This window comes from Paenibacillus roseus (assembly GCF_016424485.1).
In the GTDB taxonomy this organism is placed as follows: Bacteria; Bacillota; Bacilli; order Paenibacillales; family Paenibacillaceae; genus Paenibacillus_D; species Paenibacillus_D roseus.
The window spans coordinates 1-50,781 of sequence record NZ_JAELUP010000010.1 but is presented as its reverse complement, the minus strand read 5'-3'; the positions used below and the strand labels follow the sequence as shown (position 1 = coordinate 50,781).

The following is a 50,781-nucleotide window of genomic DNA, read 5'->3' as shown; positions in this document are numbered from 1 at the left end:
ACAGGATGGCTGGTTAGGCTTTATCCTGATGGGACTCCCACCCACTAGAATTAACGACCTTGCCCGGCCGCACTACACAAAACTATTGACAGACCCTAATTAAATTCCCAACTTATTTCAGCCTTGAACAAGGAAACGCTTATTGTAATTCTTGGCCGTGCCGATCGCATCAGCGCACGGGTAAACTAAATATTTTAAAGACGGTATATTCAAATCAAAAATTTGAATATACCGTCTTTCCTTTTGAATCTGACATTTTTATTTTTATTGGCAAATTTAAAGGCTTGTTAACATAAAAAAATACATGTTCTTTAAACGTAATTTTTTTAATTTCATCATTGTGAACGCCGTCTATTTCAATATTACCTGAATAATGAGGATTAATTTTCCCTACTAATAGATTAGCTTTGTCACTGATATTTTTAATATAATTCCATTCAAGAGGACTTTCTTCATCCATACCAAAAGTTATTATTTGTGCAAGTTTATGATCATTAACAATCAGAAAATAAAATTCGGAATGATCTGACTTACTTGTTAAAAGGATCTGAGAAGTTTTGTCAAGATCAATATCTTTCACGTTTTCATGATCAAACTTTAAATTACTTCCTTTTTCTACAGATAAAAGAATGTCACCATGTGAGAAGAATAGCCTGTAAACAATAAAGGAAATGAAAAGTATAAGAAATACTAATATCAAAATATATATATTTTTTTTGGTTTTTAGCATGAAATCACTCCAAGGAAATAGAGGGGAAAAAGGATATCACTGAATAGAGGGAATTCCCTTTAATCATTATTAAATCATATATTATCTCTTTTTGGAATTAAATAGTGCAATTTTGCTAATTAGAATCTGGTTATGATTGAGGCCTCGCTGAGGAAAGTCATGACAGTCAAGCTGCGGAGTTGCCACTCCATTGGATTGTCTATGAAATCGCTAAAAGTCAACTCCTGCACACAGGTCGGCATGAGTTGCAATTTTAGGCAGCTGGCGACAACATAAGACTGGACAGGCGAAACTTAAAAACACCTTCAAGGCAGTCCCATATCTTGCGACAATGGTTCCTGCTCTTGAAGGTGTTTTGATAAATCATTACGATAACGGATCGTGGCACGCTACCCAGTGGCCTGTCCGTACCTGGTTAAGCTGCGGCTCTTCGCTTTTGCAACGCGCAGTTGCTGCTTTGCAGCGCGTATGGAAACGGCAGCCGGACGGCGGGTTTGCCGGAGAAGGAATCTCTCCTTCGATAGCCGTTAGCGTCCGTTTGCTCGAAGGGTCCGGCCACGGAATTGAGGCGATCAGCCCCTGCGTATAATGATGAGCCGGTCGGCGGAAAATTTCTTCGCTGCTGCCAACCTCAACCAGCTTGCCCAGATACATGACGCCGATCCGGTCGGACAGGTGTCTGACCACATGCAGGCCGTGTCCGATAAACAGGTATGTCAACCCTAGCTGTTGCTGCAAGTCTTGCAGCAAGTTGACAATTTGCGCCTGCACCGAAACGTCGAGCGCCGAGACCGCTTCATCGGCAAGCACGAACGATGGACGCAGCGCGATTGCCCGCGCGATGCCGATCCGCTGGCGCTGCCCGCCGGAAAACTCATGCGGAAATCTGTCTGCCCAGGAAGAGTTCAGACCTACTGTCTCCAGCAGTTCCCCGATCCGGCTTTGCAGTTCCGCCTTGCCGAGCGATTCATGCACCCTGAGCGGTTCGCCGATAATGTCGCGCACCCGCCAACGGGGATTCATGGAACCGTACGGGTCCTGAAATACCATCTGCATGTCCTTGCGCACCTCGCGCAGCTGCCGCTCGCTTTTGCTTGTCAGCTCCTGACCGCGAAAGTGAACATGACCGCCCGTTGCATGTTCCAGTTGCAGAAGCACCCGTCCCAGCGTCGATTTGCCGCTGCCGGACTCGCCAACCAGCCCGAACGTTTCGCCTGGAAAAATGCTAAGGGATACATTATCCACTGCTTTAACCTGAGCGCCGCTGCCTTGAAGCAAGCTTCTGCGCTGAAGCGGATAATACTTTTGCAGTTGCTTCGCCTCGATCAGCGGAACAAGCGTCCCGTTCTTCGGCTCGCTCTCCGTTCGTCTGGCCTCTTCTGCTATTTCAACCCGGCTCGCGCCTCGAGCTTGCTCTGTTTCTGTCAGATTCGATACATGTCCGTCCTCAGAATCGGCTGTTCGCTCTGTTTCGACATCGGCTTCCGCTAGCTCGCCAGCGTACCAGCATGCCGCCTTTCTTCCATTAACATCCATAAGCGGAGGACTTTCGCTGCGGCAGTGATCCGTAGCATGCGGGCACCTCGGATTAAAGCGGCAACCAGTAGGCAGATCGTTCATCGCCGGGATCGAGCCCTCAATCGAATACAGCTTTGTTTTACGAGGGCTATCCAGTTTGGTGATGGAGCGAAGCAGTCCTTTCGTATACGGGTGATGCGGCTGACGGAACAATTGCTCCGTTGTCGCTTGCTCGACAATTTGGCCGGCATACATGACAATAACGCGATCGGCCATCTCGGCTGCGATCCCCATATCATGCGTAATCAGCAAAATCGACATCTGATATTCCTGTTGCAGCTCTTTCAGCAGGGCCAGAATTTGAGCCTGTATCGTCATGTCCAAGGCTGTCGTCGGTTCATCAGCAATCAACAGCTCAGGTTCACAGGCCAGCGCCATGGCAATCATTGCCCGCTGCAGCATGCCGCCCGACAGTTCGCCCGGATATTGATTCATACGGGCTTCCGGTTCCGGTATGCCCACTTTGCGCAGCAATCCGATCGCGCGTTCAGCAGCTTGCTCCTTGGTGTCCGTGCGGTGACGTACAATCGCTTCGATAATTTGACTGCCAATGGAAAATACCGGATCGAACGCGGACATCGGTTCCTGGAAAATCATCGCAATTCGCTTGCCGCGCACATCTTGCATTGTCCGCTCCGATGCTTTCGCCAGGTCCAGTTCATCGAAAAGCACTTTCCCTTGCACGATTCGCCCGTTCTCGTAGTCAATCAGCCTCATGATGGCTTTCGATGTGATCGTCTTGCCGCTTCCCGATTCGCCAACCAGACAAACCGTTTCACCAGGGCGAATTTGCAACGTCACCTCGGAGACAGCGTTCAAAGGCCCACGCTTTGTAGCAAATTCAATGGCCAATTGTTCAATATCAAGCAATGTGTTCAAACCACGAACACCTCCCTTTTTGTTACGCGCATCTACGCTCTTTTCTGCTTCGGATCAATCTTGTCGCGCAACCGATCGCCCATCAGATTGACAGACAGAACAAGCAGGGTAATCGCCAGTCCGGGAAAAGTCGAAATCCACCAGGCAACCGTCAAATACCCTCTGCCCTGGGAAAGCAGTGTTCCCCAATCCGGGATTTCTTTGATAATGCCCAAGCCAAGAAAGCTCAGACCCGAGCCGACAAGGATGGACGTCCCCAGCCCAATCGTAGCCATAACAAGGAGCGGCGACCAGGAGTTGGGCAGTACATGCCGTACAAAGATCAGCCATCCGGGCGTACCGATCGAACGGGCTGCGGTAATGAACGGACGGCCCTTGATGCTCAGTATCTGACTGCGCAGTACCCTGGCATACCCTGGCACAGCAGACAACGATACAGCCAGTACGATATTGAACAGACTCGGCCCCAGTGCAGCTGCAATTGCAAGTGCCAGCAGAATGCCGGGAATCGTCATAAGCACTTCGATGCAACGCATAATAAACGTATCTACCACGCCCCCGACGTATCCGGCCAGCGCCCCAAGCAGGCCGCCGACCAAGCCGCCGAACAGTACGGAAGCGACACCGATAAACAGGGAATCTCTGCTGCCATGCACAACAACGCTGAATACATCGCGTCCGTAGTAATCCGTGCCGAACGGATGGGCAAAACTTGGCGCAGCCATAATATCGTACGCCATATCAGTAGGAGAATACGGGGCGATGAAGCCTGGCACTATCCCGCAGATGATAATAAAGAGAATAATGCTTCCTGCTCCGTATATAAGCAAATTCGGAACGCTCATTCGCCCGAGCAAACGCTGACGCGAAATGGGCGGTTTTTCATCATACTTCCAGACTGTCTTGGCCAATACGGTTTCTTTACCGCTCATGATCCGCTACCTCCTTGCCTGCATCCGTCGAACTCTCGGATCAATCATGGAATACGAGAGATCAACCAACATATTTATCAAAACATACACAATCGCCGAGAAAAAGATAACCCCTTGAATCACCGGCAAATCCTTGCTCATCAACGCATCCGAAATAATTCTGCCGATGCCTTGCCGGGAAAAAACTGTTTCAATGACGACGGTTCCCGCCATCAACTCCCCGCTTAACACACCGATGATCGTAAGCGCCGGGATTAAAGCATTGCGCAACGCATGTCTGTACATGACCAGCCTTTGCGGCAAGCCTTTGGCCCGAAGCGTTACAATAAACTGTTCATTAATAACTTCCAGCATGCTGTTGCGCACTAATCTGACGACAAATCCGGAGCCTACGATGCCAAGCGACAGAGCGGGCAGAACCAGCGTCTGCCAACCGTCCGATCCCATAGCCGGGAGCCAGCCGAGCGTCACGGAGAAAAGCAAAATTAACAGGATGCCGGACCAAAACGTCGGCATGGAAATGCCAAACAATCCTACCAGTCTGGCTACAATATCGATCCAGCGATCCCGGTGAATGGCCGAGAGCACGCCCAGCCAAATACCGATGACCGCAGCAATCAGCGTGCTGGTGAAAGCCAATAGCAATGTCGCGGGAGCGTGCGTCCATATTTTGGACAACACCGGTTCATCATTCAGCAATGATTTCCCGAAATCACCGTTCAGCATGTCCTTTGCATAGTTTGCAAATTGCTGATAGAACGGCAAATCCGTACCCAATTGCTTACGCAGGAGGTCGATTTCCTCCTGCGTAGCTGTGGACGGGTCCAGAATCGATAACGCCGGATCACCTGGCAGCAAGTATACGATAACAAATACAAGTACCAATGCGCCGAACACGACCATAATGGAGGTTAGCAATCGTGTGACAATCGTTTGGAACACCGTCCGTCATCTCCTCTCAGCTTCATGGTTTCAGATAAAGATCGTTGAACAGCGGATAGCCGAGTGTATCGAACTTCAAGTCGACAACTTTGCTGGAAGCAGCCACTGTATAAGGGAATACATAGATCGGAATAATAATGGCTTGCTTGCTGATCTCTTGCTGTGCTTGCTTGTAGAACTCAGCGCGCTTCACCGGATCGGTCTCAACAAGCCCCTCGTCCAGAAACTTGTCGATATTTTCATTAACTATTGATCCTAAATTATGCTTGCCAGCAACGTTCTGCGTCTTGGAGTGGTAGAAGGTTCTGAGTCCTTCAGGATCAGGATTCATCTGGCCATTGCCGTACACATCGTAATCGTCATTTTCAAAAACAACGACCTTTATATCTTTCGTAATATTGATGTTGACTTCGATGCCGATCTGCTTCAGCTGCTGCTGCACAATGGACGCGATATCCTGACGCTTCTCCCGATTCGGTGAGCCCTCTACATAACGAATTGCCAAACGTTTGCCGTCTTTGACGCGAATGCCGTCGCTGCCTTTGACCCATCCCAGTTCGTCAAGCAATTGGTTCGCTTTGTCCACATCCGGCTTAATGCCGTTTTCCAGTGAAGCATCATAACCGAATGTTCCTGGCGTCAGCGATGACCATGCCTGATCATACGTGCCCAGATAGAGCGTTTTTACAATTTTCTCGACGTCAATCGCGAGTTGCAGCGCCTGCCGTGCCTTCAGTTCATTCCAAGGCGCATTGCTTTGATTAATAAACAGTGTAAAAGGCAGACCTTCTGTATTCACTTGATAAATGTGTGTCTTTTTATCATTCTTCAATGCTGCGATGTTTTGCGGCGGAACGGTATCGGCTGCCAGCAATTGGCCGCTTTGTACGCTGCCAATACGAGTGGCTTCCTCTGGCACGACCTTGAAAACCAGTCGGTCCAGGTACGGCTTACCATGGTTGGCGACCAACTCAGGGCCCCATGCATACTCATCGTTGCGCTCCAAGGTAACGCCGACATTCTCTTCCCATTTCACAAACTTGAACGGACCGGTGCCGACCGGATTATGACCATACTGATCTCCGTATTTCTCAGCTGCGGTCGGGGAAATAATTCCGACCTGCGGTTGGGTCAAATTCCGCAAAAATGCTTGCGACGGCGTAGTCAGGTTCAGTTTGACCGTGTATTCATCAATAACTTCAGCTGATTCGTAGTATTTCAGCAAACTTCTGGCAGTAATTGCCTTCGTCTCCGGATTAATGGCCCGGTCATAATTGTATTTGATCGCTTCAGCATTTAGCGGTGTGCCGTCATGGAACTTTACATCATTGCGCAATTTGAATGTATAGCTTTTGCCATCAGGCGAAACCGTCCATTCTGTCGCGAGCCAAGGCTTCACCGTGTTATCGGAGTCCAGGACAACCAGGTTGTCATAAATGACGCGAAATACGCGGGCTCCAGTCGCCCATCCGTTGCGATGCGGGTCAAGCGTATCGGGAGCGCCTGCCAAGGCAAAAGTCAATTCGCCGCCGGAAACCGGTTGCCCATTGTCCTCCGCACCCTTGTTCGTTGCTGTTCCGGTAGTGTTGGAAGCCTTCGCTTCCTTGTTTTCAGGGCTCTTGCTGTTGTTTCCGGCCCCGGAGCACCCCGTAATCGCCAAAATTAAAGTTAAACTAAGCAGCAGGAGCGAAGCGCTCCAGTTTTTCTTGACACGACTCATTTTCTTTCCTCTCTCCTTCTGTAATTAGCACTGTTGAATTGTATATCGTTCAGCCTGTGAAACTAGCTGATTGAAACCGTTGAATTCGGTTAAATCACACGCGCTGCAAAGTGTGGCGGTTTGCCGGAATCGGCAGTCCCAGATTTCCGCGCAGCGTATCCGCTTCGTACTCCGTTCTGAAAATCCCGCGCTCCTGCAAAATCGGCACCACTTTTTCTACAAACCTGCGCAGTTGCACCGGTGTAGCCGCGTGGACAATGAAGCCGTCCGATCCTTTCTCCTCGTGCCATTTCTGGATCAAATCGGCTACCTTTTCCGGCGTTCCGGTGAATGAACTGCGCGGCGTTGTGGTCTGCAGCGCCACTTGACGCAATGTAAGACCGTGTTCACGCGCTTTTTGCTTGATTTTATCCGTATCGCTGCGGAACGTGTTTTTGCCGAGATCGCCCAGATCCGGGAACGGCTCGTCTAGCGGATATTGGCTAAAATCATGGTGATCAAAGAAACGACCGAGGAATTCAAGGGCACGGTCTATGGATACCAGACTAGCCAACTCTTGATAGAGCTGCTCGGCTTCCTCTTCCGTATCGCCTATTATCGGGCCGATCCCCGGCATGATGACGATGTCATCTTCAGAGCGACCCTGCTCGACTGCACGTTCCTTGATTTCTTTATAGAATGCTTTCGCATCCTCCAGAATGGTATGGCTTGTAAATATGGCGTCAGCGCTCGCTACCGCCAACTCTTTGCCGCTCTCCGACGCTCCTGCTTGGAAAATAACCGGCTGGCCTTGGCGGGACCGGGCAACATTCAGCGGCCCTTCTACAGAAAAATAGTTGCCTTTGTGATTCAATGGGTGCATTTTGGAGGAATCGAAGAAACGGTCATTTTCCTTATCCCTGACGAAAGCGTCATCCTCCCAGGAATCCCACAGGCCTCGCACAACTTCCAAATGCTCGGTTGCAATCTTGTAACGATCACCATGCGTAGGATGACTGCCTTTATTAAAATTCCGCGCCGATGCTTCCAGTGGAGAAGTGACGACATTCCACCCCGCCCGTCCATCGCTGATCGCATCCAGCGAAGCGAATTGTCTGGCAACGGTAAACGGCTCGCTGTAGGAAGTCGACAGTGTTCCGACCAGCCCAATACGGGAAGTGACAGCCGCAAGCGCCGATAAAATCGTCAACGGTTCAAAACGATTGAGGAAATGGGGAATTGATTTCTCATTGATATGCAACCCGTCGGCGATAAACGCCAGATCGAATTTGCCGGCCTCTGCAAGCTGCGCATGGTTTTTATAAAATTCAAGGCTGATACTTGCGTCCGCCGGCACATCAGGATGCCGCCAGCCGGAAATCAAGCCGCCTACCCCGTGAATAATGACACCAAGTTTCAATTGTTTACGTTGAGACATTTCATTTCCTCCCTTAATGTAGTTGTACTTCTTCCTCTGCTTGCGCCAGAAATTCGGCAAGTGGAATCCGGTAGCACTTAATCAGTATTCCCTCTGAGTCGAACTCTTTGTCCAGCACACGCTCAAGTCCGAGACGTTCGTACAAATTCACAGCAGATTTCATAATGTCCGTTGTGTACAGATAGAGCGCATCTGCTCCCCAACTCGCCGCCACTCTGGCACTTTCACGGATAAGCCGGGTCGCGATTCCCTGGCCGCGCGCCTCCTTGCTTACTCCAAGCAGCCGGAGCACCGGTGTTGCATTACCGGGACTGGAGGAACCGTATGCCGCTTCACTCGTCTTGAATAAGAAGACGCTGCCTGCCAGCTTTCCATCCAATTCAGCGACAATCTTCGCGTCCGCAGCATCCTCTCTTACTGAGGCTTCGATGCTGTCGCGATAAGCTTCCCATCGCTTGGGGCTCAAGACGTCCCGGTACTGGTCATAAGCTTCGAGCAGCAACGGCGCCAGCGCATCCTGATCCGCCGTCCCTGCCAACCTCACTGTAACCTGTTGATTTGCCATATTGTCGTCCCCCAATTCATCTTCCGATGCTGCAGCCGCTTAACCCCGCTTCAGGCGCTATTACCCGCTCACAGAAGTTTCATACGCGCTTTTAATGCGATCGATTTGTTGCAGATGCGATTGAACATGATTCGCAACCGACGTAATAATTCCGCGCAGCGAAACTTCATTGCCAGCGGCGTTCAATGCTGTCTTATCCCAATCTTCCGGACGCAAACGTGCAAGCAACAAACTGTTGTATTGAATCAAGGCAGCAATCAGGGCTAAATAATCCTCTACCTTGCTTTCGTTCGCATACTGACCTGAAACCCATTTATCCTGTTCAAAACCCGGAAGACGCGCCGAAGTGTCTGCCAGTAAATCGCGTATCCGAAACGTGACCACAATATGATGGTCCGCCAGGTGGGAGATAACCTCCACAACGCTCCATTTCTCAGGCGCCTCTTTCCAATAGAGCTGCTGCTGCGTCAACTCTTCAACAGCCTGGTGCAATTGATCGTGAATATTTAAGTAGGGTTGAATATCGAAAGGTATTTTAGACATCGTACTCCTCCTCTTTTTTTGTATGTGAATACCCCTTTTTATTATTCAAATGATTCCTAGTTGTTAAATCGGAATTATGAATGAAATAAGCCTACTTTATGGCCGCCTCAAATTCAATTGTTTTTTGATAGATAACTTTTATACAGAGATTGATAAAATCTATACCCAACCATATAAATCCATATATGATATTTTAATGATGAAATTAGCTTAAAATCGAAATCAGTGCTTGACTTTTAGCAAGAGAAAGCACTTTTATCGCTTCCTCCGCTTTCCGTCAAACACTGATTAAGGTGGAGCCTAAAATTTAAAGTAATTCTTCGCATTATAATACGAAATGTGTTGCACGATGCCGCCAAGCAACTCCAGATCATTCGGAACTTCACCGTTTTCAGTCCACTCTCCAAGCAGATTGCAAAGGATGCGGCGGAAGTACTCATGACGCGTATACGACAGGAAACTCCGGGAATCGGTCAACATGCCGACGAAACGGCTGAGCAAGCCGAAATTACCAAGCGACTTGAGCTGCGCCAGCATTCCGTCCTTCGTGTCATTAAACCACCAAGCCGAGCCTAGCTGGATTTTTCCAGGGATTCCGTCGCCTTGAAAGCTTCCCATCAGTGCAGCCAGAATTTCGTTGTCATTTGCGTTGAGCGAATACAAAATCGTCCGCGGCAGCAAACTTTCCTCATCCAGCGAGCTTAACAGCTTCATCAGCGGGTACGCCACCGGACTATCGTTGATTGAATCAAAGCCCCGATCCGGCCCGAGCAGATTGAACTGCCGAAGACTATTATTTCGCGCCGCATTAATATGATATTGCATCGCCCAGTCATGACGGGCATACAGCTTGCCCAGGAAAATAAGCGTATATGTCTTGTACTGCTGCTCTTCATCCCGACTGACCCGCTCACCCTTCAATGCACGAGCAAAAATTGCCGCCGCTTCCTCCTTGGTCGCCTCTTTGTAGGGCACATAGTCCAGCGCATGGTCGGATACGCGACAGCCCGCCTGATGAAAAAAGTGTACTCGCGACTCCAGTGCAGACAGCAGAGCATCATAATTCGAAATAGACGTTCCCGCTGCCTGTTCCAGTTGGCCGATCCATTCCCTGAATCCGACACGGTTAATTTCCAGTCCCTTGTCCGGGCGGAACGATGGCAGCACCTGAACATCGAAGTCTTCAATATCCTTGATCTTGAAGTGATACTCCAGGGAATCAACGGGATCATCTGTTGTGCAGATGACTCTGACATTTGACTTCACGATCAAATCACGCGCCTTGAATCCGCTTCCACTCAGCTTTGCATTAGCCTTCTCCCAGATGATCTGGGCATTCTCCTCATTAAGCAGTTCCTCAATATCAAAAAAACGGCGAAGCTCCAGATGCGACCAATGGTAGAGCGGGTTGCCGATTGTGTTCGGCACTGTCTTGGCCCATGCCGCAAATCGCTCGTAATCGCTTGCACCCTCGCCTCCAGTTACATATTTCTCAGGCACGCCGTTGGCCCGCAATGCCCGCCATTTATAATGATCTCCATACAACCAAGCTTCTGTAATATTCGAAAACGCCTTATTTTCATAGATTTCCTGAGGGCTTAAATGGCAGTGATAGTCAATGATCGGCATATTCTTGGCATAATCATGATACAAACGGACAGCCGTTGCATTAGACAGTAAGAATTGATCATCCATAAACGCTTTCAATTACTGCACCTCCATTAATTTAAACCATACTTATCTTGTATACCTTACCATACTGCCGCACGCGTCTTCAATATTCTCTCACTTTTGTATGTTCCACAGACCTCTACTTGGGATGACCAATGTCCAAGCAACCAGATTATTCTATTGCATCTAGAATCTATGTGATATATTTATGTTATATTATATAACATTAAAATAATCTTAAAAACTATATAATCTAATGAAAAATTGAGATTTTGCACGATAATACTGGATGATAACGTTTTTTTAGCGTTTAATTAGTTTGCAAGAAAACCTAACACTAAATACAATGATTATTATGAAACTCACGTTATTTTCGATAAAAATATCATAGGCGGTGATAAAATCTGACATAGTGTATGTACAACATCAAGACTCGTATTCTATCACCAGACTACAATTATTCAGGAGGCCCCATGAACAACAAACTGCTTAAATCACTGTTATCCGTCCTGATCGCAGCAACCTTATTTACCGGGTCGGGAGTCGTCTCGTCCCCTTATGCAAGCGCACAACAAGATTCCCCTGTTGCTCAGACCCCTTCCGATACATCTCCTCAAAGCGGAGACACGCCGGAAGAGTCAATCGTTGAAATCCCGGCGCCGGATGCTTCGCCAGAGGACAACGAGTCTGCGCAAAGAATTGCAGACCAACTGGCAGATACTTCTCCATCCGTCGTAGTAGAGGGGCAGAAGAACCTTCGCTTTGGAGAAAAACTGCAGGTCAGCATTGCGTTGAAAAATATTCCGGATACAGTAGCGGCAGAAAAATTCGTGATTCAATACAACACCTCCAAGCTGGAATTCCAGGAGGTAAAAGCGGCAGGAAGCCATATTCAAATCGTCGGACAACAAGAAGCTCCCGGCAAGATTACCGTCATTACAGCTAATCCGAATTCCAAACTGGTGAGCAACCAACCGATTATTATCGTCAGCTTCAAAGCCAAAGCAGCAGCCGGAGTTGACAATGTAACAGTAAGCGCAGAACTCGGACTCTCCCCGGACGGCGAGTACGGAACAGCCGGCAGTTCTACACTGGATCTTGAAATTGAAAAAGGACTCATCGGCGACCTGAACCGAAACGGCAAAATTGAGATCGGCGACCTCGCCAAGCTGGTTCACTATTTCGATCTCACTTCCGTTGATCCGCAATGGGAGCGAATTGCCGAAGGTGATTTCAACGCCAATCTGAAAATTGATTTGGCCGACCTCGCGATTCTCGCCAGAAAACTGTTGGACAAGCCATTTGAGCTGATCGAAACTACGGTTGCCGACATTCACGCCGCCATGCAATCCGGTGAACTGACAGCCGAAAAGCTGGTCAGCATGTATTTGAAACGCATCGACAACTATGACAGCCAGCTCCATTCTATTCTAACCGTCAACTCACACGCTCTGGATATCGCCAGGGAGATGGATGCGGAATACAAGGCGACAGGCAAATTAAGAGGCCCTCTGCATGGCATTCCTGTCATTGTGAAAGACAACTACAATACCGTCGGCATGCCGACAACCGCGGGCTGCATATGTCTTCAAAACAACTTTACAACAACCGATTCGTTTATGATCCAGAAGCTGAAGGACGCAGGGGCAATCATTTTGGCCAAATCCAACCTTCATGAATTCGCCTTCGGCACTACAACTATCAGTTCCCTGGGCGGACAGACCAACAACCCTTATGACTTGTCCCGCAACCCGGGCGGTTCAAGCGGCGGTACAGGCGCAGCGCTTGCAGCAAATCTCGGCGCAATCGGACTGGGCACAGACACAGGCGGTTCGATCCGAATTCCTTCCTCCTACAATAGTCTCGTCGGCATCCGCCCTACAATTGGATTGACAAGCCGTGAAGGCATCATTCCACTGGCGCTGTCTCAAGACGTAGGCGGACCAATGGCCCGCACAGTTGCAGACGCCGCCCTGATGCTCGATGTGGTCAGCGGCTATGACAAGAATGATTTGGCAACCTCTTACAGCATCGGGCGCATTCCAAGCAGCTACACCGACTACCTGGATGTGAACGGTCTGAAGGGAGCGCGCATTGGCGTTATCCGTGACAGCAGCGTGATGGGAACCAACAGCGAGGTCATCCGATTGACCAACCGAGCCATTGCTGAGATGGAACGCATGGGCGCAACTGTAGTTGATGTGACCGTTCCAAACCTTGCGAAGATTCTGAGCTACAATAGCTTGAGCGGTACAGAATTCAAGTTCAATCTGAACGATTACTTGAACTCTCCATCCATCGGCCCGGATGTAACATTCAAATCTCTCTCTGATATTTTGGCGACAGGCACAATTCTGGAGTCGCAACGAAGCTCCATGGTTGCCCGCAATAGCATTGAGGTGCTGGAGACGGAAGCCTACAAGGATATTCTGTTGTACCGAACACGCACAACCCAGCAGTCCTTGCTGTCAACAATGGCAGACAACAAATTAGACGCCCTGTTATATCCATCTACAGCGGCTCCGGTCGGAGGAAGCGCCGGCAGCGCCAACCGTCTCAGCCCGTTCTCCGGTTTCCCGGCAATTAGCGTACCTGCAGGATTCGCCAGCATAAGCGGACGCCCGGATTCACCGATCGGCATCGAGCTGCTCGGCAAACCATTCGACGAAGGCACCTTGATCAAGCTAGCATATGGATTCGAGCAAGGCACCAAATACCGTGTGTCCCCTGAGCTGTTCCCTGCTTTGACTAATTAATCAAGCAACAGTGCACGCTCAAACAGGAAAGGAAGATTTCAACTATGGTACGCAGACTCTATATAATCGCCATGGCACTGCTGCTCTGTACCGCTGCGCTCCCGATGGGATCAGCCCGGGCAGAAGACGGCGGACCTGTCTTCTCGCTGCAAACATCCAACTCCAAACTTGCTGTCGGCAGTGTATTCAAGGTAACAGTCAAAGCCGATCGGCTTCACGACGTGTACGGCTATGAATTCAACCTCTATTTTGATCCATCCCGGCTTGAATATGTGGAAAACAGCGCAGCAACAGACCTTGACGGCTACTCTGTCCCCGCCAAGGTTGTACAGCAAGACAAAACCTATGTCCGTTTTGCCCATGTCAAAACCGCCAATGTGCCGGGCTTTAGCGGAAACGCCGCTCTGTTGTCGCTATCCTTTAAAGTTAAGCAAGCATCATCCACAACCCTTGAACTGAAAGACATCAAGCTGATCGATTCCAAATTTGTCGAGTCTGTATTGGATACGTCTGTAAAAGCGAATTTAACACCTGACACCTCTTCCCCCGGAGGCAACGGCAATAATGGCAACAGCAGCAATAGCGGCGAGACCAATACCGGAGGCAACCAGCCAGATACAGATAAACAAACGCTCGTCCTGACAGCTAAAGAGTTGAGCAATCCGACTTCCGGTAAAGTCAGGGCAACTCTCCCTCCGGGAGCAAGCAAGGTACAGCTTCCAGGCAACGCATATGAACTGCTTGGAGACAACGACCTGGAGATTCTTTCAGGAAAGGATACCTTTCTCATCCCTTCCGCCGTCCTGCGACAGCTTGCCGATGAAGTCACGCCCGAACAAGCCAGGCAGAGTACAATCACACTGACGTCCGCTCCTGTAACCGGTTTGGCTGAACAATCCGCATTGCTGCCAGATGAGAGCAACACCGACGGATTTGAAGTCCGCTTTGGCTCCGGTGTTTACGACTTCCAACTGACGCTGACGACGGCGGACGGCAAATCAATCGAGCTGAAAACGTTCAAGCAGCCGGTCACAATTCGTTTGCAAGCAAACTCTGATATTAACCCTAGACTATCCAGCATTTACTACATCCCAGGCACCGGTCCGCTGGAGCGAATCGAGAGTGACTACAATAACGGGGAATTCAGAGCAAAGGTAAATCATTTTAGCGTATATGCCGTGGTGGAAAAGAAAAAGAAGTTCAAGGATGTCCCGGCTTCATTCTGGGCCAGCAATGTCATTACAGAGCTTGCGTCCAAACAAATTATTAACGGGACAAGCGCCACAGCCTTCGAACCTCAGCGAAGCATTACACGGGCTGAATTCACCGCCTTGCTCGTCCGGGCGATCAAACTGTCTTCGAGTGCCAAAACCGCTTTTACCGACGTCAAGCCTTCAGACTGGTTCAGCGGCGACATCGCAGCTGCAATTGAGAGCGGAATTGTAAACGGCAAATCGGTTTCCAACTTTGCGCCTTATGCACAGATTACACGTGAAGAAATGGTTACGATGATGATGCGCGCCTACAAACTGCAAAAAGGCGCAACGACAGATGCAGCCGCTCCATCATTCACCGATGAGGTGAACATTTCACCGTGGGCAATCAGTCATGTCAAAGAAGCCGCCGCTTTAGGACTGATTAAGGGCCGCTCCGGGAACAGCTTTGCGCCGCAAGGCATCTCTACACGCGCCGAAGCAGCGCAGGTTATTTACAATTTGATTGAAAATACAGCCGCAGCAAGCGCTAGACCTTGAGAAATCAAATAATATTCATATTAAAGACGCACAGCCATAAAGGTTGTGCGTCTTGGCGTTCCAGGAGAAGTCTTTTGTTGATTTCACCTGCGATCCCGCGACAAAACCATCACTAAAATGCCGCGAAGTACCCCTAAACTAAAACAAACAGCGCCGAATCGGCCCCGTAGACAATTTTTAACTAGAGTTATAAATTTCAATATCCAAGCAAAGCAATGTATGCCCTCAATTCCTATAATAGTAGAATAACACACAGAAAAGAAAAAGTCTACTATTTTCCCAAAAATTTCGTTATATTTTTTATGCTGCTGCGAAATTTTTGGTTACGCTTCTAAATCTGGAAATCTATTGCGCAGCAATTTACTATCGAGGTGTTATATAATCCATGTTCTCCCTCACTTTGGCGAGAAAATCCTACGCCCGAAATTTGCAGTACCGCAGCGCCCATCTGATGCGGACGTTCGCCAGCGTCATCATCGGCTATATCTACATAGCCGTCTGGATGGGGGTGAGCGAAGGACAAGCGCTAGGCGATTATGGCATGCACGGCATCATTAGTTACATCGCCTTTAATCAAGCCTGCTTATGGGTGATCATGGCCACGAACGGTCTGGGAATCGAGGAATGGGTCCGAACCGGACAAATCTCTCATGAGCTAATGAAGCCGATGCACTTTTTCTGGTACATGCAAAACAGAGAGTGGGGGCAGACCTGGTACCAGCTTTTGTACAGCACCATTCCCATATTGCTCATCTATATTGTCGTGCTGAAAATACGCATGCCGGAACATCCCATCACCTGGCTATGGACACTGATCGCAATGCTCCTGGCTGCCTATATTGCAATCTGCATCGCCTATCTGATCGGTATTGCGGCCTTTTGGACGACCGAATCCCGCTGGCTGAACGGCGTTCATATGGGCCTTAATATGCTGCTGTCCGGGTTCTTCATTCCTGTCGAATGGCTCCCCGGCTGGCTGAAGACGATCAGCGCGCTCTCCCCCTATCCCAGCCTGCAATACGTCCCGTCCCGCATCTATCTGGAGCTGGATTCTTTCAATGCCTTGAAGCTGTCTCTGTTCTGGTGCCTGCTGCTTACTATTTGCTGCTTCGCAATAACCAGAACCGTCCGGCGCAAAGTGGAGGTGCAAGGAGGATGAGCTGGATTCACATTTATTTTCGGCTAGCCGGAGCAAGTCTCAGGAGCCAGATGCAGTATAAATTCAATTTTATTCTATCAACACTGCTCGTATTTTTGATGTTCGGACTGGAATTGATGACGGTATCGATTATTATTTATAAATTCAACGGCATCAAGGGCTGGAGTGTATATGAGGCAGGCTATCTGTTCGCCATCATGATGTTTGTAAGAGCGTTCTACCGGATAATCGCCGGGGAAATCAACGGATTTGAGAAATACCTCGTTCAAGGCATGCTCGATCAACTGCTGCTGCGCCCAATGCCTGTACTGCTTGTGCTGGTGACGCGAAATTTTCGGCCGATGGCGGGAGAGCTGGTACTGGGAACAACCACTATGAGCATCTGCCTGTCCTATTTAATAGAGAACAAACAAGCAACCCTGTGGGCCATCCCCTGTTCGCTCGCGGTGATTGTAAGCGGAACGATTATTACTTTGGCTATCGGCCTTGCCACCGCAACCGTCGGTTTCTGGACACACCGCATTGATGAATTGCAGCGAATTACCGATAACGCAGCTTCCATTGCCAGCCAATACCCCCTATCGATCTACCCCAAATGGATGCGAATCACGCTGCTGACCGTGCTGCCGATGGGCTTCACCAGCTATATGCCTTCACTTTACGTCATTCGCGGCGAGCTGGGGCTGTGGATTTTGCCAGCGACGATGCTCCTGGCGGTCGCCCTGCTGCTCGGGGCGCTGTCCTTCTGGAAGCTTGGGCTGCGTCATTATCAAAGCACAGGAACTTAAAATTTAAGGTTGAGTCACTATAAAGGAGAAATGACATGATCATTGCGCATCGGTTAAATAAAACCTTCCGACTCCCGATTGTGATGGAAGGCCGCTTTAGCGCCGTCCGCACACTGCTCTCCCGGGAATATCGTGATGTGGAGGCTGTGAACGACATCAGCTTCGAGATCAGCAAAGGCGAATTCGTCGGCTATATCGGACCTAATGGCGCGGGCAAATCAACAACTATTAAAATGCTCTGCGGCATCCTGCACCCCACATCAGGCGAAGTGACGATTAACGGCTGCAGCCCGCAGAAGCAGCGGCAGCAGGTCGTCCGTCAGCTAGGAGTCGTCTTCGGCCAACGAACACAGCTCTGGTGGGACCTTCCGCTCAAGGATTCCTTCGACATCCTGGCCTCGCTGTACAAGCTGGAGCAGCAGTTCTTCAAAAACCAGCTCGGAGTCTTGACGGAAATTTTACAGCTTCAGGAATTGATGGGTATCCCGGTGCGCAAGCTCTCGCTCGGCCAGCGCATGCGGGCCGACCTGGCCGCATCGCTGCTGCATGACCCGGACATTCTCTTTCTCGACGAGCCGACAATTGGTCTTGATGTGGCAGCCAAGAAACAAATTCGGGACTACCTGAAGCAAATGAACAGCCAGTGGAACAAAACCATTCTGCTCACCACTCACGACATGGATGATATCGAGCAGTTGTGCAGCCGTGTAATCGTCATCAATCATGGAGCCGCCATCTATGATGGCGATCTGGAAACATTACGCGGGCGGATCGGTCTTCCTACAGTGATGAAAATCAAATTCCGAGAGGCCGTCTCGCCCGGCTATGAAGATTTCCTGTCCGCTTCGACTTTTCAGGTAATCGGTTGTCAGGACCGGGTAATTACAGTAGCCTGCAATCGCAAGGAGACAACCGCTATGGAGGTGCTGAACAGGATGAGCAAACTTGGCACAATCGAAGATATCCATCTGGAAGAGCCGAATTTCGAGGACATTATTCATCGTATTTACTAGGTCATGCTCATGTCGCCAGTCAGGATTCATTTGCGCGAACCCTATATTTTTGCGATAATTTACCATAGGGATGATGCAATCCTGATTAAGTACGAATGGGGTGTTATTCATGACAATTTACGCGTATATCGGCTCTTATGCAAGCGCATCAGGTCCGGGACTGCTGGCAGCAAGCTATGATCCGGCAACGGGCAAGCTGGAGCTTCTGCAAGAGGTATCCGGGCTGTCCAATCCGACTTTCCTGGACGTCAATGCCGACGATTTCAGATTATACGCCTTGTTTGATGTGAAGGACGCCGAAGGCAACCGGACGGGCGGCGCCGCAGCCTATACCATCGACCGCAGCAACGGCAAGCTGGCCCTGATCAATGAGGCTACAACGACACCTGCGCCAACCTGCCATCTGGTGCTGGATGAGACGAACTCCTTCATTATCGTAGCCAGCTACCACGGCGGTCTGATCGGCGTATCCGAGTTGCTCGAGGACGGCGGGGTCGGATCTTCCTCCGATCTGAAGCAGCACCACGGCTCAAGCGTACATCCGGCCCAGACCCAGGCGCGCGCTCACTCCGTGTTCATTGCCCCGGGCAACCGCTATGCTGTAGCATGCGATCTCGGACTCGACAAGCTGTTTGTCTACAGTCTGGATGCGGGCGCCGGCAAGCTGACGCTCAAGAGCGAGACAAGTGTAGCGCCCGGCTCAGGGCCGCGCCACTTTGTGTTCCATCCGTCACAACCTTACGGTTATGCAATCAATGAACTGAATTCGACCGTCACCGCTTTCCATTACGACAATGAAGAAGGCAAGCTGACCGAATTGCAGACATTATCGACCCTGCCTGAGGACTTCGCCGGGGAAAGCTACTGCGCGGATATCCATATCTCACCGGACGGCAAGTTCGTGTACGGCTCCAACCGTGGACATGACAGCATCGTCGTCTACGCTGTAGATCAAGCTTCCGGCAAGCTGAACGTAGTGGAGTACACCTCGACACTGGGGGGACACCCGCGCAACTTCGGACTATCCCCGGACGGACGCTTCCTGCTTGTTGCCAATCGTGACGGCAACAATATCGTTACTTTCCGCAGGGATGAGCAAAGCGGCAAACTTGAAGCAACCGGCGACCAGCTTGCAGCCTCCAAGCCAGTTTGCATCAAGTTTCTTGAGGTCCGCTAAAGCAAAGGCCCGCCCTGCATAACCACTTACATACAAAAGACGCATCCGTTGAACCTGATGATCAGTCCGGTGCGTCTTTTATTATTCGTCAACTCTGGCAATAAACCTTACACAAATTCTCTGACCGAAGTAAACCGGTCAAGCAGATGCCCCAGCATCGCAAAAGACACCGCACTTCGCTCCAACTGGCTGCGGATTTCCTCTGGAGTCTGAATAAACGGCGCAGTGACAACCTCAGCGCTCCACGTTGCCAGCATCTCTTCGATTGCCGGAGGCGAGGCTTCAAGATGAAATTGCAAGGCGACAACATTGCTGCCATAGACAAAAGCCTGATTCGGACAAGCTTCCGAACTTGCCAATCGGACTGCCCCATCCGGCAGATCGAAGCAATCCCCATGCCACTGGAACGAGATAAACTGCTGCGGTATTTGGGCGAACAACGGATGTTCTTTCTCTGTCCGCTCGACCCGATGCCATCCCAACTCCTTGTACATGTTCCGATAGACGCTCGCTCCAAGCAGCTCTGCGAGCATTTGAGCGCCAAAGCAGATGCCTAGTACCAGCTTGCCGCTGTCTACCGCCTCTCTGACATAGTGCTTCTCCTTCACCAGCCAAGGATGCTTGTCATCCTCATAGACACTCATTGGTCCGCCCAGAATGATCAGCAAATCGTAGCTTTCATGACCGGGCAACTCCTCACCGTCCGGAGGAAATCCGACTTCCGTTTTGTGACCGTGTGCGGCTGCCCAGTCTGTAATCGCCGACTCATCGTCAAACGAAAAATGTTTCAACAACAACAATCTCATGAAATCTCCGCCTTGTCTCTATAGGTTTTTCGCCATAGTTTCACTCCTTTTATTTTACGTTCTTTTTAAGAAATATGTCAATTTTAATGACATGAAAATAACATTAATTACGAACCAGAATTTGCGCGCTGCAGACGGTTGCCGCTCCATTTATTCCGAAAATGGTAGACCAGCAGCAAAAATAAAGGAATAACCGTGCCGCACGTAATATCCCAATCGACCCAGTAGAAAATTACCGTTGCGAAATAATAGGTAATATTGGGGGAAATAATCATCGCCAGACCAAATACAATCATGGCCGACGGCCATATTAACGGTTTGTAGGATCTCAGTCTTAAAACCTGGGATATGCCCAATATAAAGCAGTAAAAGTACAGCGCTCCCTTGAAAAAAGTGGAGAGTATCCACACTGTGGCCACAATCACCTCAATCCGTTCGAGAAAATTGCCGATGCTGATCCGCTGTGCCAGAATAAATGACGCGTAAATATTGTGCCGGGTAAAAAACGGACCGAGCACCATAATGGATATCATCACAAGCGTGCTTAGCATCAGGCTGACGATCAGAGCAGTAAGGAGTATATCCTTGTTTCGATTACGCTGATCCGTTGTATACGGCAGCAGCATCATAAGTGCTATAAGCTCCCCAAATGGATAAGCGATCGTGACTGCTATCCCTTGTAAAATCGCTGTGGGGCCCGTACCGAATATCGGCCGTATCCGGTTGATATCTGCCTGTGGCAGAATAAAGACAAAGAGGAACAGCACGAACAACACTACTAACGGCAGGAACAGTTCCGCGCTTCTTGCCATACTTTCAATTCCATGGGATATCGCCCATACCACAACAATCAAATACAGGAGATGAATAACGGGCAGAGGTGTCTTGGGCATAATCTGGGTCGTCAAAAAATCCCCCACCTCACGCGTAATCGTAGAAGCGAGAATCAGAAAGTAAAACAGATACCAGAGACTTACAATAGCGCCAAGCCATTTTCCCAGATTCGCAATCAGCCCTTCAATCAGCGTCTTCCCCGGCTGCATTTTGTAAAGTCGAAGCATAATCCATATCGAGAATAACCCGAACGGAATACCCATTAAGGAGGCAATCCACGAATCTTGGTGGGAATAGGAAGTAATAACAGCCGGGTAGACCAAAATCATGTCCCCGATCTGTGTGAGCAAACAGAGTGCGGCGAGCTGCCTTACGTTTATTCGCCCTTTTTCCAACATGTTTTTTCCCTCCAATCAGGACCGTCTAAACATCAATTCAAGAAATTGATTAATCGGCTTGTAAATATAGACAATCAATTTCAGCGGGCTTGGAACCGTGATCATCTTCCATGCAATGACACTCATGATGCTCCCCGCAACCAGAAAGACGACAAAAACGGCCGTTTCCTTAATCCAACGGTTGCGCATCATAATTGGAAGCTGGAATACACAGATGGCAGCGGCAATAAGAACGACTATAATAGTTACCACCAGCGATCACTCCTTGATATAGCTTTGAAAGGAATCGTCAAGAGTTCCGACTTGTTTAATCTCGTACTCCGCCGTATAATTTACCTTCAGCTCGGCCAGTTTCTCATTCCATTGAGATTCAAGCTGCTTCCAGAGCTTCGGGTTCGTACGATTGATTTCCTCTCCAAAACCGAAGATATCCACCTTATACTTTCTACTGACACTCTCAACCGCTTTTTTCATAAGATTGATTATTTTGGATTCGGCATCTCGCTGCAGTCGGTTAATTACGTCAATATTTCCAATTTGCTCGTCGCACTCTACGGAAGCAACCGTGCTGATCACTTTGACATGAATGTTGATCGACGGTATCGATTGTCTGATTTCCGCCTTCATTTTCGAGCTCGTCTTTATGTGGCGAAGTGCGATTTTTCCCTTGTTAGAGCAATTGACATGTCCTACAGTCACACGGACATTGTCCCGAATGTAATTGAATCCTTTGGATTCATCTTCGTTCAGCCAGCCGATCAGCTTGTCCTTTTTAAATACTCCGATCCCTGTATAGATCAGCTTGGTACCTGGATTGCTTGTTTCCACGTTCCTTTGGAGACTGCCTGCTTTGGGATCACCCATAACCTGCACACCTGTGACAACAGGAGAAATTCCGCTGCTGATCATATGTTCGAATAAGCGGTCGGCATTTACAACGGTCGTCGGCGCCCATGTCTTGGATGACTGCTCCAGAGAATTGTAAAGCTTGTTGGCAGAGATTTTATCAAGCGCCGTCAAGGTGCTTAAGATCGTCTCAGCCGTAGTATTCCTGGCAATCATGACGTAATAATCCGGACGAACCATCGGGTCGCGCACCATAGACTCCATTATATCGCCGATGCCAACATGCGATGCAAACTCCTCACTGAGTACTAATACTCGTATATGAGAGAGAAACATCATCCGGGGACTGACCAGAGTCAGCTTCTGAATAGCCTCAAACAAGGTTGGGGCTGTCTGACTATATACCGTAATTGGCGAGCCGATTACTTTCCCCGTATTTGAGCTTACACCAGCTGGAATTACGACCTGTGCTGTCACTTTAAGGCCGTTGTCCGCCTGATCAATACCCAGACCCATAATGATGCCCAAGGTATTCATTTCCCGCCTGTCCCAGCAGCCCGTCAGTATAAGCAACATAACGGCAGTCAACAGAAGAGCTAACCATTTTTTCATATCCGGTCCCTCTTTTCTACCCCTTTCCTAACACCTTTCTTACTTTGCCTTCTCAGGTTTTGAGCCTTGCTGGATACAGGGCGGGCACGCATAAACGGCCATGGCGCCCGGTATAATGTATCCTTCAAATCACTTGCAATCAATGGTCCGAACGGGCTCATATACGCTACGCCAAAGGAGCGCAGACTCGTCAAATGAATAGTCAGCATGATGAGACCGATCAATATCCCATAGAAACCAAATGTTGCTGCCAGCCCCATCATCAGAAATCGGATAATACGAACCGAGATCGCCAAGCCATTCTCCGGGATGACGTAGCTGGATATGGCGGTAATCGACACAATAATGACCATTGCCGCCGATACGACGCCCGCATCTACAGCAGCCTGGCCGATTACAAGCGTTCCCACTATCGAAACGGCCTGCCCCACGGTTTTTGGTATTCTGACGCCCGCCTCGCGCAAAATTTCATAGGTCAGTTCCATCAGCATCGCTTCGATAAAGGCCGGGAACGGTACGCCCTCGCGTTGGGCTGCCAGACTGATCAACAGATTCGTAGGGAGCATCTCCTGATGAAAAGTGGAAATCGCAATATAAAAGGATGGAGCAAGCATAGCAATAAAAAAAGAAAGATATCTAATGAGCCGCAAAAGCGTACTTATATCCGCCCGCTGATAGTAATCTTCCGCCGATTGAAAGAAGTGTGCGAATAATGCCGGGACCAGCAGCACAAACGGCGTTCCATCCACTAAAATAGCTACTCTTCCTTCAAGCAAAGCCGCACATACTGTATCTGGACGTTCACTGTTATAGACCGTCGGAAATACCGTCTTGCTGGCATCCTGAATGAATTCCTCGATATAACCGCTATCCAATATTGCGTCAATATCAATCTTCTCCAGCCGGTTGCGCACCTCCTGAACAACGCCATCATCGGCTACATGGTTCAAGTAAACCATTGCAACAGTAGTTTTGCTGATGTAACCAATTTCCCGTGTTTCAACCCATAAGCGAGGGTCCTTGATTCGTCTGCGGATCAGTGTAATATTGGTGCGCAGATTCTCATTGAACCCTTCCATCGGCCCCCGCACAACCGATTGCGAATTCGGTTCTGTAACGTTTCTGTCCTCCCAGCCTGCTGCGCCGATCCGTAATGCAATACAACTTCCGTCCAAAAGCAAAATCACATTGCCGCCCATTAGATCAGTGAATATTTCGGTCATTTCAGTAATTTTTTCTATATCCGCAGCAATAAGAACTTCATGCATCAGATAGTCCAGGCGCCGGTTATCTTCGATCTCCTCCAGATCCCTGTCTGGATGCTGAACAAGGGAACGCAGGATAGAGGAATGCAAAATATGCTGGTCGACCAGACCAGCCATATAAACCAGTGCGGCAGGCCATTCTCTAAGACCTAAAAATACTTTTACAACGAGATCCGAGCTATTTCCAATCGTCTCCTTAATATATTGGAGATTTGCTTGCAGGTCGGCCATAATTGGTTTGTCGATTTCAGAGGTGACAGAGGGGTGGGAAGAATTAGTTTTCATGGTTGAGCGCCTCCGGTAACCGAATTCTAGTGCTGTTATTATGATCCCGAAAGCAGCAGATTATGTCATAAATATAAGAAAAATCAAATTATTTAATGATTTCCATTTGTCTCTTTTTAAGCTATAGAAACACAAACAAGACTTTGCCGTCAGATGACGAAGGCAAAGTCCTGAAAATTCTGCAAGACATCTCATGTATGGCCGCAGCTGTTTCGTTCTCAGATTGCAAAGGCAGAGGCGGAATGATGATCCGGATGTATCGTTCCTCTCTCCTTAGGTTCCAGCAATCGGTCAAGAATCGTCTTCTCATAATAAGCAAAACCGTTGTCACGCTCCCTAGGTCTTGCGAGCGCAATCCGGGTATCCATTGCGACCACGCCCTCCTCAAGCAGGATGACCCGGTCAGCCAGCGCCACTGCCTCGCTGACATCATGCGTGACCAGAATTGCCGTGAATTGCTGCTCTCGCCACAACTGTTCAATGAGCTGTTGCATTTCAATCCGGGTCAGGGCGTCAAGCGCTCCAAGCGGTTCATCCAGCAGCAACAGACGAGGATGTCCTGCCAGAGCACGCGCCAGAGACACGCGCTGCTTTTGTCCCCCCGAGAGAATACCCGGATATTCATCCGCGCGATTGGCCAGTCCGACTTGTTCAAGCGCAACGAGGGCGCTTTCGCGGTCATTGTGCTGCGTACCGATACGCACATTATCCGCAACCTTCTTCCACGGCAGCAGCCTGGCCTCCTGAAACAACACGCGCGTATCCTGATGAATGCCGGTTACCGGCTCATGATCAAGAACAATACTCCCATGGGAAGGTTGATCCAGCCCGGCAACCAGACGCAGCAACGTGCTTTTGCCACAGCCGCTTCGTCCGATAATCGCCACGAATTCTCCCGGCTCGATCGTCAGATTGACGTCCGTCAATACTTTTGTTTCGTCGAAATGCTTACGAAGCTGTTGAATTTGCAGCCGGATAGCTTTTTTTGACAAGACGGCCATCTCCCTTCGCAGCGGATTTTCGATAATTCGGATGCCACTTCAGAAATTGCCGTTCTGCAAGCTTGGCCAGACTGTCCGACAACTTGCCCAGCAACGCATAGATCAAGATGCTCAGTATGATGACTTCCATCTGCATATATTCTCTGGCGTTCATCGACATATAGCCAATGCCGGACTTGGCCGATACCGTCTCAGCCACGATCAGAGTGAGCCACATAATGCCAAGTGAATACCGCACACCTACCAGTATCGAAGCCAACGCTCCGGGGAACAGCACATTGCGATAGAGAGCAAAGCCTTTTAACCCGTACACTCTTCCCATCTCAATCAGTCCGGGGTCAATGGAGCGGATACCGTGAAACGTATTAAGATAGATCGGGAAAAACACACCGAGCGACACCATCACCAGCTTCGACTCTTCCCCAATACCAAACCAGATCAGAATGAGCGGAATCAGCGCGAGGTGGGGAATGTTGCGCACCATCTGGACCGAGGAATCCGTCAGTCTCTCCGCCAGTGACCACAGCCCGTTAACCAGACCCAAAATCAGGCCAATCGCACCGCCAACAAGAAACCCGGATACTGCACGGTTTGTACTGATTAATGTGTGGCGCAGCAGTTCGCCGCTTTCCACCATCTTGAGGAAAGTTTGCAGCACTTTGAACGGAGAGGGCGTAAGCGCCGCTTTGGGGCCTCCCCCCATTGAGGCGATTTGCCACAAAATAAGCACCAGCACCGGAATAAGAAAAGGCAGAACCGCGTTTATCCAGCGCCTTTCTTTTTTAGGGTTCATATTGATTCCCTCCTTTATCTGGCTTTACGGAGACTTCAGGTTTTTCAACTGCTCTGCAAAAACTTCACTCCAGATCGAAGGGACATCAACATCTTCCGTCAGAACACCTACTTTGCGAAGCACATCGGCCACATCCTTCAGCGATGCAATCGCCTCCTGGGAAATCGGAACAAGCTCTACTGAACGCTGCTTTTCCCCTTCTTTTAACGTTCCCAGCGCTTCCTCATATGGCTGATGGGTCTGCTCCGATACAATTTCCGCCCACCGCTCCTGATTTTTACGTGTCCAGTTATGGAAGGAGGACAAACGTTGCAGGAAATCGGCAATGGCTGCCTTCTTTGCTTCATCAGCGAGCGCATCATTTGAAGCTTCGATCAAAAAGTTCCCGGACAAAATATCCTTGGCCGAAGCAAGCTCCGTCGCTCCTTTCTGACGGGCCGAAATTATCGAATTCCCGTAGCTGGCCAGCGCTGCCACACTACCGCTGAGCAGGGCGCTCAACCCTTCGGAAGTCGGCAACTGTACAGGCTCAATATCTTGCCAGGTAAGCCCGTTTTCCTCGAGCATCTTGATCAGAAAATAATGGGCGGTTGTGTTCGCTACATAGGCAACCTTTTTGCCCTTCAAGTCCGAGACTGATTTCACCTCGGAACCGGCCGGAATCACCAGCTCCTGATTAAGTGTATTTCCCCTCTGAACCGCAATGACCTTGAAATTGCCCTGATTGGCGGCAAGCGCTGCAAACAATGGCGGAATTTCGCTAGTAGCAGCCAGGTCCAACTGATTGGCAGCAATTGCTAGAAGCTGATTATTGCCCCCCTGGAAAACACTGAACTCAATCTTGTAAGGCGTATCATCCAGTTTGGCCTCCTTAAATCCAAGCTCCCAGTTGGGCCAGCCGGTCTGGCCGATGCGCAGCGTCACTTTGCTCAAATCCGGCGCATCGTTCGCCTTGGCAGCTGCCGCTTGCTCCTTGCTGCCGCTTGCTCCCGCTGCCTTGCTCCCGTTGCCGTCCGCACCGCCATTGGCTCCTCCTGCACAGCCCGTCAGCAATGCCGCTATTACAATAACGACGGCTGCCAAATGGAAGGGCGTCTTCATTAGCACTTTTTTCTCGGCCTGTTGTCCCATGGACTACTTCCCACCTTTCACAGATAACGTTAACCTGGTCTGCTTCCCGATTTGATCGGCTGCTACAATCGCTTGCGGAATACTTCCCGCATTCACCGCAAAGGCAGCATCTGCTCCCGGCAGGCTATTCGGCGGCACTCGCTCGGCAATCTGCTCTGCCAGCTCCGCCACATCTCCCGTCAATCCAAGCTGCTCCAGCGTTACTGGCAACTCAAGACGGTGGAACCGCTCCGCAAGTTCCACCGTATCCGCTTGCGGCAGTCCTTCTAGTATTGTATGGACGAGCAATGTAAAGGCAATCTTCTCCCCGTGCAGCGTTCCGCGCGTTTCCGGGAAGAAGGTCAGGCTGCCATGAAGCGTATGGGCCAAGGCGAACAAACGTTTATCCCCCCGAATGCTGCCTACTTGACCCGCCAGCCACAATATCGCATCGCTCACTTCCTTGAACGCTCTGCTTGGCTCCCCGTCACCGGCATGAGCGAATGCGTCTAATGCATACCGGTCGAGAACATCTCGGGCGAATCCTGCTGTATGCTGTCCGAGACGAACGTCAAAATCATTCTCGTCATCCGTGATATTGGCACCATATTCGTCCCATTTCACATAGGTATCGGCAATTCCGGCAGCCAGATATCGCCTGGGCGCAGCCGCAAGCACGTTCGTATCCGCAAGCACATGCACAGGCGAATTTTGCAAAGGACGATAGCCGTCAGCACGACCATGCTCATCATAGAGCACGCTAAGTGCGGACCAGGCTGCGCAGGTGGCTGCAATTGTCGGAACTGCAATAACAGGCAGTTGCAGGTCTTCCGCCACAGCCTTGGACAGATCCAGCACCGTGCCTCCGCCCACGCCTACGATGACATCCGCTTTGCTCTGGCGGGCCACAGACGCATAATGAATGATTCTCTCTTTCGTGCAGTAGCCGCCATATGTATGAATTTCGTAGGCTGCATCCAGGAGCTTGAGCCCTTCAATCAACGGTCGGGCAGCGTCCAGCGCTTTTTGACCGCCAATGATGAAGATCCTGCTGCCGTACTCGGCTATTTTGGCGCCGCCTGCAGCCAGAATGCCCGGGCTGTTTTCATAGATTACCGGTGTTTTGATCTGTGCCATCGTCCGTTTCCTCCTTATTTTCGTTGAATGCGGCTAGCTGCTTGCCTCAGCCAATCTGGACAGTGCCGGATTTCCATTCCTTGTAAGCTTCAGCAAGTGCCCTGATTCCCCGTGTGATTTGCTCCCCATTGCAGTAGCTGAAGCATACTCGTGCATAATGGAGCCCATCCTGACCGATGTAAAAGCTGCGCCCGCCGACAAAGCTGACGCCTTTGCTTGCGGCTAATGGCAGCAACTCAGTAGTATTGACGCCCGGGTTGAAGGCCAGCCAGATGAAAAAGCCACCCTGCGGCAAATGAAAGGTCACATCGCTGCCGAAATGCTGCCGGGTGGCGTCCACCATAATATCCCGATTGTTCTTGTAATAGGCTTTGAGTTGACCCAGATGATCTTCAAAATCAATCCGCTCCAGAAGCTGCGCCAGGATTTCTTGCGTAAATACGCCAACGCTGCCGCCTAGCATCAACAGTTTCATCTTCTGAATTACTTCCTTCTGCGCGAGCGCCCATCCGAGACGCAAGCCAGGTGCAATGATTTTGGAAAAGGTGTTCAGGTAAATGACTCGCTCGGGGCATAGCGAGTATAGCGTGGGGAGTTGCTCGCCTGTGAAGTTCAGCTCCATGTAGGCGTCATCTTCAATAATGAAAAAGTTGTAGCGCTGCGCCAGCTCTGCCAGCCTGATTCTCCGTTCGACCGATAAGGTCACGCCTCCCGGATTGTGGAAGGTGGGCATTATATACAGCAGCTTGGGAAGGGGAGCCTTGCTGCGTTCTGCCTCCAGCAGCGCCTGCTCGATCAGTTCGACCTTTACTCCATCGTTATCGATAGGGAAGGACGTAAGCTTCGCCCCGGCAATCCGCAGAGATTGCAAAGCGCTAAAGAACGAGGGGGCCTCCACCCAGACGTGGTCGCCCGGATTTACCAGCACATTGATTGCCAGATCAATTCCCTGTGTGGAACCATACGTGACAAGCAATTCGTCCTCCTTGACATGCATGCCGTGCACCGCTGATCTGGATTGAATCCACTGTCTGATCTTCCCCTGCCCGCCTGCTCCGGAATATTGCAGCGCCTGTCTCCCGGACGAAGTAATGGCTTCTGTTGCAGCTTCGTTCAACTGCTCTATCGGAAACAGATGCGGCGCCGCAAAGCCGAAGGATAAATGAACATGATCAGGGCTTGTAACGGTCGTACTGCCAATCGAAGGCGTAGATGGAATTCGGTCGGCAAATTGAAACGATTGCCTTGTGACAGTCATACCTGCTCACTCTCCACTTGAAATATGATTATTCCTATATAAATTATTGGAATTTAATGAATGCGTACATCTTATCATCGGCAATAAGAAGTGTCAATAATGTGAATGAAGATAAATTCTATTTGTAAATAGAAAATATGAATTGAATTCGGCGCCGTTTCGTCTTTGTCACGCACAAAGCCCAGCACAGGAAGTTCAGCACGTTGTACGTACTTATACTCTCATCCCATGCTGGGGAGTAACACGATGAATTGGCCGCTTTTTATAGTGTCAACAAGTTCGGGGGACGAACGTCTTTCAGCACCCAGTTGCCGATATGATGATACTTCCAGCGTACGGGGTCATGAAGAGTATGAATACGCGCATTGCGCCAATGTCTGTCAAGATTGTACTTCTCGTCCATGGAAGCCGTTCCCGCCACCTCGAACAAAGCATTGGTAATCTCAATGGCAGTCTCAGTAGCAAATGCTTTAGCCGAAGCTACCCAGATCGATGCTTGCGCTGCCGAGTCTTCGTTTAATTGCTCAATGGCCTTGTCGATATAAAATGCAGCCTTGTCGAGCAATGCCTCCGCTGCGTGCTGCTTGACACCCAGCTCTCCAAAGCGCTTGATCAGATATGGCTCGTCATGTGCTTGCTCATACTGCGCACTCGATGACCTTGTTTTCTCGCGCACGAACTTCACTGCATCCTTGAGAGCAGCTGATGAAATGCCGACGTCCACCGCAACGTGCATGATTTGACCGAGCGAGCCGATATATTGAGGAGCATCTTGCACTCTCCTTCCAAATGAAAGAATATTCTCAGGCGATATCTCTACATTGCGAAGCACTACGCTGCCGCTTGCCGTGGTCCGTTGCCCAATTCCGGACCAGTCGTCCACGATCGTCACGCCTTCGGCCTTCCGAGGTACAAGAATGGTAGCAAGCCCCTCCTCTCCCCATTTGGCAAATACCGGAATCCAAGCCGAGTACAAAGCGCCCGTGGAGTAGTATTTATGACCGGATAGCCGATATTTCCCCTCTTCATCCAGCGTCAATTTCGTAGAGTAATCAAAATAGCTTTTATTCCCCCGCTCCGACAGCGCGTTGCCGAACTGTGCGCCCTGCAAAATCTGATCGAAGAAAAACGTCTTTTGCTCTTCGGTGCCGCTGACCTCCAGCACTTTCACAAAAATATGATGATTCTGAGAAATTTGTCCGATAGAAGCATCCGCTTCGGAAATCATTTTGAATGTTTCGATCAAGGCAGCAGTAGAAACGCCGGGACCGCCGTATTGCTTAGGAACGAGCAGACCGTTCAGCCCGCTTTCCGAGAGCTTCCGAAGCTCGTCGAAGGGCAGGATGCGATGACGGTCGCGACCCGATGCACTTGCTTTAATAGAGTCAGCGAATGTTCTGGCCGCCTCAATGGCCTCCTCGTCAGAAGCAATAATATGCGCCTTCGGCCGATCTTCAAAGTAGCTTGCAGGAACATCCTGCTGCGCATACCGGGATACGCGTCCAAACTGCGGCAATTCCAGACGATTGGCTACCAGCATTTCTTCTGCGGAATCCTGAACACTCCGATCTATATACGTTTCTTCGCTGCCTATGCCAAAGGTCAGACCTTCTGCTGCCAGCGACCCGCGAACCTTGGTCCACGCTTTAATTCTGGCGGGCGTAAGGTCAAGATCCAATTGATTGGACAGGTTCGATGTCAATACAGACCCGAGCAGATTTTGGGGTAATCCGATCTGAGAACTGAGCAGACTGTCCGCTTCCTCGCGATGACGATCTGCCCATTGGGCAGCCAGGCGGATATGGGCCAGTATCCGGCTCACGATCTCATGGCTGTCACGCAGCAAAGCGCCTGAAACCGCCAAACCTGCGACCAGCCTTGCTGACCGGGGGGCCGACTCGGATGATGCTCCGTCTTCCAACACTTTTGTAAACGGGAGCGCCTGCCAGGCATGAAGCCCGTCTCCGTAGACGGCATCCACTTCCGAGCGCAGCAAAGCATTGATCAGCGCCCGAATTACAGCAGTTCCATCCGTGGATTCGCCATTCACTACCGGTATATCGACCCAGTTTAACTCCGAAATCGACACATTCGCTCCCTGCAATAGCGTGCCGATTTGCTCTACCGTTTCCTGTCTCCAAAGCTTCACCAAAGAACTGTCGCCTTGCGGCAATCCAATTCTGGCGCCCTTAAGCTCTCCCTTGGAATGAAGGCTCGAGTCTCTGCTTACCAGGACAAGACCATGCAGGTCGAGCTGTGAAATTCCCACTATTTTATAATCGGGATTTGCATCAAGCAAAGGCAGCAAGGTCGCTGCTTCACCATATACAACACTGTAGGATTCCGTGTTCGTATCTTGCCCTTGTGCTTCCTCCGATAAAGTATCCGCACTTGCAGCGGACTCGAATTGAATGCCATGTAATCTTAAATCCTTGACCAATTCGCCCAGTTCCAGCGCAAGCCCCAAAGCTCCGGGATTGTCCCCGACCGAGTATGTTATTTTACTGACTGCCATTTATGAATCCTCCATTTCGTTGCAACCCGCTCCGGCGTTTGTGCTTATTTTTTATTCAAATCAAACGTGAACCGCAATGTTTTCTTATAATTTTCATCAAAAAATGCTTTGATTTTATCGCTTTCAAAGGCCTTTTCCAGCGCTTTGATTTTTGGCGTGCCGATCACTCCCGTATTAGCAGCTACAATAAGGATAAACGGCAATTCCGGTGAGTACTCCTCTATTGCAATCGCATCATTAGGATCTTTGCCTTGCAGGGCGACTGTCGTTACACCGAGCATGGTAACATCGACATCATTCAACGTTTGAGGCAGCATAAGCTGATCGACCTCTTTAAACTTATAGTTATGCGGGTTTTCTACGATGTCTTGTACTGTTGTGGATTCCGGCTTCTTGCCTTCTTTTAGCTTCAACACGCCCAACTTCTGAAGCAGATGCAGTGGACGGCCAACATTGGAAGTGTCGATAGGGATAGCAAATGTTGCGCCATCCGGCACCTCTTCAATCGTTTTGTACTTATTCGAATACAGGCCCACTGGCAGAAACCCGACATAGAATGCTCTTTGCAGATTTTTTATTTTTGTACCTGCAATGAATTCATCAAGATAAGCTTGCGTCTGCATAAAGTTAGCGTCAGCCCGTCCATCGCTTACAAGCTTGTTCGGCTCTATGATGTCCCTGGAGATGACGTGCTCCAGTGTAAATCCGTCATTAGCCAGTTCTTCTTTGAGTGTCGCTATGATTTGCGTGGCAAAACCTGAATCCCCCATTACGAGCTTGATGTGCTTGTCCTCCGACGCTGCAGAGGCGGTCTCCTTTGTTTCCGTAGCAGATTTGCTGGCAGAACCACAAGCAGACGTAAAGGCAAGCAGTAAAGATGTAAGAATAACAACTGTCATTTTCTTCATGTGAATTTATCACTCCTGATTTATATATATTAGGTTTCTTGAGTGTCTATTTAAAGAAAAATACGCTACACTCTTAAAGATGTTGCCGGTCATACAAACGCTATGTAGTTGTCAGTAGGATTATTAGTCCGATTTAACTCCTTTCTTTATATAAAATGAATGCCGGAGAATTCCAAACCATCTCCATTATCCCTATTGAAAAGGTTGGAATTGTTATTTATTATAACGATTCTCTCTAGTAAGTCAAAAAACAAAAATTGAAAATATGTATCTTAAATAACAAAAAAATCAAAATGATTTGATTTCTTCGAAATAACCCTATAGTTACACTCTATTTGTATGATTAGAAAACTAACGATTCCTCAACCTTCAGTTTGCTATACTTCATTTACAGGTAGCGCGCCTATTATTGATAAAGAAAAAAAGCTCAACCTAAAAATCAGTGCTTGACAGACAGGAGATTAGCGAAGGGGCAAAGGAATTCTGAAGAAACGATCGTGGTCGCCTTTAAAGCCCGATTCCCCTTGAAAACTCCCATCAAATGAAGGAGTCTGGCTTGAACAGAGCTCGAAAGAATCCTTTGCCACGCAGTTCCCCCTTGCTAGTGGTCAAGCACTGATTGGGGTTTTGAGCCATAAAAAATAAAACTTAAAGGTGATATAAAAATGGTGCTTACAAAGAAAACGGTAATTGGGTTGACACTAGCAGGCGTTTTGGCATTAAGCGGCACTTCGGTATTTGCAGCGTCAGAAGCTTCTTCACAGGATGTTAAAGCATCTTCCCTTACCGCAACGAAAGCTGGGAAGCCAGTCAATGGCACCAAGGGTGAGTTGAAGGCTAAAGGCGAAATTCCCGAGTCCGTACGCAAAGGATTGACTGGCCAAACGACAGGCAATGCAGGAGAGAAGCAGATTACCCTCGAGGAAGTAGAAGGCGTGGAACTGGATCTGGATAAGCTGAAAGAGAACGCTTTAGAAGGGAAATTAGAAAAGGCTGGTATTCCAATTTCCTTTGAGAACCAACTGGGCGGCAAAACGACAAGTTCAAAAAAATAAACCATCATAAGATCGGGATGTCCCATAGTGATACAACCATGCTAAACGACTTGGCCGTCCTTTGATGGGCAAAAACTTCGTTTCGTGTTGATATATAAGCTCATTTACAAAGGAAACTTTATAAATTTAAAAAAAAGTTGGGCGGAAACTGGTTTCCGTCCAACTTTTTTTATGCATGTTTAAGCGTGCTCTTTCCTGTACGCTGCCAGACCAAGCGCGAGCGACCCGCACAAGCCGGCATTATCGCCAAGACCCGGAGGCACGATGTAACTGTCAATCTCATCTTGGACAGCTGGATGGCTGACATAACCATTCAGATTGCGGCGCACCTCTTCCCGGATCATTGGGAACAGCTGAAGCTGGTGCATCACGCCCCCACCCAAAATCACCTTCTTAGGTGACAGCATCAGAATCGCCGAGGTAACAGCCTGTCCAATATAGAAAGCCTCCATCGGCCATGCCGGATGGTCGGCTGCCAATTCGCTGCCCTTCACATTCCAGCGCTTCTCCAAGGCCGGTCCTGCAGCTACTCCCTCCAGGCAGTCTCCGTGATATGGACAAAAACCTTCATATGTATCCTCGGGATGACGGCGAACAGGCACATGACCACCCTCAGGATGAATCAGTCCGTGAACCAGCTTGCCTTCCGAATAAACCCCCATGCCTACACCTGTTCCAATTGTATAATAGACACAACTGTCCAGGCCTTTGGCAGCGCCCCATGTCGCTTCGCCAAATGCGGCGGCATTCACATCCGTATCCCAGCCAAACGGGACCTGGAATGCCTTCTTCAGCGTGCCGAGAAAATCATAGCCTGACCAGCCCGGCTTAGGTGTAGTCGTGACAAAACCGTATTCCGGACTCGACGGATCAATGTTGATCGGTCCGAACGTGCCCACCCCGATTGCTTCTACTTGCTTACCCTGAAAATAATCGATAACTTGTTGTAGCGTTTTCTCCGGCTGCTCGGTAGGGAAACTGATTCGGTCCTCTACTGCTCCGTTTTCATCGCCAATACCGCATACAAATTTTGTTCCGCCGGCTTCAACCGCGCCAATACGCATGATTGTCCTTCCTCCTAAACATTCTCTTCCAATTCAATAGCGCCAACGTGCATTCCTTGATTATACCGAAAGAATACATTGGCGTAAACGATAGCCGGCATCTTTTCAAAAAGTGAACAAAGACATCTTTTAAGAGATGATTTATTAAAAGACCGCTGTCAATAGGGTAATGTTTAATATTTTCTCATGTATTTCTAATTAATCGCGATTTAACCTTAGAAATAAAAGGGTTTCCTTATCATTGGTAAATGGTGCCTTATTTATTTGTGGTAAGGTTAATTTAGGTAAACAAGCCTGATTCAAAATTACTGCAAACGGGAGGACATCATGACTCACACAACTAAGAGAAGAAGAGCAGGAAAAATGATTGCAAGTGTAACTTTGAGTATCGCAATTGCTTTCTCGGGAAGTACGGTTATCTCTCCTAAACAGGTGGAAGCCGCTGCTGCTTCCAGTTCATCCCAAGCCAGCCGTGTCATTTCAATTGGCAAAAAATATTTGGGCACCCCTTACGTATTCGGAGCCAAAACCGGAAACACTAAATCTTTTGATTGTTCATCCTTCACCCAATTTGTGTACAAGCAAGTCGGCGTCAACATTCCCCGCTCATCTGTAAATCAGTCCAAATCAGGCAAATTCGTATCCAAAAGCAATTTAAAAGCTGGTGATTTGGTTTTCTCCGATACGAATCGAGACGGCAAAATCAACCATGTATCTATCTATATGGGGAATGGCCAGTTACTACATACGTACCGCAAAGGTATCGGCGTAACGATCTCCAAATTCAAGGGCAGCGCTTGGGATAAAACCTATGTAACCGCTCGACGCGTCCTGTAGATTCATCTTCATCCCACTTTCTGTACCCACATGGGTCATCAAGCGTAAACGGCCTTGCTATCCTTCTGACGAATAAAAGTTGTTTGAAAAGAGACGGGACCGTTGCCCGGTCCCATTCTCGGTGTATGGCTTAGACCAAGAGTTCCGCCAGCGTACGCACCATGACGCCTGTCGCTCCCTTGGTGGTTACGCCACGCTCCTTCTCCAGCCAGGCTGTGCCTCCAATATCCAAATGAACCCAAGGCTTCTCCTCTGCGAAGGTACCAATGAACAAGCCTCCGGTAATTGTTCCCGCCAGTTTCCCGCCAATATTTTTCAAATCAGCAACATCGCTGTGCAACTGCTTCTTATACTCCGGATAGTTCGGCAACGGCCAGATCCGTTCTCCGGCACGATGACCGGCCTCGATGACCTGCTGCGCAAGCGATTCATCGTTGGTGACTGCACCTGTAGCTACATCACCCAGCGCAACCATTACGGCCCCAGTCAAGGTAGCCACATCAATCAGCTTGGTGGCACCGCGCTTGATCGCAGCAGTCAAGCCGTCTGCCAGCACCACCCTGCCTTCCGCATCCGTATTAATAATCTCGATCGTGCGCCCGCTCATAGTCGTAATTACATCTCCCGGCTTCACCGCACGGTCGGAAGGCATATTCTCTGCCGATGGAATAACGGCGATCACGTTGATTGACGGCTTCAACTCTCCGATAATTTGCAAGGCGCCAAGCACCGCCGCAGCGCCGCCCATGTCGGAGATCATCTCCTCCATGCCCTCAGCCTTCTTCAATGAAATTCCACCTGTATCGAATGTAATGCCCTTACCAACGAGTCCCCAGGTCTCATCACTCTGCGGGTTGCCCTTGTAATGGATAATAATCATTCGTGGAGGATTGATGCTGCCCTGACCGATCGCCAGCAATCCGCCCATGCCCTGCTCTGCGGCAGACCATTCGTCAAGCACCTCAATCTCCAGTTCCAGACGTTCGGCTAGTCGCTCCGCTTCCTCGGCAAGTCCTTCCGGCGTCAGTTGATTGCCCGGCAGGTTGGTCAAGTTGCGGGCAAAAATCGTTCCTTCCGCAAAGATTTTGCCGCGCTGAATCCCGCGCTCCCACTTGCCGCTTATATCCTCAGCATCTGTTGAAGGCAGCACCCATTCCACCGACTCCGTCACAAAAGGAGCCTTGGCATCTTGTTTGGCCGTCTTGCGGCGATGCTGTCCAAGCAGGAAGCCTTCGGTGAACACTTGAGCGGCCTGTTGTGGCTCCAGACAGCCTGGTCCGTCCACGATATCCTGTCGGACGCGGATCTGAACCTTGGCAGCCTTGAGCCGCGCAGCCGCTTTGGCCGCAGCCGCAGCCGCTTCGCGCAGAGCGGTCGGGGATACAGACCCATCCTCAAAACCGATAAAAGCAACATATGGCGCAGGTAAATTGCCCAGAGTCGGAATGAGCTGAACCTCCTGCGGCTTGGCCGCGAATAAAGAACGCTCATAGCTGTCTCTTAGCGCCTGATCAACCGCCGGATGAACGAGCGTAGTTGTTTCTTCTGCTTGCGGCTCGCGCTTCAAATCTGCCGGTGTTACCAATACAACGATCAAATCTGCCGCCACAGCCAAGCCTCCTTGTGATACGGAATATGTAAATGCTGTTGTCACCTTATCCATCTCCTTATGTCCGGCACAAGCCTTGAGAAGAGGCTTTAGCCGTAAATCAAAGTCCTTACCCGATTCTAATTGTTTACGGCAAGGATGGCAAATAGATATTGAATTCTGTCCCTTCTCCAATCTCACTGTTCAGTTTAATGAACCCGCCATGATTCTTTATTATGCGGTAACTGACAGACAGGCCAAGACCTGTGCCGTCAGCCTTGGTCGTGAAGAACGGGTCGAACAGCCGGGTCATCGTATTGCGGTCCATCCCTTTTCCGTTATCCTTAATGGTAATCACTGCGCTTTTATGTTCCTGATGAACAATGAGATCTATTCGCCCCTGCTGCTCCTTTTGCTCCGAGCCCCGTTCTGAAATCGCATCCAGCGCATTACGCAAAATATTAAGCATCACCTGCTTCACTTGCTTAACATCAATCGAGACTTCCAGACGTTCCTCAGACCCTTCAAAATTCAACAAACAGCCCTTCATGAGCGCCTCGCTCTCCGAAAGAAGAACAACTTCCTTCATCAAGGATGCAACTGAAACACGCTGCTTCATAGGCGCAGTCGGCTTCGAAGAATTAAGAAATTCATGAATGATTTCATTGGCACGATCAATCTCCGTCAAGATGATCCGGGCATACTCTTCTTTTCCGAGCTGCATCAAATGCGGTCGCAACAACTGGATAAAGCCTCGAATTGAGGTCAACGGATTGCGGATTTCGTGTGCAATCGCCGCTGCTATTTTCCCAAGCATGGCGAGCTTGTCATTCTGGTAAGCAGTCTGTTCAATTTGCTTATATTCCGATACATCCTTGATACTTACCAGATAATCGCCATCCAACTGGTCGCCATAAGTAACTGTGATGAGCAGATGGCGACCACCTGCATCCTGCATTTCATAGTAGCGAAGCCGACGACGCATTATTTCCTTGAAGAGTTGAATAATCATTTTCTTGGTGGAAGGCTTTAATTGGGGATGCGTTGCGATGCCTAGAATATCGCAACCTAACAACGTCTTTCGGGGGACCTCCATCAGCTTGGCCATTTGCAAATTCACAAACGATAGAATACCCTCGCTATCGAAAATTGCAATACCGCTATCCATATGCTGCAGGACATTCTCATACTTGTTTTTGACATGCTCGGTCGAACGATTGGAATTATAGAGCAGTTCTTTCATCATACTGAATTCGGTGGAGTCCCCAGGCTGTACCCGAAACCGATAGGCTACCATGAGCTCCGTCAAAAAAACAAAAGAACGGTTATAAAGTTTGAGCGCTTCTTCGGACTCCATATTTGCAGCTAACAGCTGAATCGTCTCTTCATGGATCTCGATGATTTCCTCTGGGTGTATTCCGTTTAATAGCTTGCCAATCTCAGTTGCCTGAAATAATGAGACATCGCTTCCGCTGCGAACATATTCCGCAAGCGCCGGGAAATAACGTTTTCGTATCGTCTGCATCATATTCCCTCCCCGGCGGCAAGTACAACACGACTGAACTTGCACGTCATCGGTATTCTAAATATTAGCTCCGCCCGACCTTCAACTTTCCAACTTGACCGACAATACGACTTTATTTTTTCATTGCCATAAAGCCCCCGATAATCCGGGATTAATTCAATTCTAGATATATTAGGCTGACAGTGTCAATGAGAGATAATGTCGAATAAATACCCCAAAACAAGAAAAAAACGCCCCCTTCAACAGGAAGCGTCGTCATTTTAGCAATACCCTTCTGATATACTGCGCCGTCTTAATTTATTGCGCCTTTGGTTCAGCACCCCAAGCCTGCGCTTGAGCTGTTTTTGCCATTCTTCATCTCCGATCTGCTTGGCGAAGCTGAGCAAATCAAGCGCCATATCAATCTGGTTGTGGGCCACTTCCATCGGTTCTTCTTCCTCATGATTCACACAATTCTCAAGCAGCAAAATGCCTTCCTTGTCGACATAATCATGAAAATCGACCTCGGAAGCGCCATCTCCATGAGCATATTCCGCCAGTATTTCATATTCATTTTCAATCAGATAATGGACATCTACACGGTGGCATACCGGACAAAACAAGATCGGCACATTGTGAATATGGGTACGGTAATGCTTCAGCGTTCCCTTGGTTCCAATCATGCTCGCGCCACAACAAAAGCTCATTTCAATCCCTCCTGCAGTGCGACCCCTACGCCAGGGCAAGCCCTGATGATCAGCCGACTCATAATGAAAATGAATGCTTAAGTAACCTTATTCGCTTCGGTCCCTGCTGATTCCTGCTTTTGCTGAAGTGACGCCGAACACGAATACATGTCCGCATTTTATGCCAGCAACATCGCCGTATGTATGCAAAACGGCTATGCCTCAAAAGACATAGCCGTCATTCAAATAAATTGATTACTTGCTTACCAGATGCTGGTCGCCTGGTTTCCAGTTGATTGGGCACAGACCCCCGGATTGCAATGCTTGCAGTACACGAAGTGTCTCTTCAACACTGCGGCCTACGTCATTGTGGTTAACAACTTGATATTTCAGCTCGCCTTCCGGATCGATAATGAACAGACCGCGAAGCGCAATACCTTCTTCTTCGATCAGCACGCCGTAGTCGCGCGCAACGCTCTTAGTCAAGTCAGCAGCCAGCGGGAAGTTCAGTTTACCGAGGCCATTCTCGCTTACAGATGTATTAATCCAAGCGCGGTGGCTATGCTTGCTGTCTACGCTAACGCCCAGCACTTCTGTATTCAATTTGCTGAATTGTTCAGATGCAGTGCTAAGAGCTGTAATTTCTGTTGGGCATACAAACGTGAAGTCCAAAGGATAGAAAAACAGAACCAGCCATTTGCCTTTGTAATCAGACAAAGATGCTGTTCCAAAGTCTTCACCATTGCCAAGAGCCGTCTCCAAATTAAAATCAGGAGCCTGCTTGCCTACCAAACGTTCTGCCATGATTAAATACCCTCCTTGACGCTTCAGCGTTCTGAATAAAAGTATAATTTGCCGCCCTGGCTTGGGCAACCTTCGAATAAAATCGTATCATTTCATAACAATAAAGTCAATATTAAAGTATTTATTTCTTTATAATAATTATAAATATCAATTAGAGTGTAAATGTTAACCCTTAGAACCGGGAATGAACCGCCTGACAGCGGTTCATTCGGGTAAAAAAGGCAGATCCGATCCAGTCTCTTGACGCAATGTCCGGCGCTTGTCCACCGTTTGAAACACTCCGTACTGGCCGGTCAATAGCTGTTAGTATTAAGCTTTTTTCAGTGCAGAGACGATCAGATCGCCCATAGCTACTGTGCCGATCGCTTTGCTCTTGTCTACCGCGATATCGCCCGTGCGGTGGCCAGCATCCAGAACTTCCTTGACAGCATCTTCAATCGCTTGAGCTGCTTCATCATAACCGAATGTCAGACGGTACATCAGGGCAACGGACAGAATCGTTGCAATCGGGTTGGAGATGCCTTGGCCTGCAATGTCAGGCGCAGAACCGTGTACCGGCTCGTACAAGCCAAAGCTGCCTTCGCCCAAAGATGCGGAGGACAGCATACCGATCGATCCGGTCAGCATAGCAGCCTCATCGCTCAGGATGTCACCGAACATATTCTCGGTCACGATAACATCGAAGCTGGAAGGACGACGGAGCAGCTGCATGGCGCAGTTGTCAACCAGTACATGCTCCAGTTCTACATCCGGATACTCCGGCGCAATCCGGTTCACAACTTCACGCCACAGGCGGGAGGTTTCCAGCACGTTCGCTTTGTCTACAGAAGCGAGACGCTTGCTGCGTTTTTGCGCGATTTCGAATGCTTGACGCACAATGCGCTCTACCTCGGCTACATTGTATACGCAAGTATCCACCGCTTCTTCCCCGTTAGCGCCTTCACGACGGAACTTCTCACCGAAGTAGATGCCGCCTGTCAGCTCACGCACGACGATCAGATCCGTACCCTCGAGAACTTCCGGCTTCAATGTGGAAGCTTCCTTCAAGCAGTCGAACACATTCGCAGGGCGAATGTTGGAGAACAAGCCCAGCGCTTTGCGGATACCGAGCAAGCCGGTCTCAGGACGCAACTCCTTCGAATTGTTGTCCCATTTAGGACCGCCTACTGCTCCAAGCAGAACAGCGTCAGCGCGTTGGCAAATATCCAGTGTTGCCTGCGGTAGCGGAGTTCCTTCCTCATCGATTGCAATACCGCCGAACAAGCCGTGCTCGAATTCAAAGCTCAGTCCGAACAGCTCCTCGGTTTTTTTCATTACTTTAATCGCTTCGGCCACAACCTCAGGACCGATTCCGTCCCCTGCGATGACGGCGATTTTTTTAACGTCTGCCATGATCAAAGACAACTCCTTCAATGTATGATCCTATTAAACACTTAACTTCATTTGTAACACAAATCGCCGTATATGACAAAGATATAAAATCTATATTTTTTATAGGCTAAGCTTATAAGAGTTATAGACTTCGGAAGCTGAAACATCAACTCCAGCTAGCCTGTTGAAAAACCGCCTCCTGCATAGGGTGAAGGAGACGGCTCTGATTCCTATTCCGCAAGCGGCTATAACAGCTACCACTGTAACCTTTTGCTTATACTAAAAGGCTATACCAGGCTCATGTTATCGCGACGTCCCGGCCCGGCGTTGCGCTTGTCAATGAGACGGTTAAGGGCATCCACGTAAGCGCGTGCGCTTGCCTCCAGAATATCGGTGCTCAGACCGCGGCCCTGGGCAGAGTAGTCACCCTGCTTCAGCACGACATGCACCTCGCCCTGGGCATCCTTGCCTTGGGATACGGATTTGATGGAGTAATCCTCCAGCTCGACGCTCTCCTTGGTTGCCTGATCAATCGCATTGTAGATCGCATCGACCGATCCGTTCCCTTCTGCTTGCTGCTCCAGTACACCAGTCTCAGCACCGATGCGCACAATCGCGCTTGGCACAGCCTCATTGCTGTAATTAACCTGGATGGCCTCCAGCTTATATACAACCGGCGTCTCGTAAAGCTTCTCCTCCAACATGGCGCGGATGTCCTCATCGGTTACCTGCTTCTTCTTGTCCGCCAGCTCCTTGAACTTGGCGAATGCCGTATTCACGGCCTCATCATCCAATTCATAGCCCATATCAATCAGTTTCTCGCGGAACGCATGGCGGCCGGAATGCTTGCCGAGCACCAGCTTGGACTCTTTCAAGCCGATCGTTTCCGGAGAAATAATCTCATAGGTCGTCTTTTCCTTCAGCATGCCGTCCTGGTGGATACCGGATTCATGCGCGAAGGCATTAGCGCCCACAATGGCTTTATTGCCCGGCACAACCATGCCGGTCAGCTTGCTGACCAGACGGCTTGTTCTGGCAATTTCCTTCAGATTGAGCGTTGTGTTCGCCTGGAAGTAGTCTGGTCTCGTAGCCAGAGCCAAAGCGATTTCTTCCAGCGCCGTATTACCTGCACGCTCGCCGATCCCGTTGATTGTCCCTTCGATCTGATCTGCGCCGTTCAAAATTGCGGACAGGGCATTGGCTGTCGCCATTCCCAGATCATCATGACAATGGGCGCTAAGCTGAATGTTCTCAATGCCCGGAACCTGTTCTTTCAGCGTCTTGAAAATATTCCCGTACTCTGCAGGATTCATATACCCGACCGTGTCTGGAATATTAACAACTGTTGCCCCTGCTTTGATCGCCATCTCGGTTACCTGACAGAGGAAATCCAGCTCTGTGCGGCCTGCATCCTCGGGGGAAAATTCAATTTTGCTAAAATACTGCTTTGCGTAGCGGATTGCCCGCTCCGCTGTCTCCAGCACCTGCTCCTTCTCCATCCGCAGCTTATGCTTGCGGTGAATCGGCGAGGTCGCCAAGAACAAGTGCAAGCACGGGTCTTGCGCATCCTTGAGCGCTTCGCGCACAGCATCAATGTCTTGCTCACGGGAACGGGACAAGCCGATGATGGAGGCGTTCTTGACCGCCTTGGCTACAGCTGCCACGCCTTCCAGATCACCCGGAGAGGCAGCTGGAAATCCGGCTTCAATTCGGTCAATGCCGAGCCGCTCCAGTTGAAGAGCAATCTCGACCTTTTCCTGCTTGTTCAAATTTACACCGGGCGATTGCTCCCCGTCGCGCAGTGTCGTATCAAAAAGATAAATTTTACGCATCTGCTTCACGCACCTCCAAACCAGAACTGGAACACTTTTTTATAAACACAATCATCCCGGGTAGCAGAAGACCGCCTGCACCTGCCAAGAAAGCAGACCAGACGGCTCGTTCCGCCAACGATCCGGGATTGATCACAAACCGTTATTTAATTCTTTCCGCTGGAAACGGAAATTATTTTTTGATCCAGTGCATCAGTTCGCGCAATTGGCTGCCCACTTGCTCGATCGGATGCTCAGCTTCACGACGACGAGTAGCTGTCAGTGTAGCCCGGTTGGATTGGTTCTCAAGGATGAAGTCGCGAGCAAAACGTCCAGATTGGATATCTTCCAATACGCGCTTCATTTCTTTCTTCGTTTCTTCTGTTACAATGCGAGGACCTGTAACATAGTCGCCGAATTCAGCCGTGTTGCTGATGGAATCGCGCATGGAAGCCAGACCGCCTTCATACATCAGGTCAACGATCAGTTTCAGCTCATGCAAGCACTCGAAGTAAGCCATTTCCGGAGCATAGCCAGCTTCAACAAGCGTTTCGAAACCAGCTTTAACCAGTGCGGAAGTACCGCCGCAAAGAACAGCTTGCTCACCGAACAGGTCTGTTTCAGTCTCTTCACGGAAGGAAGTTTCGATAACGCCTGCACGCGTACAGCCGATACCTTTTGCGTAAGCAAGACCGATAGCTTGCGCGTTGCCTGTTGCATCTTGCTCGATTGCAATCAGTCCAGGCACGCCAAAGCCTTCAACATACGTACGGCGAACCATGTGGCCCGGGGATTTAGGAGCTACCAGCAATACGTCAGTGTCGCTGCTTGGTACGATCTGTCCGAAATGTACGTTGAAACCGTGGGAGAACAGCAACGCTGCGCCTTTTTTCAGGTTTGGAGCGATTTCTTCATTATATACTTTGGCTTGAGTTTCGTCTGGCATCAGAATTTGTACAACGTCAGCCACTTTTGTTGCTTCAGCAACAGTCAACACTTCAAAGCCGTCGTTTTTCGCTTTTTCAGCAGATTTACCTGGGCGAAGACCGATTACAACTTTCAGACCGCTGTCACGCAGGTTTTGCGCTTGCGCGTGTCCTTGGCTTCCGTAACCGATAACTGCGATCGTTTTGCCTTGCAGAACGCTTTGGTCTGCATCTTTTTCATAAAACATAGTAACTGCCATTGTATAAATGCCTCCTTTAATTTAAACCCTTTTGAACGGGTGCTTGAAGACCAAACAGCCGCAGGCCATTTTATTCCTCAAGCACCCGCTCAAACAGGTGCTGCGAACGGGATAGAAATAAGAAATTAACGATTGCCGCGAGTGAGCGCCGTAACGCCTGTACGCGATATTTCACGAATGCCATACGGCTTGAGCAATTCAATGATGGCATCGATCTTGTCGGTGTCGCCAACAGCCTGCACCATCAAGCTGCTCGTCCCGATATCAACTACAGCTGCGCGAAATGTCTCAACAACGCCGAGAATTTCCGGGCGAGCGGAAGGCTCCGCATTCACCTTGATCAGCGCAAGCTCACGGCCTACCATCGGATTAGAGCTCAGATCGGTAACCTTGATTACATCAATCAGCTTGTACAATTGCTTCGTAATTTGCTCCAGCAAATTGTCGTCGCCAGTCGTTACGATAACCATACGGGAGAGACCCGGTTCCTCCGAGGTCCCTACCGTAATGCTCTCAATATTGAAGCCACGGCGTCCGAACAAGCCGGATACACGCTGCAGAACGCCTGGCTGGTCATTGACTAAAACAGCGATCGTATGCTTTTTCATTCTGCATCCCCCAATATCATTGAATCAATCGTGTTCCCCTGCGTAACCATCGGATACACATTCTCGCCTTTACGGACCACGAATTCAACGACGACCGGTCCCGGATGCTGGAGCGCCTGCTCCCATACCGCTTTCGCTTCTTCTTTGCTGGAAGCACGGAAGCCTTTTACCCCATAAGCTTCAGCAAGCTTCACGAAATCCGGGCTGCCTGCAAGGTCAATATGGCTGTAACGGTTGTCATAGATGATCTCCTGCCATTGACGCACCATGCCGAGCACCTGATTGTTAATAATGGCTACCTTGACCGGAATGTTGTTGATGGCGCAAATTGCAAGCTCCTGCGCACACATCTGCATTCCGCCGTCCCCGTTAATGGAAACGACTGTACGATCCGGATTGGCCATCTGCGCGCCGATGGCAGAAGGGAATCCAAAGCCCATTGTTCCCAGCCCGCCGGATGTTACCCAGGAGCGCGGTTTATTGAATTTGTAATACTGGGCTGCCCACATCTGATGCTGGCCAACGTCAGTCGTTACAATCGCATCGCCCTTGGTCGTCTCATGAATCATCTCAATAACCCATTGCGGCTTGAGCTCTACGTTGGAATCCTGATAACGAAGCGGGAATTCATGTTTCATCTGCTGAATCTGCTGACGCCACGCGTCTGCCTTGTCTGCGCGTCGGACATCTTTGTTAGCCAGTTGCAGGACCGACTTGATATCTCCAACAATCGGAATATCGGTCGGCACGTTCTTGCCGATTTCGGCCGGATCGATATCAATATGAACAATCTTCGCATTCGGTGCAAAGCCGTCCAGCTTCATGGTCACCCGGTCATCGAAACGCGCCCCGATGTTGATCAGGAGGTCGGAAGCCTGAATCGCTTTGTTCGCTGTGTATGTTCCGTGCATGCCCGGCATGCCCATCCACAGCTCCTTCGCGCTCGGATAAGCACCAAGACCGAGCAAGGTTGTTGTAACCGGAATATCCGTCTTCGTTACGAACTCAAGCAGTTCCTCATGAGCGCCGGAGTAGACAACCCCGCCGCCGGCCAGGATGACAGGGCGCTCTGCCTCTGTAATTGCCTTGACCAATTTGTCAACCTGTAGCTTGTTCGGATGAACGGTCGGATTATAGCCGCGGATATTAACCTCAGTTACGGGCTTGAACAACGCCTTCTGAGCGGATACGTCCTTCGGAATATCGATCAGTACCGGACCTTTGCGGCCTGTATTGGCAATATGGAAAGCTTCATGGATAATGCGCGGCAAATCTTCTACGTTGCGCACCAGGTAGCTGTGCTTCGTAATTGGCATCGTAATACCGGTGATGTCAGCCTCCTGGAATGCATCTGTCCCGATAAAGGAGGTGGCTACATTCCCAGTAATCACGACCAGCGGCACAGAGTCCATATAAGCGGTTGCGATTCCTGTGACCAGGTTGGTCGCTCCTGGTCCCGATGTTGCAATACATACGCCGACTTTCCCGCTTGCCCTCGCATAGCCGTCAGCCGCATGGATAGCTCCCTGCTCATGACGAGTGAGCAAATGATTGAAGTCCGAGAAGCCGTGCATGGCGTCATAGATAAACAATACAGCTCCGCCCGGGTAGCCGAACACACAATCCGCACCCTCCAGAACCAAGCTGCGAAGCAGCATTTCAGAGCCCGTAATGACTTCCTGCTTTCTCAGCTTTTCCATAATTTCCTGCTTTGACTTTAGCGTTGCACTTTGTGCGCTCATCGTACATCCTCCTCTCCAAGCCGCCGTTTGCGCCGGCTTTGGGTTCGTAAATTCTTATACTTTTAAAAATAAAAAAACCTTTCATCCCTGAACACATTCATGATGTGTTTCGAGGGACGAAAGGTATATCTTCCGTGGTACCACCCAAATTTGTCATGCACTTCACAATGCAGACCTCAACAGGCAAGAAACGGCGCATGCGCAGACGTCTCTTGAACCATTGGCACAGTAACGCGTGCCTTGCGATTCCCCCTAATAGGGCTGTGAAAACAGACTTTTCAGGGAAACAGCTCCGAGGTGAGCTCGTAGAAAAGGGGTTTTGGCGATGGTTGCAGCTAATCCATTCGCTCTCTGAGCAAAAGAGCCCTTAACACTTCGTCCTCATCATTGCCGATAAAAGTATAAGCTATAGAGCTTATTATATGCATTGATTATGCATTCGTCAAGACTAGGATAGCCAGGCAAGAAAAAAAGTATTCGCTAACCTTCCCCAACTCTGCAGCATACGATAGAAGACCATCATTTAGCGCAGCTTCCGAATCTGCCGGGCCATAAGAGGAGGACGTCTTCGTATGACCATCATCCGCTCCTACCGGAATTCCGACAAGAAAGCTGTATTGCAGCTTATCAAGACGGAGTTGATCCCCAAATCGCATACGGTCCATAGTCTGGATGGTCCGCTGCTCCGGGCGATCCCGCGGCGTCTTCAGGAGGGGCTGACACTCGTCGCCTCAAGAACCCGCAGCTCGGCGCCTGTTGCCTTTATCCACTTGATGCATGACAAGGAAGTCCTGTTCGTCGACATGCTGGTCGTACACTCCCGCTATCAGGGCAGACAGCTCGGCAGACACCTGATGGAGCTGGCCGAAACAAGCGGTCGTCTGCACGGCTGCAGCAAGGCAATCCTTTACGTGGATAAAGGCAATGAGGGCGCCTGCCGATTCTACGGCCGCCTGGGATATTCCACACAGCGCTTCATAAAAGAACTGAAGTGCTATGAACTGACTAAAGCATTAGCAACCTGAATGCAAGAACGTTGCCCCTGGAACGTTTTGCAGCAGCCGCTTACCAGAAACCGCCATATGGCCCGAAGCCATAACCACCGCCGTACGGATACCCGCCGTAGCCATAGCCGTAAGAATAGCCGCCGCCATTTGCAAATGGAGCCGTTCCTACAGCCAGAAGATCAAACAAAACAAGGGGGAGAATGGCTTTCGTGTACACCTTTTTCCCCTTTGCGCGCGGCTGCAAATACAGCTGGCTGCTATGGACGCGAACAAGCTTCCCGCTTACAACAGTACCATCCTTCTTCATGGCATACACATGCTTGCCAATCAGCTTCTGCACATCCTGCCGTGATACTTTTGGCATGAGACGCAACCTCCTTTTCCCATTTTGCACCCTCTCGCGATACATAACCCTCCCGCCTCTAAACGGCAAGGATGTGTGCGCTTAGGATAAGGTATTCACAAAAAAGGGAAGGGATTGTACCTTTGTCCGTAAAGCAGGGAAGATGTGCATGGCAACCGTTACGACTTTGCCCTATTTGAAAAAAACGCAGGCCTGTCGATAGAGAGATACATTGCTGTATCACTCCGCGACAAGCCTGCGGAAGTTCATGCTTATTCCTAAGCGTTGATTTTTTCTTTTGCTACGCCAGCCAGGGAGTTGAACGCGCTAATGTCGTTAACTGCCAGGTCAGCCAGAATTTTACGGTTAACTTCCACGCCAGCCAGTTTCAGGCCGTACATGAATTTGCTGTAGGACAAGCCGTTTTGACGAGCAGCTGCGTTGATACGAGTAATCCACAGCTTGCGGAAGTCGCGCTTCCGTTGACGGCGGTCACGGTAAGCATAAAGCAAGGATTTCATAACTTGCTCTTTTGCAGTTTTAAATAAACGATGCTTGGAACCGAAGTAGCCTTTCGCCAGCTTCAAAATTCTTTTACGACGACGAGTACGGACAAATCCGCCTTTAACTCTTGCCATTGGTAAACCCTCCTGTAGGTATGCTTATTTAGATGGCCCTAGCCATTCAATTATCTCAGTTGATCCAGACCTTGCTTCAAGCGGCTAACATCACCGGCAGCCAGCAATGGTTGCCCGGACAGAACGCGTTTTTGACGTCCGGATTTATGGGACAGCAAGTGATTTTTGTAAGCTTTGTAACGTTTTACTTTGCCAGTGCCGGTAATTTTGAAGCGGTCTTTCAGACTGCTATGAGTTTTCATCTTAGGCATTGTGAGTGGTCCTCCTTGGGATCAATTATTTGTTTTCGGAGCGAGAATCATGATCATGCTGCGTCCTTCAAGCTTTGGGGCGCGCTCCAGAACGCAAATCTCGGCTACTTCCTTGGCCAGACGATCGAGGATACGCTGTCCAATCGAAGCGTGTGTAATCTCACGGCCGCGGAAACGGACGGAACATTTCACTTTGTCGCCTTCATTCAGGAACTTCACCACATTGCGCAGCTTGGTCTGATAGTCATGCTCTTCAATGTTCGCACGGAACCATACTTCCTTAAGATCCACGATCTTCTGGTTCTTGCGGGCTTCCTTTTCTTTCTTCTGTTGCTCATAACGAAATTTGCCATAATCCATAATCCGGCATACCGGGGGTTTGGCCGTCGGAGCGACATTGACAAGGTCCATATTCAGATCAATCGCCATCTGGAGCGCTTCGCGCAGCGGCTTAATGCCGATCTGCTCGCCTTCCGCGCCTACCAAACGCACTTCTCTTGCACGAATCTCGTCATTGATTTGATGTTCTCTGCTAATAACCTTCCACCTCCATGGCAAATATCAAGCATCTCTTGTTCAGCGCGGAGCTCGCGCAATATCTAACTGCAACAAAAAAATGCGGACCGCACTCGGACCCGCATCCATAACTACTCGTTGGCAAGGCTATGTATGCCTTGTTATCGATTCATTGCGTACCAGCCGGCAAAGACCGGGCAGGTGAGAAGCGGGTGCTTCTGCTTGTGACGAATTCATTATTCGACTCAGGTAATATATCATGCCCGCCGATTTTTGTCAATTATAATTTACAACTTATGTTGTTGTTCTGTGATAATGTCACCCTATAACTGTTCTGAGATAATGTCACTATGGGACAGGAGACAATCACATTGACGG

44 protein-coding genes and 1 other annotated feature are annotated in these 50,781 nt (G+C 49.6%); of the genes, 9 read left to right on the top strand and 35 right to left on the bottom strand.

All coding sequences use genetic code 11. The annotated features are described in order from the left end of the window. Positions 1 to 214 precede the first annotated feature (214 nt). The 9 genes from JFN88_RS04365 to uxaC form a co-directional block, all read right to left on the bottom strand. Positions 215 to 730 carry a hypothetical protein gene (locus JFN88_RS04365; protein WP_199018111.1) on the bottom strand — a complete coding sequence of 172 codons (516 nt, stop codon included), beginning with the start codon at positions 728 to 730 and terminating at the stop codon, positions 215 to 217. 366 nt (positions 731 to 1,096) lie between these two features. After that, positions 1,097 to 3,187, bottom strand: coding sequence for an ABC transporter ATP-binding protein (locus tag JFN88_RS04360; protein ID WP_199018110.1), 2,091 nt, complete (start codon positions 3,185 to 3,187; stop codon positions 1,097 to 1,099). 32 nt (positions 3,188 to 3,219) lie between these two features. Next, the gene (locus JFN88_RS04355; protein WP_199018109.1) at positions 3,220 to 4,119 is read right to left on the bottom strand and encodes an ABC transporter permease; all 900 of its coding nucleotides are present in this window, start codon (positions 4,117 to 4,119) and stop codon (positions 3,220 to 3,222) included. 6 nt (positions 4,120 to 4,125) lie between these two features. Further along, the gene (locus tag JFN88_RS04350) at positions 4,126 to 5,061 is read right to left on the bottom strand and encodes an ABC transporter permease (RefSeq protein WP_199018108.1); all 936 of its coding nucleotides are present in this window, start codon (positions 5,059 to 5,061) and stop codon (positions 4,126 to 4,128) included. Positions 5,062 to 5,083: 22 nt separating this feature from the next. Further along, positions 5,084 to 6,781, bottom strand: coding sequence for an ABC transporter substrate-binding protein (locus JFN88_RS04345; protein WP_199018107.1), 1,698 nt, complete (start codon positions 6,779 to 6,781; stop codon positions 5,084 to 5,086). A gap of 94 nt (positions 6,782 to 6,875) precedes the next feature. After that, a complete protein-coding gene (locus JFN88_RS04340) occupies positions 6,876 to 8,198 on the bottom strand; it encodes an LLM class flavin-dependent oxidoreductase (protein ID WP_199018106.1) in 1,323 nt (440 codons plus the stop codon). 13 nt (positions 8,199 to 8,211) lie between these two features. Next, positions 8,212 to 8,763, bottom strand: a complete 552-nt coding sequence (locus tag JFN88_RS04335) for a GNAT family N-acetyltransferase (protein ID WP_199018105.1) — start codon at positions 8,761 to 8,763, stop codon at positions 8,212 to 8,214. A 60-nt stretch (positions 8,764 to 8,823) separates the two neighbouring features. Next, entirely contained in the window at positions 8,824 to 9,306 is a 483-nt protein-coding gene (locus JFN88_RS04330) for a DinB family protein (RefSeq protein ID WP_199018104.1), read from the bottom strand. Between the two features lie 300 nt (positions 9,307 to 9,606). After that, positions 9,607 to 11,013: a glucuronate isomerase gene (gene uxaC, locus JFN88_RS04325; RefSeq protein ID WP_233167396.1), complete on the bottom strand. Its 1,407-nt coding sequence runs from the start codon at positions 11,011 to 11,013 to the stop codon at positions 9,607 to 9,609. Between the two features lie 437 nt (positions 11,014 to 11,450). On the opposite strand from uxaC, the gene JFN88_RS04320 reads away from it, so the two are divergent. The 6 genes from JFN88_RS04320 to JFN88_RS04295 all read left to right on the top strand — a co-directional run bounded on the left by JFN88_RS04320 (position 11,451) and on the right by JFN88_RS04295 (position 19,624). Next, positions 11,451 to 13,733 carry an amidase family protein gene (locus JFN88_RS04320; RefSeq protein WP_199018103.1) on the top strand — a complete coding sequence of 761 codons (2,283 nt, stop codon included), beginning with the start codon at positions 11,451 to 11,453 and terminating at the stop codon, positions 13,731 to 13,733. 44 nt (positions 13,734 to 13,777) lie between these two features. Then, complete coding sequence (locus JFN88_RS04315; RefSeq protein ID WP_199018102.1) at positions 13,778 to 15,487, top strand: S-layer homology domain-containing protein; 1,710 nt, start codon at positions 13,778 to 13,780, stop codon at positions 15,485 to 15,487. 385 nt (positions 15,488 to 15,872) lie between these two features. Continuing rightward, positions 15,873 to 16,646 carry an ABC transporter permease gene (locus tag JFN88_RS04310; protein WP_199018101.1) on the top strand — a complete coding sequence of 258 codons (774 nt, stop codon included), beginning with the start codon at positions 15,873 to 15,875 and terminating at the stop codon, positions 16,644 to 16,646. Then, entirely contained in the window at positions 16,643 to 17,434 is a 792-nt protein-coding gene (locus tag JFN88_RS04305; protein ID WP_199018100.1) for an ABC transporter permease, read from the top strand. The genes JFN88_RS04310 and JFN88_RS04305 overlap by 4 nt, the downstream gene beginning before the upstream one ends. A gap of 35 nt (positions 17,435 to 17,469) precedes the next feature. Then, positions 17,470 to 18,447 (top strand): ABC transporter ATP-binding protein, encoded by a 978-nt coding sequence (locus JFN88_RS04300; RefSeq protein ID WP_199018099.1) that lies wholly within the window; start codon positions 17,470 to 17,472, stop codon positions 18,445 to 18,447. 109 nt (positions 18,448 to 18,556) lie between these two features. Further along, positions 18,557 to 19,624 carry a lactonase family protein gene (locus tag JFN88_RS04295; protein ID WP_199018098.1) on the top strand — a complete coding sequence of 356 codons (1,068 nt, stop codon included), beginning with the start codon at positions 18,557 to 18,559 and terminating at the stop codon, positions 19,622 to 19,624. Between the two features lie 107 nt (positions 19,625 to 19,731). Here the strand turns inward: JFN88_RS04295 and JFN88_RS04290 are convergent, their stop codons facing one another. From JFN88_RS04290 to JFN88_RS04235, 12 genes are all read right to left on the bottom strand, one after another. Beyond that, entirely contained in the window at positions 19,732 to 20,430 is a 699-nt protein-coding gene (locus JFN88_RS04290) for a type 1 glutamine amidotransferase (protein ID WP_199018097.1), read from the bottom strand. Positions 20,431 to 20,537: 107 nt separating this feature from the next. After that, on the bottom strand, positions 20,538 to 21,662 hold the full coding sequence (locus JFN88_RS04285; RefSeq protein ID WP_199018096.1) for a GerAB/ArcD/ProY family transporter: 1,125 nt from the start codon (positions 21,660 to 21,662) through the stop codon (positions 20,538 to 20,540). A gap of 15 nt (positions 21,663 to 21,677) precedes the next feature. Next, positions 21,678 to 21,914, bottom strand: coding sequence for a hypothetical protein (locus JFN88_RS04280; protein ID WP_199018095.1), 237 nt, complete (start codon positions 21,912 to 21,914; stop codon positions 21,678 to 21,680). 6 nt (positions 21,915 to 21,920) lie between these two features. Then, entirely contained in the window at positions 21,921 to 23,120 is a 1,200-nt protein-coding gene (locus tag JFN88_RS04275; RefSeq protein ID WP_199018094.1) for a Ger(x)C family spore germination protein, read from the bottom strand. Beyond that, positions 23,117 to 24,670 carry a spore germination protein gene (locus JFN88_RS04270; protein ID WP_199018093.1) on the bottom strand — a complete coding sequence of 518 codons (1,554 nt, stop codon included), beginning with the start codon at positions 24,668 to 24,670 and terminating at the stop codon, positions 23,117 to 23,119. The genes JFN88_RS04275 and JFN88_RS04270 overlap by 4 nt, the downstream gene beginning before the upstream one ends. Positions 24,671 to 24,888: 218 nt before the next feature. Further along, positions 24,889 to 25,662 carry an ABC transporter ATP-binding protein gene (locus JFN88_RS04265; protein ID WP_379165966.1) on the bottom strand — a complete coding sequence of 258 codons (774 nt, stop codon included), beginning with the start codon at positions 25,660 to 25,662 and terminating at the stop codon, positions 24,889 to 24,891. Next, positions 25,619 to 26,464 carry an ABC transporter permease subunit gene (locus JFN88_RS04260; protein WP_199018091.1) on the bottom strand — a complete coding sequence of 282 codons (846 nt, stop codon included), beginning with the start codon at positions 26,462 to 26,464 and terminating at the stop codon, positions 25,619 to 25,621. Before JFN88_RS04260 ends, JFN88_RS04265 begins: the two co-directional genes overlap by 44 nt. Before the next feature lie 24 nt (positions 26,465 to 26,488). Then, positions 26,489 to 27,595, bottom strand: coding sequence for an ABC transporter substrate-binding protein (locus JFN88_RS04255; protein ID WP_233167395.1), 1,107 nt, complete (start codon positions 27,593 to 27,595; stop codon positions 26,489 to 26,491). A gap of 3 nt (positions 27,596 to 27,598) precedes the next feature. After that, positions 27,599 to 28,711 (bottom strand): iron-containing alcohol dehydrogenase family protein, encoded by a 1,113-nt coding sequence (locus JFN88_RS04250; RefSeq protein ID WP_199018090.1) that lies wholly within the window; start codon positions 28,709 to 28,711, stop codon positions 27,599 to 27,601. Positions 28,712 to 28,757: 46 nt separating this feature from the next. Then, entirely contained in the window at positions 28,758 to 29,969 is a 1,212-nt protein-coding gene (locus JFN88_RS04245) for an aminotransferase-like domain-containing protein (RefSeq protein ID WP_199018089.1), read from the bottom strand. A 262-nt stretch (positions 29,970 to 30,231) separates the two neighbouring features. Further along, a complete protein-coding gene (locus JFN88_RS04240) occupies positions 30,232 to 32,484 on the bottom strand; it encodes an SfnB family sulfur acquisition oxidoreductase (protein ID WP_199018088.1) in 2,253 nt (750 codons plus the stop codon). A gap of 44 nt (positions 32,485 to 32,528) precedes the next feature. Further along, positions 32,529 to 33,392: a MetQ/NlpA family ABC transporter substrate-binding protein gene (locus JFN88_RS04235; RefSeq protein ID WP_199018087.1), complete on the bottom strand. Its 864-nt coding sequence runs from the start codon at positions 33,390 to 33,392 to the stop codon at positions 32,529 to 32,531. 665 nt (positions 33,393 to 34,057) lie between these two features. On the opposite strand from JFN88_RS04235, the gene JFN88_RS04230 reads away from it, so the two are divergent. Further along, on the top strand, positions 34,058 to 34,447 hold the full coding sequence (locus JFN88_RS04230; protein WP_199018086.1) for a hypothetical protein: 390 nt from the start codon (positions 34,058 to 34,060) through the stop codon (positions 34,445 to 34,447). A 179-nt stretch (positions 34,448 to 34,626) separates the two neighbouring features. Here the strand turns inward: JFN88_RS04230 and JFN88_RS04225 are convergent, their stop codons facing one another. Next, positions 34,627 to 35,511 carry an ROK family protein gene (locus JFN88_RS04225; protein ID WP_199018085.1) on the bottom strand — a complete coding sequence of 295 codons (885 nt, stop codon included), beginning with the start codon at positions 35,509 to 35,511 and terminating at the stop codon, positions 34,627 to 34,629. Between the two features lie 327 nt (positions 35,512 to 35,838). Here JFN88_RS04225 and JFN88_RS04220 point away from each other — a divergent pair, with 327 nt between their 5' ends. Next, positions 35,839 to 36,348, top strand: a complete 510-nt coding sequence (locus JFN88_RS04220) for a C40 family peptidase (protein WP_199018084.1) — start codon at positions 35,839 to 35,841, stop codon at positions 36,346 to 36,348. A gap of 130 nt (positions 36,349 to 36,478) precedes the next feature. On the opposite strand, the gene JFN88_RS04215 is transcribed toward JFN88_RS04220, so the two are convergent. From JFN88_RS04215 to ilvB, 9 genes are all read right to left on the bottom strand, one after another. Further along, positions 36,479 to 38,002: a leucyl aminopeptidase gene (locus JFN88_RS04215; RefSeq protein ID WP_332908433.1), complete on the bottom strand. Its 1,524-nt coding sequence runs from the start codon at positions 38,000 to 38,002 to the stop codon at positions 36,479 to 36,481. An 82-nt stretch (positions 38,003 to 38,084) separates the two neighbouring features. Continuing rightward, positions 38,085 to 39,461, bottom strand: coding sequence for an ATP-binding protein (locus tag JFN88_RS04210; RefSeq protein WP_199018082.1), 1,377 nt, complete (start codon positions 39,459 to 39,461; stop codon positions 38,085 to 38,087). Between the two features lie 260 nt (positions 39,462 to 39,721). After that, positions 39,722 to 40,147 (bottom strand): hypothetical protein, encoded by a 426-nt coding sequence (locus tag JFN88_RS04205; protein ID WP_199018081.1) that lies wholly within the window; start codon positions 40,145 to 40,147, stop codon positions 39,722 to 39,724. A gap of 234 nt (positions 40,148 to 40,381) precedes the next feature. After that, positions 40,382 to 40,930 carry a peroxiredoxin gene (locus JFN88_RS04200; RefSeq protein ID WP_199018080.1) on the bottom strand — a complete coding sequence of 183 codons (549 nt, stop codon included), beginning with the start codon at positions 40,928 to 40,930 and terminating at the stop codon, positions 40,382 to 40,384. 309 nt (positions 40,931 to 41,239) lie between these two features. Beyond that, entirely contained in the window at positions 41,240 to 42,322 is a 1,083-nt protein-coding gene (gene leuB / locus JFN88_RS04195; RefSeq protein ID WP_199018079.1) for a 3-isopropylmalate dehydrogenase, read from the bottom strand. A 266-nt stretch (positions 42,323 to 42,588) separates the two neighbouring features. Next, entirely contained in the window at positions 42,589 to 44,133 is a 1,545-nt protein-coding gene (locus JFN88_RS04190; protein WP_199018078.1) for a 2-isopropylmalate synthase, read from the bottom strand. 172 nt (positions 44,134 to 44,305) lie between these two features. Further along, entirely contained in the window at positions 44,306 to 45,298 is a 993-nt protein-coding gene (ilvC, locus tag JFN88_RS04185; RefSeq protein ID WP_199018077.1) for a ketol-acid reductoisomerase, read from the bottom strand. Between the two features lie 125 nt (positions 45,299 to 45,423). Next, positions 45,424 to 45,906 (bottom strand): acetolactate synthase small subunit, encoded by a 483-nt coding sequence (ilvN, locus tag JFN88_RS04180; RefSeq protein WP_199018076.1) that lies wholly within the window; start codon positions 45,904 to 45,906, stop codon positions 45,424 to 45,426. After that, complete coding sequence (gene ilvB / locus JFN88_RS04175; RefSeq protein WP_199018075.1) at positions 45,903 to 47,648, bottom strand: biosynthetic-type acetolactate synthase large subunit; 1,746 nt, start codon at positions 47,646 to 47,648, stop codon at positions 45,903 to 45,905. The genes ilvN and ilvB overlap by 4 nt, the downstream gene beginning before the upstream one ends. A 572-nt stretch (positions 47,649 to 48,220) precedes the next feature. Here ilvB and JFN88_RS04170 point away from each other — a divergent pair. After that, positions 48,221 to 48,673 carry a GNAT family N-acetyltransferase gene (locus JFN88_RS04170; RefSeq protein ID WP_199018074.1) on the top strand — a complete coding sequence of 151 codons (453 nt, stop codon included), beginning with the start codon at positions 48,221 to 48,223 and terminating at the stop codon, positions 48,671 to 48,673. A 40-nt stretch (positions 48,674 to 48,713) separates the two neighbouring features. Here the strand turns inward: JFN88_RS04170 and JFN88_RS04165 are convergent, their stop codons facing one another. From JFN88_RS04165 to infC, 4 genes are all read right to left on the bottom strand, one after another. Continuing rightward, the gene (locus tag JFN88_RS04165) at positions 48,714 to 49,019 is read right to left on the bottom strand and encodes a 50S ribosomal protein L33 (protein WP_199018073.1); all 306 of its coding nucleotides are present in this window, start codon (positions 49,017 to 49,019) and stop codon (positions 48,714 to 48,716) included. Between the two features lie 257 nt (positions 49,020 to 49,276). Then, the gene (gene rplT, locus JFN88_RS04160; RefSeq protein WP_199018072.1) at positions 49,277 to 49,636 is read right to left on the bottom strand and encodes a 50S ribosomal protein L20; all 360 of its coding nucleotides are present in this window, start codon (positions 49,634 to 49,636) and stop codon (positions 49,277 to 49,279) included. A 50-nt stretch (positions 49,637 to 49,686) separates the two neighbouring features. Then, positions 49,687 to 49,887, bottom strand: coding sequence for a 50S ribosomal protein L35 (gene rpmI / locus JFN88_RS04155; RefSeq protein ID WP_199018071.1), 201 nt, complete (start codon positions 49,885 to 49,887; stop codon positions 49,687 to 49,689). Between the two features lie 21 nt (positions 49,888 to 49,908). Then, positions 49,909 to 50,445, bottom strand: coding sequence for a translation initiation factor IF-3 (gene infC / locus JFN88_RS04150; RefSeq protein WP_233167394.1), 537 nt, complete (start codon positions 50,443 to 50,445; stop codon positions 49,909 to 49,911). A 46-nt stretch (positions 50,446 to 50,491) separates the two neighbouring features. Continuing rightward, positions 50,492 to 50,633: a sequence feature (ribosomal protein L20 leader region), on the bottom strand. Positions 50,634 to 50,781 lie beyond the last annotated feature (148 nt).

Excerpts from the sequence above, each read along its gene's own strand:
- JFN88_RS04365 (WP_199018111.1), bottom strand. The coding sequence starts at position 730 with ATGCTAAAAACCAAAAAAAATATATATATTTTGATATTAGTATTTCTT.
- JFN88_RS04355 (WP_199018109.1), bottom strand. The coding sequence starts at position 4,119 with ATGAGCGGTAAAGAAACCGTATTGGCCAAGACAGTCTGGAAGTATGAT.
- JFN88_RS04345 (WP_199018107.1), bottom strand. The coding sequence starts at position 6,781 with ATGAGTCGTGTCAAGAAAAACTGGAGCGCTTCGCTCCTGCTGCTTAGT.
- JFN88_RS04340 (WP_199018106.1), bottom strand. The coding sequence starts at position 8,198 with ATGTCTCAACGTAAACAATTGAAACTTGGTGTCATTATTCACGGGGTA.
- JFN88_RS04335 (WP_199018105.1), bottom strand. The coding sequence starts at position 8,763 with ATGGCAAATCAACAGGTTACAGTGAGGTTGGCAGGGACGGCGGATCAG.
- JFN88_RS04330 (WP_199018104.1), bottom strand. The coding sequence starts at position 9,306 with ATGTCTAAAATACCTTTCGATATTCAACCCTACTTAAATATTCACGAT.
- JFN88_RS04320 (WP_199018103.1), top strand. The coding sequence starts at position 11,451 with ATGAACAACAAACTGCTTAAATCACTGTTATCCGTCCTGATCGCAGCA.
- JFN88_RS04315 (WP_199018102.1), top strand. The coding sequence starts at position 13,778 with ATGGTACGCAGACTCTATATAATCGCCATGGCACTGCTGCTCTGTACC.
- JFN88_RS04310 (WP_199018101.1), top strand. The coding sequence starts at position 15,873 with ATGTTCTCCCTCACTTTGGCGAGAAAATCCTACGCCCGAAATTTGCAG.
- JFN88_RS04305 (WP_199018100.1), top strand. The coding sequence starts at position 16,643 with ATGAGCTGGATTCACATTTATTTTCGGCTAGCCGGAGCAAGTCTCAGG.
- JFN88_RS04300 (WP_199018099.1), top strand. The coding sequence starts at position 17,470 with ATGATCATTGCGCATCGGTTAAATAAAACCTTCCGACTCCCGATTGTG.
- JFN88_RS04295 (WP_199018098.1), top strand. The coding sequence starts at position 18,557 with ATGACAATTTACGCGTATATCGGCTCTTATGCAAGCGCATCAGGTCCG.
- JFN88_RS04290 (WP_199018097.1), bottom strand. The coding sequence starts at position 20,430 with ATGAGATTGTTGTTGTTGAAACATTTTTCGTTTGACGATGAGTCGGCG.
- JFN88_RS04285 (WP_199018096.1), bottom strand. The coding sequence starts at position 21,662 with ATGTTGGAAAAAGGGCGAATAAACGTAAGGCAGCTCGCCGCACTCTGT.
- JFN88_RS04275 (WP_199018094.1), bottom strand. The coding sequence starts at position 23,120 with ATGAAAAAATGGTTAGCTCTTCTGTTGACTGCCGTTATGTTGCTTATA.
- JFN88_RS04270 (WP_199018093.1), bottom strand. The coding sequence starts at position 24,670 with ATGAAAACTAATTCTTCCCACCCCTCTGTCACCTCTGAAATCGACAAA.
- JFN88_RS04260 (WP_199018091.1), bottom strand. The coding sequence starts at position 26,464 with ATGAACCCTAAAAAAGAAAGGCGCTGGATAAACGCGGTTCTGCCTTTT.
- JFN88_RS04255 (WP_233167395.1), bottom strand. The coding sequence starts at position 27,595 with ATGGGACAACAGGCCGAGAAAAAAGTGCTAATGAAGACGCCCTTCCAT.
- JFN88_RS04250 (WP_199018090.1), bottom strand. The coding sequence starts at position 28,711 with ATGGCACAGATCAAAACACCGGTAATCTATGAAAACAGCCCGGGCATT.
- JFN88_RS04245 (WP_199018089.1), bottom strand. The coding sequence starts at position 29,969 with ATGACTGTCACAAGGCAATCGTTTCAATTTGCCGACCGAATTCCATCT.
- JFN88_RS04240 (WP_199018088.1), bottom strand. The coding sequence starts at position 32,484 with ATGGCAGTCAGTAAAATAACATACTCGGTCGGGGACAATCCCGGAGCT.
- JFN88_RS04235 (WP_199018087.1), bottom strand. The coding sequence starts at position 33,392 with ATGAAGAAAATGACAGTTGTTATTCTTACATCTTTACTGCTTGCCTTT.
- JFN88_RS04230 (WP_199018086.1), top strand. The coding sequence starts at position 34,058 with ATGGTGCTTACAAAGAAAACGGTAATTGGGTTGACACTAGCAGGCGTT.
- JFN88_RS04225 (WP_199018085.1), bottom strand. The coding sequence starts at position 35,511 with ATGCGTATTGGCGCGGTTGAAGCCGGCGGAACAAAATTTGTATGCGGT.
- JFN88_RS04220 (WP_199018084.1), top strand. The coding sequence starts at position 35,839 with ATGACTCACACAACTAAGAGAAGAAGAGCAGGAAAAATGATTGCAAGT.
- JFN88_RS04210 (WP_199018082.1), bottom strand. The coding sequence starts at position 39,461 with ATGCAGACGATACGAAAACGTTATTTCCCGGCGCTTGCGGAATATGTT.
- JFN88_RS04205 (WP_199018081.1), bottom strand. The coding sequence starts at position 40,147 with ATGAGCTTTTGTTGTGGCGCGAGCATGATTGGAACCAAGGGAACGCTG.
- JFN88_RS04200 (WP_199018080.1), bottom strand. The coding sequence starts at position 40,930 with ATGGCAGAACGTTTGGTAGGCAAGCAGGCTCCTGATTTTAATTTGGAG.
- leuB (WP_199018079.1), bottom strand. The coding sequence starts at position 42,322 with ATGGCAGACGTTAAAAAAATCGCCGTCATCGCAGGGGACGGAATCGGT.
- JFN88_RS04190 (WP_199018078.1), bottom strand. The coding sequence starts at position 44,133 with ATGCGTAAAATTTATCTTTTTGATACGACACTGCGCGACGGGGAGCAA.
- ilvC (WP_199018077.1), bottom strand. The coding sequence starts at position 45,298 with ATGGCAGTTACTATGTTTTATGAAAAAGATGCAGACCAAAGCGTTCTG.
- ilvN (WP_199018076.1), bottom strand. The coding sequence starts at position 45,906 with ATGAAAAAGCATACGATCGCTGTTTTAGTCAATGACCAGCCAGGCGTT.
- ilvB (WP_199018075.1), bottom strand. The coding sequence starts at position 47,648 with ATGAGCGCACAAAGTGCAACGCTAAAGTCAAAGCAGGAAATTATGGAA.
- JFN88_RS04170 (WP_199018074.1), top strand. The coding sequence starts at position 48,221 with ATGACCATCATCCGCTCCTACCGGAATTCCGACAAGAAAGCTGTATTG.
- JFN88_RS04165 (WP_199018073.1), bottom strand. The coding sequence starts at position 49,019 with ATGCCAAAAGTATCACGGCAGGATGTGCAGAAGCTGATTGGCAAGCAT.
- rplT (WP_199018072.1), bottom strand. The coding sequence starts at position 49,636 with ATGGCAAGAGTTAAAGGCGGATTTGTCCGTACTCGTCGTCGTAAAAGA.
- rpmI (WP_199018071.1), bottom strand. The coding sequence starts at position 49,887 with ATGCCTAAGATGAAAACTCATAGCAGTCTGAAAGACCGCTTCAAAATT.